The sequence below is a fragment of the Pseudomonas sp. genome (assembly GCF_036387035.1).
Classification (GTDB): domain Bacteria; phylum Pseudomonadota; class Gammaproteobacteria; order Pseudomonadales; family Pseudomonadaceae; genus Aquipseudomonas.
This window is the reverse complement of sequence record NZ_DASVUM010000018.1, coordinates 1-45,779: the sequence shown is the minus strand read 5'-3', so window position 1 is coordinate 45,779 and position 45,779 is coordinate 1. Positions and strand designations below refer to the sequence as shown.

Below are 45,779 nucleotides of genomic sequence, written 5' to 3'. Positions count from 1 at the left end.
CATCATCCTTAACCGAAACGGGATATAGGCAGCATCCGATAACGGGCGCGCCTGCTCATTTCACGCTGCAGAGAACCTGCACGCTTATAAAGTTGAGCAACGCTGCGATGACGGAGTTCGCGGTTGAGGACGAACGGTAAGACGCTCTGTCAGATGCCCGCGGGCCGGGCCTTCAAGCCTATTCAAGTGACCGCTTGGGGGTTCAAATGAGGGGATGAGGAGAGAACATAACGGTGGGCGGTGCGCGGTTTCAAGCCGCGCACCGGGGCAGGGAGGGAGTCAGCCGTCAGCCTTTGCTGTGCTCGTCAGACGTCGGCGGGTTGGCGACGCCGCGCGGGCCTGCGATTCCCCAGATCACAAGGCCGACCACGGGGAATATCAGAATCAGCGCCGTCCAGCCGAGCTTGGCGCCGGACGATTTGGTGCTGCGCCAGACGCTGGCGATGGCCCATAGATCCACCAGCAGGATGATGACCGCCACGGCGGTCGAAAATAACGTTTCCATCTTCTGTACCTCGTTGCGGGGCGATCACATCGCGGGGACGCCGTTCACGACTTCAGGTTCAACCAGGGGGACATCCGGACGGCCCGGGGTCAGGATCACCTTGCGGCAGTCTTCCTGTTTCTTGTCGAAGATCTTGTAACCTTCGGCGGCCTGTTCGAGGGACATCCGGTGGCTGATGATCGCTTCAGGGGCCAGTCGACCGGCTTCGATGTGTTCGAGCAGTTCCGGCAGGAAGCGCTGCACGTGGGTCTGGCCCATCTTGAAGGTGAGGCCCTTGTCGAAGGCATCGCCAAACAGGAAGCCGTGAATGAAACCGGCGTAGACGCCCGGCACGCTGACCACGCCGCCGCGACGCACCGCAGCGATGCACTGACGCAGCGCCTTGCCGCTGCTGCCTTCCATCTTCAGGTTGGTCAGGATGGTCTCGGTGGTGCTGCCCTTGGCTTCGAAACCCACGGCATCGACCACACCGTCCACGCCACGCATGCCTTTGGTCTGGCGAATAATCGTGTCGGCCGGGTCATCGTCTTCGTCGAAGTTGATCGGGATAACGCCGTAGGTGGCCTGGGCGTAGGCCAGGCGGTAGGGGTGATGGTCGACCATGAAGATCTGCTCGGCGCCGAGCATTCTGGCCACCGCCGCGCTCATCAGCCCCACCGGGCCCGCGCCGTAAATGGCAATGCTGGACCCCTGGCCGATCCCGGTGTTGAGCACCGCCTGGTAACCGGTGGGCAGGATGTCCGTGAGAAACAGCACTTTCTCGTCCGACAGCGTGCCGGGGACCTTGAAAGGACCGGTGTTGGCCTTGGGCACGCGGACCAATTCAGCCTGACCGCCCGGGATGCCGCCATAAAGGTGGCTGAAGCCGAACAGGGCGGCGCCTGGCGGAATAGCCTTTTTGTTCATGATCGCGCCGCGACCAGTGTTGGTGGTCTCGCACGCCGCGTACAGGTCCAGGTTGCAGAAGAAGCACTCGCCGCAGGCAATCACGAACGGAATCACTACGCGATCGCCGCGCTGGACTTTGGTCACCGCCGAGCCGGTTTCTTCGACAATGCCCATGAACTCATGGCCAAAAATGTCGCCGTGTTCGACGGTCGGAATCTTGCCGCGGTAGAGGTGCAAGTCGGAGCCGCAAATGGCGGTGGCCGTGACGCGCAGGATGATGTCGTCGGGCTGTTCGAGGACCGGATCGGGGACGGTGTCCACTTTTACATCATGGGCGCCGTGGTAGGTGAGTGCTCTCATTGGAATGCTCCGCGATGGTAGGAATATTCAGCTGTCTGAATAGCGGAGCGGCAAGCGAAGCGTTTAGTTCAGGGCATTGGCGAGATACAGGACTAATGGTGTCCCGCTCACAAGCGCAAAAAACGTCGCGGCCCAAGCAGGCCCCACACCGTGGTCCGCCTGTGGCGGCAGGTGTGGGACCGCCCGAGCGGGTCAGCCCTTGGTTTTGGTCGGGTCTGCGCTGCGTGGGTAGGTGCGCTCTTCCTGAATCGTGCCGTCTTCCTTGTGGATTTTCAGCGACGCCGTTTTACCGTCCAGGAACTCAGCCGCCGAACCGATTATTTCAGCCTTGGTGGCGGCCGTTTTGGACGGGCGAGTTGCGCCTTCTTTGGTCAGTGCCCAGCCCTCATCGGCTTTAGTGATGTGGTAGTTATCCATCGTGTGTCTCCAGTGGTTGAATTATTTGAGGCCGACGCGCTTGCGCATCTCAGCCGTAATGGTTTGCCGGGTGGCGCCCAAGTCAGCCCAGGGGTCGCTGTCCAGCTCGGCCAGGCGCTTGTGAACCGTGTGGATGTCCCAGGCGTTGGCGCCTTTGATTTCCAGCAGCTCTTCGCGAAAGATCGGCACCGACACCGGCAAGCCTTCCCGGGTGCGCACCGAATACGCACAGATGGTGGTGGCGCCGAGGCCGTTTCGCAGGTAGTCGATGAAGATTCGCCCGACGCGGTTTTTCGGGCCCGACACCGCCGAGAAGCGCTCGGGCAGCAGCTTGGCGATGTGCTTGACGATGGCGTGGCTGAAATCCTTCACCGCGTCCCAGTCCGCTTTGGGCGTCAGCGGCACGACCACATGAATCCCCTTGCCGCCGCTGGTTTTCAGGAACGACTGCAGCCCCAGCTCATCCAGCACCGCGAGGGTCAGTTGCGTGGCCTCCACCATGCTTTTCCAGGGCAGGACCGGATCCGGGTCGAGATCAAGGATGAAGCGGTCAGGCCGCTCAAGGTTCTTGGCCACGGCGTTCCAGGTGTGCAGCTCCATGGCACTCATTTGCACCGCGCCGATCAGCGCTTCGAGGTTGCTGATCAGCATGACCGGATGGCCGGTGTATTCCTTGCCCATGGTCTCGATGCCAGGGATGGCAAGGCGCTCGGCGTTTTTCTGAAAGAACAGCTCACCGCCGATGCCCTCCGGCGCACGCACCAGCGCCACGGGCCGTTGGGCCAGCTGCGGCAGGAGCCAGTCGGCAATGCGGATGTAGTAATCGGCAAGGTCACGCTTGGTCGCGCCGCTGGTGGGATCAATCACCCGCTCGGGGTGCGTCAGGCGGATCTTGCCGGTGGTGCTCGCAGTGCTGGCGACGGGCTCGGGCGGGCGGTCTTGCGCGTCGGCCGCTTTGGAGGCTTTGGAAGCTTTGGTGCGCTTGCGTGCGGGCGCCGTCGTTGCCGCTTCATCAGGTGCTTGCTCCGGCTCTGATGCTTGAGGGTCAGACGGCGCCGGCGCCGGGCGCTCTTCGGTGATCGATTCAGCGGGTTTGTCGGTGCGCAGGCCATGGAACACCGCATGCCGGACCGATCCGTCCTTGGTGATCTCGGCGAACGCGACTTCCGCCAGCAGTGTCGGCTTTAACCAGTGCACGCCCTTGGCTTCGAAGCCGGTGGGCGGGTTGACCACGGCGGCCTTCTTCGCCTGCAAGGGCGTCAGTTGGTCGTAAATCGTGCCCAGCGTGGCTTCGTTGAAGCCGGTGCCCACCTTGCCGGCGTAGCGCAACTCGCCGCTGTCCGCATCGTGCAAACCCAGCAGCAACGCGCCGAACTTACTGCGCGCGCCCTTGGGGTCGGTGTATCCCACGACGACGAATTCCTGGCGGCGTTTGCACTTGAGCTTGATCCAGTCACCGCTGCGCCGCGAGACGTAAGGGCTGCCGGCACGCTTGCCGATCAAGCCTTCCATCTTCATCTGACAAGCACTGTTGAGCAGGACTTCGGGCACTTCGGCAAAGTCTTCGGAGAACCTGAGCACTTCGTCATCGGTGCGTTCCAGCACCTTGGCCAAAGCGGCGCGGCGTTGTTCCACCGGGACCTCGCGCAGGTCCATGCCGTTCAGGAAGGGCATGTCGAACAGGTAATAAATGATGTTGCCGCTGCGGTTTGCTTCGAAGGCATTCTGCAGGGCCTGGAAATCCGGCACGCCGTCGTCGTCGGCGACGACCATCTCTCCGTCCAGCCAGGCCGATTCAAGCCCGAGCCCGGCGATCGCTTCGGCCTGGCGCGGCAGTTTGTGCGTCCAGTCATGACCGTTGCGGGTGAACAGCTGCACTTGGCCGTCAGCAACCCGCGCCATTACGCGGTAGCCGTCGAATTTGATCTCGTAGCGCCAGTCGCCTTCGGGGGCGGACTCGACCAGCGTGGCCAGCTCAGGCTTGAGGAGGTCCGGCAGGTCGGCCGGCTCGGCGCCGACCAGCGTGTCTTTAGCGGCCCTTTTGCGCGGGGCCGGGACTTCTTCGACAGGCTTGGGCGCGGCAGACGCTTGCTCTGCGGCGCGGGAGGAGGCCGCTGTGGCGCCCCGTTTTTTTGGCACCAGGGTGCGCTCGCTGAGGACGCTGTCGGGCTGCGCGGTGACGATGTCGTAGTCCGTTTCCGGGCGGGCGAATTCGTCCTGATGCTTGATCAGGAACCACTGCTCCTGCTTGCCGGGAATGTGCGTCTTGACCAGGTTCCACACGCCGCCGAGCTTCTCGCCCTGCAGCTCAAATTTCAGTTTGCCTTTGGCATAGGCTTCGGCGGGGTCGGAGAGCGGGGTCCACACGCCGCGATCCCAGACAATCACATCGCCTGCACCGTAATGCCCCTCGGGAATGTGCCCCTCAAAGGTCGCGTATTCGACGGGATGGTCTTCGACGTGCACCGCCAGACGCTTGGCTTTCGGGTCCAGCGACGGCCCCTTGGGCACGGCCCAGCTCTTGAGCGTGCCATCGATTTCGAGGCGGAAGTCGTAGTGCAGCCGGGTGGCGTCATGCTTCTGGATGCAGAACTGCAACGCATGGGGCTGTGCGGTTTTCTTCGCTGGCGCGCGTTTTTTCTTCGTAGTACCTGACGGCTCTGGCGTGGCGTCGAAATCGCGCTTGCGGTTGTACTCGTCCAGTCCGGCGCTCATGAAAAATCCCTCGCTCTGCGGGCTGTGTCTGTATAAACGAAGAGTTCGCGTGACGGGAGGAGTTCCGGTGTCGATGCAATCGGCCGCAACCTCTCCAGATGCACGCTATGTATCGGTGTCTGACTGCAGGTTCCCGGCGGGAACCGGTTCCGCAGGTTGGAACGCAGTACATGTGGGACCGGCTTTAGCCGGGAGGCGTCAGCAGCATCAACACAGAATAACCACCCGATCCATGGACAGTTCAAACGGCTCCACGCTGGTCGGTTGCTTCCGCCAGCATCGCCAGGGTCTGCTCCATGTCGACAATAGAGGCTTCCAACGTGGCGAAGCACTGGGTCAGGCTCTGTTTGTCGTCCACCGTCTGGTGCCCGGTCAACTCGGTCACTTCCGCTAGTTCGAGCCGAAACAGGTCATTCACGCTGCCGCGAAGTGCATGTAACTGATTCAGGACAACGGCCATCTGATTGCGGGTTGCATTGCTCATGTTCGACGACTCCGCCCTGATGCCCGGCCGCCCACGTGGCGAGCCTGACACTCAACGTGCATAAAAAAGGCAGGGTGGTTACACCCTGCCTGTCAACCAAACGCTCCGATCAGCCCGTGACAGGCCTCATCCGGATTATTTAGCTGCATCGCCACCGTGCGCTTTGGCCAATTCTTTGGCATGAGTCAGGTGGGCTTCCAGCTTGGGCAGGGTTTCTGTGGCGAACGCCTTCAGCTCGGCGTCTTTGCCTTCAGCCGCTTCTTTCTTGAACAGCGCGATGGTTTGTTCATGGGCGACAACCTGGTTGTTCGCATACGCCTGATCGAAGGACTTCGAGCTGCGCAGCTCAAGAATCATCGACTTGGCTTTGTCCATCAGCATGGCGTTGTCAGAGACTTCAAGTTTCTTGGCGTCAGCGATGCCTTTCAACTTGGTGTTTGCAGCGGTGTGATCCTTGACCATCATTTCCGCGAACGTTTTCACATCGGCGGAAGTGCCTTTTTCAAGTGCCAGCTTGCCGGCTTCGATTTCGGCCACACCTTTAGCGGAGGCATCTTCTACAAAGTCGTCATTGTCTTGCGCCGCGAAGGCGCCCTGGCTGCCGATGGCCATCAACAATGCGAGTGCGGAAGTCTGAATGAGATTTGCCATAGTAACGTTCCTCTTCTGTCCTTGACGGGGCTTGAGTGCCCGCTTCATTTCCGACGCAATCAACGCATTAATGGTTCATTGAATTTCAACACTTTCCGCGCTGAGGTCATTCGCTGGATGAACAACGAGCCGGTGCGGCACTCACGCTTGCAATGTTTCAAACCATTCGCGGTAAGGCGTGTTGAAAGCTTTGAAACGGTTGAAGTCCGGTGCGCCGTCCGACCACCAGACTGGACCGCGTTCGCCCAGTGCGATCTTCGCGGCATTGACCGACGCGCGCGCCGCTTTCAGGGCGGCGGGGTCGTCGGTACGCTTGGCTGATTTTACTGCCTGCCGTGCCGCCATCAGCGCATTGACCCACTGCTGACGCTCCTCTGCGGTGAGGGCAGGGTTGCTGCAGCGCCACAGCTGCCCCTTCACCACGAAATAGCGACCGTCGGGGGTAGTCGGATAGTTCACTGCATCCGCGTCACCGTGAGCACCACCGCCGCAATGCGGTCAGCTTCACGGTACGTCTCGGTTTCCAGTTCTTCACCGAACACGTCCGGGTCCATTTCACGGTACGCCCAGGCGAGGTCGGCACGATCGATCAGTTTCCGGGCTTGCTCCAGGAACAGGTCAACCCCTTCGACCGAGGGTGCGCCGGTGTACAACAACACGCTGCCGCCCGGTGCCAGCCGTTCGATCGCTTGCGCGAGGATGCGCACGGACAATTCTGAACCCAGCTGTTCGCCGCCGTGCCGGTAAGCGCGCGCCTGGCTGTCCTTCATGTAGGGCGGGTTGGCGACGATCAAGTCGAACTCACCCGTGGTGCCCGACAGTATGTCGCTGTGGTAAGCGACCACGTTGTCGGCCTTGGCCAGCGACGCATTGACGGCGGTAAAGCGAAGCGCCGCAGGGTTGATGTCCACTGCCAGCACGTTCGCATCCCGCCGCGCACGGCCGATGAGAATAGCGCCCACGCCGCTGCCGCAGCCAATGTCGACGGCGGTGCGAATCGGGTGTGTCGAGGTGCGCAGGTGCTCTTCAATAGCTTGAGCAAAACGGTAGGTGTCAGGCCCGAAAAACACCGAATCATGAGCGACGGTGGGGAAGCCGGAATGGACGAACAGCAGGTCGTCCAGGCTTGACCACCGCACTTCGCTGATCCACATCCCGGCATGGGCGCGGATGACGCCGCTGGCCAGCAACGCTTCAAGCTCTGGCTCGTCAATCAGCCCTGTTTCAAACGGGCGGGTCCAGCCGAATACGTCGCGCAGGGTACGGGCCTTGCGGTTCTCTTCGCGCGCGTTGACCCGCTGGTGGCTCAGCGGCGTAACCGTCACAAAACGATAGCCGGCAGTCTGCAGGCGCTGGCCCAGTTGCAGCAGCGTCAGGTCGTGGGTTTCGTCTGTGGTATCCGGCGTGTCTAGCATCGGCTCAAGTAAGGTCTGCTGGTTCATCGGCTCAGGCCTCCCTGCGCCAGTTGGCGAGCATAGAGCCGGGTGGCAGCCAGGCCTTCAGGGGTCGGGTGCGAATCGGGTGCAATCAGTTCGACCAGTTTGTCGAACGGCAGGGAAGGCGGGTTGTGCGACTGCGCTGCATCGGCTGTTGCCACGTGGCGGCGGCGAAAACGCGTGCGGAACGGACTGCTCTGCCCGGACGCCTGCCACTCACCGGCGATCCAGTCCTTGAGCAGTTGCATTTCGTAGCCGCTGAACACACCGAACATCACAGCCCCCGGGCCGTCGATCAACTGCCAGAAGCGGCTGTCCTGCGGGTCCTGGTTGCGCTTGATCCAGCCGCGATCTTCCAGCGCCTGCAACAACTGACGGCTCTGACCTGGTGTGGCGAGCCAATCATTGATGGTGCGGCCTTCGAGGCGGCAGTAATCGGAGTGCATGTGCTGGCCGAAGGTGCTCTTGGTCTCCAGCATCGAGACCACTTCCTCCTCCAGATCGAACCCCCGGACAATGTCCGTCGAGCCAAGGCCCAGATCGTTGAGCAGGTAACCGTTGCGCAGGCGCTGAAGAAATTCGCCCTTGCTGTCGTCATTCGGCAACAGATCCAGCACCGCTTGCACCGCCTTGTGGGCGTGCCCCGAACTGGCGTTGTCGATGGTTACATGCAGGGTGAAGTAGTACGGGTCGATGCCCAGCTCGCTCAGCTCAAAAGCGGTGATCAGCAGGTGCAGCGGCAATTGTTCGTAACCGAGGTTGTAGCCCAGTACTTCCGGCAGAAACTCGTCACTCAAATGGCCAAGCCCCAACTGAATGGCGCCTTGCAGATACAGCGCGTCGTCCAGCGGCGCGATGGGCGCGCAGTCGTGCTCGCTGAGCAGATTGCGGTACAGCACCACGTGGTTGAGCGCGGGTTCGCCGTCGCCCAATTCCTCGAGATAGGTGCGGATAAGGCCGTGATAGCGCCAGTCGTCGGCGTGCTTCACCGTGCCGTACAACCAGGCGCCGTCGACCAGCTTGCTCGGCGCGACGTTTTGCAGGAAGAACAAGGCGTGAGCCTTGTTTGCGAAAAACTTCCGCGGACCGCCGGCGCGGCGCTCTTCCAGGTACACGCGGTAACGCTCGGCTACCGAGTGGCTATTGCTCGCCACCCACTCGGACAGATCGGCCAGGTCAGCAGGCAAATTCGACGGCAGCGTTTTCGCGGACTCCAGTTGCGCCTGGAGAAAGTCACGTACGTTGTCCCGCTCGGCGTCCACCTGTCCGCGCAACAGACGGGAGTACAGCGAGTACAAGGCGCCGGATGAGACGTGCGCGGTGGCAGAACGCTCGGAAAGTAGCTGTAAAGAGGTCATGGATAGCCTGCTGACTTTTCTTGATATGTAGGTCAGAGGCGAGCAGTTCCTGAAAATTCCATCGAGTTGCCCGGCAGTCGATGACCGTCACCCTAAGCCGATGAAAGCGCCACGTTTTTGACTCAAATGAACAGGCGATGCCGACGGATCGTACAGCTGAGTAGATGGCGCGCCGACTTCATACCTCTCGCGGGGCCATGAAGAACATCCATGCCAGCGCAAGGAAGTACATCGCCGGGATAAGGGTGAACAGCACGCCGTAGTTGTTGTGGGTCGCGGTCAGGACGGCACCGACGATCTGTGTCATGAACATTCCGCCGATCGCGGCGCACATCCCGCCGAAGCCGAACACCGTGCTGATCATGTGCCGGGGCGTGTAGTCCATCAAGGCGGCAATCAAGCATAAAACTAACCGGACGGTTCATTTCATTTGATGTCTTGGCCACCGGCGAGAATAATCCATGAATACCCGGCAGGTTCACGCGTCCTCGTCCCGCCGGGTCGCCATGGATTATTCAGGAGTTCCCCCCGCATGCAGCGCTCGATCGCCACCGTTTCCTTGAGCGGCACCCTGCCTGAAAAGCTGCAAGCCATTGCAGCCGTAGGGTTCGATGGGGTGGAAATTTTCGAAAACGACCTACTCAACCACAACGGCAGCCCGCGCCAGGTGCGGCAGCTGTGCGCAGACCTGGGCATCGCCATCACCCTGTTTCAGCCTTTCAGCGACTTCGAAGGCTGTCGTCGCGAGCATCTGCAGCGCAACCTCGACCGCGCCGAGCGTAAATTCGACCTGATGCAGGAACTCGGCACCGACCTGATGCTGGTGTGCAGCAATACCGCCATCGATTCGCTGGGCGAGCCAAACATACTGCGCAGTGACCTTGAGTCGCTCGCCGAGCGGGCTGGGGCGCGTCAGCTGCGCGTGGGTTATGAAGGCCTGGCATGGGGACGCCACGTGAACACTTGGCAGCAGGTCTGGGATGTGGTCCGGCAGGTCGACCATCCGGCCCTCGGCGTGCTGCTCGACAGTTTCCACACGCTGGCGCTCAAGGGCGACCCGAGCGCGATTGCGCAGATTCCCGGCGACAAGATCTTCTACGTGCAGATGGCCGACGCGCCGCTGCTGAACATGGACGTGCTGGAGTGGAGCCGGCATTTTCGATGTTTTCCGGGGCAGGGCGAGTTCGATTGCCCCGGCTTTCTCGCGGCGATCCTGCGCAGCGGCTACAACGGCCCGCTGTCGCTGGAGATTTTCAACGACGTGTTTCGCGCCGCGCCCACCCGGGCCAACGCCGCCGACGGCCTGCGTTCGTTGCTTTACCTGGAAGAGCAAACCCGCGCGCTGTTGGAGCAGGAGTCTCAGCCCGTTGCGCCGTCATTGTTGTTTGATCCGCCGGCGCCCAGCGCCTGCAACGCCTTTGCGTTTCTCGAGTTCGCCGTGGATGACGCTCAAGGCGCCCGGCTGGGCAGCTGGCTGCATGGCCTGGGCTTCGGCACCCAGGCTCAGCACCGGAGCAAAGCCGTGACCGTGCTGGGGCAGGGCGATATCAGGATTGTGTTGAACGCCGAGCGCTTCTCCTTGGCTCAGATGCCTATCGCTGCCCCTGCTCTCGCTCACGCTGTCCTCAAAGCCCACGGCCCGTCGCTGTGCGCCATGGCGCTGCGAGTGGACGACAGCGCGGCCGCGCTGGAGCGGGCGCGTCAGTTCAACGCCCAAACCGGTGGCAGTCCGCTCGATCCTGATCAACGAGCGTGCCCGGCAGTGCGCGCGCCGGACGGCAGTCTGATTTATCTGGTCGAGGCCGCCGCCCCTGAGCAATCGATCTGGAGCAGCGAGTTCACCCTGAGCACGCAAACTCCTCGACAAAGCGGTTTGCAGCGCATCGATCACGTTGCCATGGCGTTGTCTGCCGACACCCTCGACAGCCAGGTGCTGTACTACAAGAGCGTGCTGGATTTCAAGGCCGATGCCGACGTGCTCCTGCCCGACCCTCACGGTCTGGTGAAGAGCCGCGCGGTGCGCAGCCATTGCGGCACCGTGCGCCTATCGCTGAACGCGTCGGCTCACGGCAACACGGCAATCTCCCACGCGTTGTCGAGCTACGGCGGCTCAGGCGTTCATCACGTCGCCTTTGTGTGCAGCGACATCTTCATGCAGGTGGCCCGCGCCAAAGCGGCGGGCGTGCAGTGGCTGGCCATTCCGCTGAATTACTACGACGACCTGGCGGCGCGCTTCGGTTTCGACGAGGCATTCCTCAGCGAACTGGCGCACCACAATGTGCTGTATGACCGTGACGCCCAGGGTGGCGAGCTGTTTCACGCCTGCACCCAGACGTTCGAGGAGCGTTTCTTTGTTGAGATCCTTCAGCGCAGGAATGGCTACGCCGGTTATGGCGAGCCGAACGCTGCCGTGCGCCTGACGGCGATGGCCAGGGCCCGCAGCGGTTCGGCACGATGCTGATGGCTCGCAGCGCGTTGACACATGCCGCTTCCGTAACGCACGGGTGCAGCCCATAATCGCGCGATTCCACCGTGGTCGTGAGCCCCGCATGAAAACTGTTGACGACAGCCTCGCCGACGCGCCGGTAGAGGCGCCTCGCAAGACCCGCAAGCATAATCCGGAAAAAACCCGCGACGACATCCTTCAGGCCGCCGTCGCCGAGTTCGTCGCCCAAGGACTTTCCGGCGCCCGCGTCGACGCCATCGCCGAGCGCACCCAGACCTCCAAGCGCATGCTCTATTACTACTTCAACAGCAAGGAGCAGCTGTACATCCAAGTGCTGGAGAAACTTTACGGCGACATCCGCACCACCGAGAGCAGCCTCGACCTGGACGTGCTCGCGCCCGAAGAGGCCATCGGGCGGCTGGTTGAGTTCACCTTCGATCACCACGATCGCAATGTCGATTTCGTGCGCATCGTCTGCATCGAAAACATCCACAACGGTGCCAACGTCAAACAGTCGCCGACCATTCGCGCGCTCAGTCAGCACGTGCTGCAGGCGTTGGGCGATACCTTGCAGCGGGGCGAGCGGGACGGGGTGTTTCGTGCCGGGGTGCAAGCGGTTGACCTGCACATGCTGATCAGTTCGTTCTGTTTCTACCGTGTGTCGAACCGCCATACCTTTTCCGAAATCTTCCAGGTCGACCTCGAAGACGAAGCGGTCAAGGCGCGGCAAAAAGCGATGATCCGTGAGGCGGTCATGCGTTACCTGCTGCCGTGACCGGCTGAGTTTCCTATCCCGCCTGCCTGAGGACCCGGACGATGTCGCAACGCCAATCCACGCTGATTGCCCTGCTGGTGGCGGTCACCTTTTTCATGGAAAACCTCGACGCCACGGTGATCGCCACGGCGATGCCGGAGATGGCCCGGACCTTTGGTGTCGCTGCGGTGGACCTCAACATCGGCATGAGCGCCTACATGCTGGCGATCGCCGCGTTCATTCCCCTCAGCGGCTGGCTGGCGGACCGCCTCGGTTCGCGGCAAGTCTTCGGCGGCGCCATCGTGCTGTTCACCGTGGCCTCGATGCTGTGCGGCATCAGCGACAGCCTGGAAACCTTTGTGGCGGCGCGCGTCCTGCAGGGCATGAGCGGCGCAATGATGGTCCCGGTCGGACGGCTCGCGGTCATGCGCGCCACCGAGAAGAAGGACCTGGTGCGCGCGATCGCGCTAATCACCTGGCCCGGCCTGGTGGCGCCCGTGCTCGGTCCGCCCCTGGGCGGGTTCATCGTCACCCACGCCTCGTGGCCATGGATTTTCTACCTCAATCTGCCGCTGGGCGTGCTGGCCCTGATCGCCACGCTGATCCTGATTCCCCGCCACAATGAAGTCAGCACCCGGCCGTTTGACCTGAAGGGCTTCGTGCTGCTGGGCATCGCCTGCACGGCGCTGTTGTACGGGATGGAACGGCTGGGGCAGGGCCACGGCAGTCAATGGGCCGGGCTGCTGGTGACGTCGCTCGGCGTGGTCTGCGGCGCACTGGCCTGGCGACACATGCGCCGGCACCCGCAGCCGCTGATGAACGTCGCGGTCGTGCACATCCGCACCTTCAGCGTCAGCCTGCTGGGTGGGTCCGTGTTTCGGATCGCCATCAGCACCTTGCCGTTCCTGCTGCCGCTCATGTTCCAGCTGGGCTTCGGCCTGTCCGCGTTCGACGCCGGGCTGTTGGTGCTGGGAGTGTTTGCCGGCAATCTGGCAATGAAACCCTTTACCGGCGCGATCATGCAACGCTGGGGCTTCCGTCGGGTGCTGCTGGTCAATGGCGGCATCGGCGTGGCGGCAATTGCTGCCTGCGCGGCGCTGAACCAGGACATGGCCGTGCCGTTGATTCTGTTGATTTTGTTCATCGGCGGGCTGTCCCGCTCCATGCAGTTCACCGCCTTCAATACGCTGGGCTTCGCCGATGTGCCCAAGCCACAAATGAGCGACGCCTCGACGATGTTCAGCATGTGCTTCCAGCTGAGCATGGGCCTGGGCGTCGCGGTGGCGGCATTGCTGCTGCGCGGCGCGATGTACGTGCATGGCAACGACGGCCACGCCGTGACGGCGGACTTCCAGCTGACCTTTATCGGCGTCGCGATCATCGCCGCCCTGGCCTTGCTGGACAACCGCCGGGTCTCGGCGCAGGCCGGCGCCGCGCTGCTGCAACCGAGGAGCTGACGCGTCACTGGCAAAAACCACCAGGCCTTCTGCGCGCTTTGACTATTGCCCATCGGCGCGGCAGAGCAGAGTATTTCGTCACTCCAACAATAAAAGTGTAAGGACGACACAATCATGCAGATCCAAGGCAAGGTATTTCTGGTCAGTGGCGGCGCGTCCGGACTGGGCGCGGCCAGCGCACAGATGCTCATTGACGCCGGGGCCAGCGTGATGCTGGTGGACGTCAACGCCGAGGCGCTCGCCGCGCAGGTGGAAAAACTGGGCGGCAATGCCCGCGCCAGCGTCAGCGACATCACCCAGGAGAGCGCCGTTCAGGCAGCCGTGGACGCGGCGCTCGACGCCTTTGGCCAGATCAACGGCGTGATCAACTGCGCCGGCATCGTCGGCGCGGAGAAGATCCTCGGCAAAGACGGTCCCCACGGCCTCGACAGCTTTAGCCGGGTCATCAACGTCAACCTCATCGGCAGCTTTAATCTGCTGCGCCTTGGCGCTGTAGCCATCGCCGAAAGCACCGCCGATGCCGGCGGCGAGCGCGGGGTCATCATCAACACCGCGTCGGTTGCGGCCTACGACGGCCAGATCGGCCAGGCGGCTTACGCCGCCTCCAAAGGCGCCATCGCCAGCCTGACGCTGCCCGCCGCGCGTGAACTGGCGCGTTACGGCATCCGCGTCATGACGATCGCCCCGGGCATCTTCGAAACGCCAATGATGGCCGGCATGACCCCACAAGTGCGCGAGAGCCTGTCCGCCGGTGTGCCGTTTCCGCCACGGCTAGGCAAGCCCGAGGAATACGCCGCGCTGGTGCGCCACATCATCGAAAACAGCATGCTCAACGGCGAGGTCATCCGGCTCGACGGTGCCTTGCGCATGGCCGCTCGCTAATCGAGGAAACCGATCATGTCTTTGAATCCACGCAAGATGATAAACGACGACCCCGTGGTAATTGTGAGCGCCGCGCGCACGCCCATGGGGGCCTTTCAGGGCGACCTCAAAAGCCTCACCGCGCCGCAACTGGGCGCTGCGGCCATCCGTGCCGCTGTCGAGCGCGCGGGCATTGATCCCGCCCAGGTCGATGAAGTGTTGTTCGGCTGCGTACTGCCAGCGGGTCTGGGTCAGGCCCCGGCGCGTCAGGCCGCGCTGGGCGCCGGGCTCAGCGACGCCACGACGTGCACCACGCTAAACAAGATGTGCGGGTCGGGCATGCAGGCGGCCATCCTCGGCCACGACATGCTGCTCGCAGGCAGCGCTGAGGTGGTGATCGCCGGCGGCATGGAGAGCATGTCCAACGCGCCGTATCTGCTGGAAAAAGCCCGCAGCGGTTATCGCATGGGCCACGGTCAGATCATTGATCACATGTTTCTCGATGGCCTCGAAGATGCGTACGACCGCGGCCAATTGATGGGCACGTTTGCGGAAACATGCGCCGGGCTCGAAAACTTCAGCCGGGAAGCCCAAGACGGTTTCGCGGTGGCCTCGCTGACTCGGGCGCAAGAGGCCATGAACCGCGGCTGGTTCGACGCCGAAATCGTCCCGGTGGAGGTCACGGTCGGCAAGGAGCGCAAGACCATTCGCCAGGACGAACAGCCGCCCAAGGCGCGCCTGGACAAAATCCCGCTGCTGAAGCCGGCGTTCCGTGAGGGCGGCACCGTCACGGCCGCCAACTCAAGCTCGATCTCCGACGGCGCTGCGGCCCTGACCCTGATGCGTCAATCCGAAGCGCAGCGACGTGGGCTCAAGCCACTGGCGGTGATCCACGGCCACGCCGCCTATGCCAACGAGCCAGGCCTGTTTCCCACCGCGCCGGTGGGCGCGATTGACAAGTTGATGGGCAAGACAGGCTGGTCACTGGATGAAGTCGATCTGTTCGAAATCAACGAGGCGTTCGCCGTGGTGGCGCTGGTCACCATGAGTCGCCTGGAACTGCCCAATCACAAGGTCAACGTCCACGGCGGCGCTTGCGCGCTCGGGCATCCCATCGGCGCATCGGGCGCCCGAATCATTGTCACGCTGCTGTCGGCCCTGAAGCAGCGAGGCCTGCGCCGCGGGGTGGCCGCCATATGCATCGGTGGCGGTGAAGCAACGGCGATTGCAGTCGAGCTTATCCTTTAAATTCAACAGCTTGTCATCGATACCTAAACCTGAATAGGTCTCGTGATTCAGCGGCGCTTAAATAGATAAAAAGGTTGAAAAACAATGAGCTACACAACAATCCTTCAAGAGGTTCGAGGTCGCGTTGCATTGCTGACCCTCAACCGTCCCGACGCGCTGAACGCCTTGAACGCGCAACTCATCAGTGAACTCAATCACGCCCTCGACGCGCTGGAACGCGACCACGGCATTGGCTGCATCGTCCTGACCGGCTCGGCAAAAGCCTTCGCCGCCGGCGCCGATATCAAGGAAATGGCCGAGCTCAGGTACCCGCAGATCTATCTGGACGACCTGTTCAGCGACAGCGATCGAGTGGCCAACCGTCGCAAGCCGATCATCGCCGCCGTTTCCGGGTTTGCGCTGGGCGGTGGCTGCGAACTGGCGCTGATGTGCGACTTCATTCTGGCGGCTGACAACGCGCGCTTCGGGCAGCCCGAAATCAAACTGGGCGTCCTGCCGGGCATGGGCGGCACCCAGCGCCTGACTCATGCGGTCGGCAAGGCAAAAGCCATGGAGATGTGCCTGACCGGGCGCATGATCGATGCCGTTGAAGCGGAGCGGGCCGGCATGGTCGCGCGCATCGTGCCCCAGGAGCAGCTGCTCGATGAAGCGCTCAAGGTCGCGGCGGGCATTGCGGCGAAGTCACTGCCGGCGGCCATGATGGTGAAGGAAAGCGTCAACCGGGCGTTTGAAGTCAGCCTGGCCGAGGGCATCCGTTTCGAGCGCCGGGTGTTCCATGCAGCCTTCGCCAGCGAGGATCAGAAGGAGGGCATGGCGGCGTTCATCGAAAAACGCGAGCCGTCGTTCAAGCACCGTTGAGTGCGGCGGGCGCGAATGCCTCGGTGCGTTCGCCGCCGTCTGCCTGCGATGTTGGCAGGCAGACGGCGCGTGACAGGGGTGTCTTCTGGCGCCAGCGTGTATAAAATGCGCCGGTCGCCGCAGCGGTGCTCCGGCGTGTCATTATCGATCACCTTTTTTTAGCGTTTATCGTCATCGGCCCGGCTTGCATGGCGCGACGGGTCGCGCGATTTATCGCCATCGGAACAAGAGAGCAATCATGGGCGCACAGTGGAAGGTCAAACACAAAGAAGCGGCAGCCAACGCCAAGGGGCGTATTTTTGGCAAGCTGTCCAAGGAAATCATGATTGCCGCGCGCTCCGGCGCTGACCCCGACATGAACGCGCGCCTGCGTCTGGTGGTCGAGCAGGCGAAAAAAGCCTCGATGCCCCGCGAAACCCTCGAACGCGCCATCAAGAAAGGCGCCGGGTTGCTCGGCGAGCACGTCCACTTCGAAAAACTGACCTACGAAGGCTTTGCGCCGCACAAAGTGCCGGTGATCGTCGAGTGCCTGACCGACAACATCAACCGCACCGTGTCCGAAATCCGCGTGCTGTTCCGTAAGGGCCAGTTGGGCGCAGAAGGTTCGATCACTTGGGACTTCGACCATTTGGGCATGATCGACGCCGTGGCGTCGTCGCCCGATGCAGACGCCGAGGAAGCCGCCATCGAAGCCGGCGCTCAAGACGTTGAGCAAGGTGAAGAGGGCGTGGCGACGTTCTACACCGACACCACCGACCTGGACGCCGTGTGCAAGGCGCTGCCCGAATTTGGCTTCACCGTGGAGTCGGCCAAGATTGGCTACCGCCCGAAAAACCCGGTCGAGGGCCTGAGCGACGAGCAGATGGCTGAAGTCGAAGCCTTCCTCGAAGCGATCGACAGCCACGATGACGTGCAGAACGTATACGTGGGCTTGGCAGGCTAAGCTACATCCCGGTCCCACAGAGACGCCGCGGTCACGCGGTCACTTAGTAGGACCGGCTTCAGCCGGGAAAGCGTCGGCGCGCTCGCTGCAAAATCGAAGGTGTCTGCACTGGCCTATTCCCGGCTAAAGCCGGTCCCACAGGCACACCGCATTCACTAAGTGGGACCGGCTTCAGCCGGGAAAGCAGCAGCAGCCACGCTGCAAAATCGAAGGTGCCTGCACTGGCCTATTCCCGGCTAAAGCCGGTCCCAATGAAACACCGCGGTCAGCTAGTGGGACTGGCTTCAGCCGGGAAAGCATCAGCAGCCACGCTGCAAAATCGAAGGTGCCTGCGCTGGCCTATTCCCGGCTAAAGCCGGTCCCACAGAGACACCGCGGTCACTTAGTGGGACCGGCTTGGCCGGGAAGGCATCAAGGAGCACACCGCGAAAACGCCGTGGTTCACAGCAGGCCCGCAATCTCCGCAAAACCGGGCCGCTGTTGCGCGTCCGCCTGCACGCAACGCGCTCCCAGTTCCCGCAGGCCCTCAGCCTGGGCCTCGCCCACGCCGCAGCAATCCAGCAACTCCCCCAGTAATATCCCAAATGCGCGCACTTCAATGCGCTCCAGCCGCTGCCCGGTGTCCTGATCCGGATAAAAAGCCGCCGCACCGAAATCCCCCAGAAGGCTGTCGCCCTGCTCGTTCCAGAGGATGTTGTGGGCGTAGAGGTCGCCATGGTTGATGCCGTGGGCGTGTAAATGGCCGCACGCCGCTGCAATCCCGGCGGCCATTCGCTTCACGGTCGACAGGCTGAGTTCTGTGCCGGCGTACGTGTCGCGGGTGCAGGATTCCAGGGTCGGCGGGCGTGCAAGGGTGACGAACGAAGGAGCAATCAGCGCCATGACCAACCCGCGGGCGGCGTGCGGATGGTCCTGTATCTCCCCGAGGACCGGAATCAGATGCGGGTGGCACCCGGCGGCGATGCAGGCCTGCATCTCGTTCAACGGCGAGCCGTCGCTGGTCACATCGCCTTTGTACAGCTTCACCGCGACCTCCAGCGCCGAGGCCTCGTCATCCGCCTGCCACCGGGCCTGTTGAATCACCCCGGAAGCGCCTTCGCCCAAGACCTGCTGCAGCGCCAACTGCGGCCACGGAATCTGCCGGATCGGTGCTTCGGTGTGGATGTCGTTCAGCGGGTTGCCAGCAAATGCCAGCCAGGCCAGCGCCGGCATCTCCAGCAACCAGTGCGGCAGCACATGGAAGTCGTTGACCGCGATACGCAGCAATTCCAGGCGCTGACAGCGGGCCAGTGATTCGGGCAACTGCCGCAGCCGGTTACCGGCGAGCATCAGCTTCTGCAGCTGTGCGCACTCGCCGATGGCGTCAGGCAGCGTTTCGATGCGGTTATCGGTGAGTACCAGCGAGCGCAGCGCCGCAGGCAAAGCGTTGCCCGGAACCTCCACGATTTCGCAGGCCTTGAAGCCAATGAAGAACAACTGCTCGCACTGGCCCAGGCATTCCGGCAGGCGGGTGAACGGGTTATTGGAGCAGAACAGGATTTTCAGACGCTTGAGACGGTGCAGATCGGCGGGCAGCTCGGTCAGCCGGTTGCCGCTGAGGTCCAGCACTTCCAGCGAGTCGGCGAGGCTGAAGATTTCCTCCGGGAATTCGCTGAGGTCGGCGTTGAGGTTGAGCCGCGTGATGCCTGCCAGTTTGCCGGCACGCAGGTCTGCAAGGGTGTGCATGGGGAGAAGGGCGCCTGTGATCAATGAGCGGGCATGATACCGACTCGCCATGGCGGGTGCTCGTTTGGTCGCGAGCACGCGGGCCACGGATCAGCTCAGGCAGCGGTCCAGCAATTGGTGCATGCGCTCAAGGGACGGTGCGGACTCGGCGTAAAGAATGCGGTAGACCATCGGCGCGACAACGGCATCGACCAGTTCGTCCGCCGAAGGGCTGGTTTCGCCGCGTTCGCGGGCCCGGTCAATGATGATCTGCAACTGGTCGCGGACCATGTTCAGGCACTTGCCGGAGCACAGAGTGGCGCTGCTGGCGACCACGTCACGCATCATTTCGCGGCCCGGCGCGGAGTTGGTTTCTTCAAGGTAGACCTCGACCCAGGTGCGCAGGTCATCACGCAGGTTGCCGCAGTCCACGGGTTCGTCCGGGCGAAGACGTTCGACGGCGGCGTCGGCCAGCAGCGACGTGAGGTCACCCCAGCGGCGGTAAATGGTCGATGGCGTGACACCGGCACGCGCCGCAATCATGGGCACGCTGAGGGCTGAACGCTCCTGCTCCTGAAGCAGGTCGCGAACCGCTGCGTGAATCGATGTCTGCACCCGGGCACTGCGGCCGCCGGTGCGAATGCCTTCTTTGATAGCCATGGTGCGGACCCTAACACAAAGTATTTGCTTTAAGCAGACGCTGCTTGCACACTCATAACGCTAAATAATAGCTTTTGTGATGTGCTTTTTCGGGAGAGTGTACGCGTGTCTGATCCTTTGCAGAACCCGCAAGTCGATGGTCGGGCGCGGGGCCATCTTGGATTCCTCGCGTTTGTGCTGCTGTGTTTCTTCGCGGCCTCCAGCGCACCCACGCCGCTTTACCACCTCTATCAGCAGGCGTGGGGCTTCTCATCGGCGCTGTTGACCGTGATTTTTGCCGTCTACGCCCTGAGCCTGTTGGCCACACTGCTGGTGTTCGGTTCGCTGTCGGACTATCTGGGTCGTCGCCCGGTGATCTTTATCGGGCTGCTGCTGGAGAGTGTCTCGATGCTGCTGTTCATCGCGGCCACCGACGTCAGCTGGCTGATCGCCGCGCGGGTCTTGCAAGGCGTGGCGACAGGCATTGCCACCAGCGCCTTGGGCGCAGCGATGCTCGACAGCGATGCGCAGCAGGGTCCGCTGCTCAACAGCATCACGCCCATGTTCGGCATGGCGCTGGGCGCGTTGGGCACCGGTGCGCTGGTGGCCTACGCGCCGCTGCCCATGGCCCTCGCTTACAGCGTGCTCCTCGCGGCGTTCGTGGGACAGGCGGTTTACCTGCTGCGGGTGGCTGAGACGGTGACGCCGCAACCGGGCGTCCTGAAGACCCTCAGGCCGAAGCTCGCCGTACCCGCGCAGGCCAGGGGGACGTTGCTGCTGGTGCTGCCGGCGGACATCGCGGCCTGGGCGCTGGGCGGGTTTTTCCTGTCGTTGTCGCCCTCGCTCCTGGCAGCCGCCACCGGCTCGACCTCGGTGCTCAACGGTGGCTTTGCCGTGGCCGCGCTGACCCTCAGCGGCGCGCTGTCAATCCATCAACTGCGGCTGCGCGCGCCTCGTCTGGCGTTACGGGTGGGCTGCAGCTTCCTGGCGATCGGGGTGTCGGTAATCCTGGCGGCGGTCAATCTGGGCTGGTTGTGGCTGTTCTTCACCGGCGCCGTGGTGGCCGGGGTCGGTTTCGGCGCGAGCTTTCTCGGCGCCTTGCGCCTGTTGCTGCCGTTGGCCCACGCCCACGAGCGGGGCGCATTGATGGCGGCCTTTCTGGCCTTGAGTTATCTGGCGTTCTGTATTCCGGCGCTGATTGCCGGTGTGTCGATCAAAACCGCGGGACTGGTGGCCACCACCAATGTCTACGGCGGTGTTGTGGTCCTGTTGGCGGTTTCAGCGCTGGCCGGGTTGTGGGTTCAACAAGGTCAGGCCAAGGCTGCCTGAATTGGAGGATGCCGCCATTCGTTGGCGGTGTGACGGCCGACGCCTTGCCGGCTGAAGCCGGTCCCACACTTCATGCGCGTTCAGTCTGTGGGACCGGCCTCAGCCGGGAAAGGCGGGCAATGGCTTAGCGGTTATGACGCAGGATCGAGAGATTCAGCGCCGACGCCACGGTCAGCCAGACCAGATAGGGGAAGAGGATCAGCCCGGTGATGACGTCCAGCTGGATCGCCAGCAGCACCATGGCGGCAACGACCAGCCACAGCACGGCAATGATGATCATGCCCGCCATGATGCGATTGGCGCCGAAGAACACCGGCGTCCACAACGTGTTCAAGGCAATTTGCGCGGCCCATAACGCCAGCACGGTCTCACTGCCGGGGATCAGCGTCAGCCGGTAACCGGCCCAGGCCAGCAGCAGGTAAATCGCCGTCCAGGCCACCGGAAACAGCCAGTTGGGCGGGGTGAAACGCGGCTTCTGCAGTGACGCGTACCAGCTGCCCGGTTTGAAGATGATCCCGGTGCTGGCCGCCGCGCAGCAGGCGATGAGGAAGATGTAAAAAGTCATGTGGGGTCCTTTGCTGAAACCATTTCAGGTGCCGGCCAAGCGGCCGTCTCGGCATTGGATACGTCTGCGCTGAAAAAGTCCGGCGCGGCGCAACAGATTACCCGCGCGGCAGGTTCAACCGCGCCCACGCCTCGGCAGGGTTGACGCCCAGGCCGTGCTGGCCATTGAACGTTTGCGCCACATCCCACGCCACACCGCGGCCCATAGCGAAAACCGCCCGGTATTTGCGCAGGTTGTCGTCGGGATTTTCCTCAAGCTGCGCCAGCAACTGCTGCACGGTTGAGGCCCTGCGCTCGAATGGCCGACCGGTGACGCGCTCGAGCAGATCGGCCAGCTCGCCGTAGGTGAGCGTGTCACCGGCGGTGTACACCACCTGATTGATGAACGGCGGGCTGTGCAGGACGATGGCGGCGGTGAGCGTGCCGATGTCTTTCGGCGTGGTCACTGTGACCGCCGTCTCCAGACTGCCCAGCGCGTTGACGCGTCCGCCAGGCAGATCCACTACGCCGAACGCCGGATCGAACAGAAAACTGGTGAACATGCCGGTGGAGACGATCACCCACTGAGTGGCGGATTGTGCGCGGAGCAGGTCGCGCACATCCAGCTGTTCGTCGAACAGGTCTTGCGGGCTGCCACGCCCGATCACGTCGTAGTCCACGCCGAACTGCCACGGGATGTAGCGCCTCACCCCGGCGGCGAGCGCGGCGTGGGTCAGCTTGCGCTGGGTGCCTCGACCTGCGGCGAAGCCGACGCAGCTGATCACCGTGTCGAAGCGGCCGAGGACTGCGGCGAGCGCCTCCACCGAGTCGTCGGTGACGTCGGCCAGTTCGATGGCCACACCGAGGGACCTGATCGCGGCGATTTCCTTTTGTTTTATGGCGGATGTGCTCTCCACGCTCGCCGGGCGCAACAGCACGCTGATGCTCGCCGATTCGTCCGCACGTGCGGCCAGTCCCTGCAGTACGGCAAGGCCCAATTCGCCTGCGCCCAGGACCAGAATGTGTGGTTTGACGTTTGAAATATCAGCCTGCATGGTGAGCCCCTGTTTGACGCACTTAACGTGAGGCGAGGGATCTTGTCATGGACATTGACGGACAAAAAGTAGGCACATCGGTGATACCGAGCGGCCTGGATGCGCAGGAGATCGTGCGGCGTTCGCAAAACGCCTGCCGTGCCCTCAGCGATGATGAGGACGGTCTGAAGCGCGACATCCTCGGCCACTCCGGCAACCGGTGGTCATTGGGCGTGGTGCACGCGCTCGGGGTGAGCAGCCCGATGCGCCATGCCCAGTTGCGTCGGCAACTGCACGGTGTCACGCAGCGTATGCTCACCCACACCCTGCGTCAGCTGGAGCGCGACGGGCTGATCTGTCGTCATGATTTCGGCGAAAAGCCGTTGCGCGTCGAATACGCGCTGACCGAACTGGGCATGGGTTTGCTGGTGCAGATGATTCCGCTATGGACTTGGGTGGTCGATCAGTCAGAAGGCTTTGCAGCGGCGCGCCACCGGTATGACGAGGCGACGATATGACGCGCTGACGGTATGACGCGGCAACGTCCATGACGCCGCAACGGGATGAAACCGCAGCGGCATGACCCCAAACAGCTATGACGCTCGGATCAGGATCGATCAGCCAGTTGAGCAAGTCGCTCTTGAACGGCGTCGTCGAAGATCATGTACAGCGCTTCCACATCCGCCGGGCGCAGACGTTTGCTTGTCTCCAGGCTGAGGATGAAGCTGATTTCCATGGCGCCCTCGCGTTCGAGGTCTTCGCGGGTGGTGGCGGCGTTCAGCGCACGCACCAGATCATCGATGGGGCCCTGGATGGGTTTGGGAAGGCGGAGTGCTGCGATTCGCTCTTGGGGCATTGCTCAGTCCTGGGGTGTCGGGTTTTGCGGCGAACCGAAAGGCGTGAAGCCCTGGAGCCTGGGATCGGAGCGCATTGTGGCCGAGTTATGCCCGAGATCCCACCCGAGGAAACAAAATAATGGAATGAGAGCCTCCACGTTCGCCGCTGCTGCGCGCTGTGACCCGGCCCCTATGGGTTTGTATCGCTCAAGTTACAAAGGCCTGCGCCGACACCTTGTTGAGGAAGTTTATTACTCACTTGAACAGGGAAGTGCCATGTCAGCAATTGCTTCAGTCAGCTCAGCCGCCCAGTTGATGCCGGTGCTCAAGCCGCCCGTCACCGCCGCGCTAAACGACACCAACGTTTCTGAAAACACCCAGGCCTCGCCATCCTACGTGGTCATGCTGGGCCAGGACGCCAAGGTCAGCGACCCGCTGACCTACAACGTGCGCGGCCTGATGCCCGATGCCGTCGCGGCGCCGGCCTGGGAGTACACCCGGCAGGACAAGGTCTCGCTGGCGATGATGGGCAATTTCGGGACCTCTGCCACGGCGGGTCGCTTCCAGGGTCTGGGCGCGACGCTGCTCAGTCAGTTGGCGCAGACCGGCCAGAATATTTCCCAGTCAGTCCTCCGTTCGTCGACCGGCAAAGCGTTGGAGCCTGCAGAACTCACCGCGGCCCAGAATCGCCTGCACGCGGACCCGGCCAACAGCATCAGCCTTACGCTGAAAACCGCCAGTGGCAAAACCATCGAACTGAGCCTGTCAAGCCAGGACGATGGCCTGGCGGTGCAGGCGCAGGTGAGCGGGGGCGAGCTCAACGACGACGAATTGAACGCGCTGAATGCCATGGCCGACGGGTTTCAATCCGCCATTGACGGCCTGACGTCAAAGCCGCCCACCTTGAAACTGGACGCACTGACCCAGTTCGACACCAAGGCCTTCGCCTCCGTTGATTTGAAAACCAGCCTCACACTTGAAGACGGCAGTGCGCAGACCCTTGAGCTGCACGCCGATGCCGACCAGCGCTCGGTGCGCATGGGCGGCGCGCTGGGTAATCTTGATCTTTCGGTGGACCTGAAAAACGCGGCGATCCGCGGCGACAGCGGTCAACAGGCCAAGGCGCTTGAGGGCTATGTCAGCCAGATCGAAGCCGCCCGTAAACGTGGCGACGGCGACGCGCAGCTGCTGTCGATGTTCGAGGATGCGTTCAAAACACTGCACAGCCACTACCCGGACACCCGCGTGTCCTCGGCGGCGCAGACCGTCAGCTCGATCGAGCTGACCGACACTGACCATGGCCTATTGACCGGGCTGGGCGACTTCAGCGCATCGGTCAGCGAGAGAAGCGTTGAGGGCAACCCTGGACGGCCTGGCGAGCTGGACGCGTTTGCCTACACCTTGTCGCAGACCACCCAGTCCAAAGGCAGCGATCAATTGAACCGGACGATCGTCCAGGACCAGCAGTCCCAGCTCATCGCGAGTTATCACAAGCCCCTGCCAGGCGGACAAAAGCTGGCGCTGACCACCGACCCCGAAACGCAGAATTACCTGTACTACCAGATCAGCGACCAGGCCAGCAGCAAGACCAGCATCGGCTACAAAAAGGGCGAGCTGGTCGATGCGACGCTCAGCCAGTCAGCAAGCCAGTCGACGCGTATCTCCACATACGTGATGGGCCGCCTGGAAAAAGACACCCATACGCCACTATCCAGCTCCAAAACCCAGAGTTTTCTCAGTGTGCTTCAGCAGGCTTTGCAACAGGATAAAGAAGCGAAGCAGGGTCGCGGGGTATCGACCCTCAACGCCACGCTGGCGAGCATTCAGGCCAAGGTGTTGCTGCAGAGCGAGCCTTCGCAGCTGAAAGGGTGAGGCCGTTGATGCTTCAGCCTTTGCCGTGTCACCGGTGAAGCCTCTCCGACCAGAACCCGCCTAAAACGCCCGGCGCGCCGCGTCCGCTGCCGGGTCGTCCGCCCGGGCGACCACCGCATAATTGTAGCCCCCGTCTGACCAGTAATCCGCTTGCAACTCGCCGTCGCGGCGGGTCCCTCGCGGGAGCAGGTGGTTGGATTCGCCGGGCGGTCGAATATAGAAACTCAAGACGCGGCCCTGTTCGTCCTTGTACATCACGAGGGCCGCCGGGCCTTGTTCGGTGGCCGTGAGACGCCCGCTGACCGGATGGAAACCCGCCGATGCGAGATTCGGCAAGCGATTGGCCCGGGCGAAGTGGCTGTCGAGCCAGTCCTGGACGTCGCGGGTTTTGATTGCGCTCCAGTCACTGGCCATTTCGGCGTTGCCCGCGAACAAACGGTAAGCCTGAACGGCATCCGCCATCGGTGGAGTGCCGCGGATCAGCGCCATACTCCTCGCTTGCCAGCCGCCGACGCCACCGAGGCTCACGGCGATAAACAGCACTGCGGCGGCAGCAAACCGCTGCCTGCGCTGCTGCGCAATGCGTTGGCGAACGGCACCTGGGTCAAGTTGCGGGTTGGGCGCGCGGTGCAGGTCGCCGCTCAGTCCCGTGCGCAAGCTGTATGCGTCCTGCTGCCAGACGCGCACCTGTTCCGACACCTCAGGGTTCGCGGCCAGAAAAGTCTCCATTGCCGCACGATCGGCCTGATCGAGTTGATCGTCGACGTAGGCGTGCAGATCCCGTTCGCTGGGGGGCAGTGTGATCATTTGAGTATTCGCAGGGCAGGAGGGCTGATCTCGCCTTCGCTCAAAAGGCGCAAGGCCTGACGAGCGCGGGACAAGCGAGACATGACGGTGCCGATGGGGACATCAAGCATGTGCGCCACTTCCCTGTAGCTCAGGCCTTCGACCGAGACCGCCAGCAGCAGTGCGCGCTGTTCGGGACTCAGGCTCTCGAACGCCTGCAACGTGGTCTGTGCCACGATTGTGCGCTCCGCCGACGGCGTGTGCTGCCCGTACTGGCTGCCGGTAAAAAACGCCAGCATGCGGCTGTAGCGTTGCGCGCGCCGTTGCGTGTCGAGAAATTGCCTATAAAGAATGGTGAACAACCAGGCCCGGAGGTCGCCCTCCGGCCGCTTGCGGTCCCAAGACGACAGGGCCTTTTCAAGGCTCGCCTGGACCAGATCGTCGGCGCTGCTGTGATCGCGGGTCAACGAAGCCGCAAAACGCCGCAGCCTGGGAAGTAACTCGCGTAGTTGATCGTCGACGTCATGCATGGGCGTTTTCCGTTCGATCGGCAGGATCGGTTCGGCCACAAGACGGCCTGGATAAAGAAGAAAGACGCACAACGCTGCAAGTTATTCCCCTGCTGCAGAAATAAAATGGAGTGCGTGGAATAAAGCCGTGCTGCCTGCGTCCCACACCACTCGCTGTTCCCAGAGGCAAGAAGCCCGGAGTGTTATCGATGATAGACCGTGAGCCACCGTATCCCCGTAAACCGCCACTCAGCAACTCCGCCATACTGGCGCGTCTGGCCGGCATTGGCCTGATCGTACTGGTCGCCGCAGGCGCCTTCGCCTACGTCAACGGCAGCCTCGACCCACAGCGACTGACGCCAGCGCGGGTCGTTGATGTGTTTGAACACAACAACGGCGTTCATCCGGGTTATCGTCGCAACCACCCGAAAGGCATCTGCGTCGCCGGCTACTTCGAGAGCAACGGCGCCGCCGCCAACCTGTCCAGCGCCGAAGTCTTCGCGAGCGGGCGCACGCCGGTAATCGGGCGTCTGGCCTTGCCCACCGGCAATCCGTATTCCCCCGACAGCGCCGCGCCCCTGCGCAGCTTCGCCGTGCAATTCACCCAGCGCAACGGGCAGCAATGGCGCACCGGCATGAACAGTATGCCGGTGTTTCCGGTCGCGACACCCCAAGCCTTCATCGACCTTCAGATCGCCACCGGGCCGGACCCCAAGACCGGCAAGCCCGACCCCGCGAAACCGCCGGCGTTCTTCGCCGCGCACCCGGAAGCCCAGCCGTTTCTGGCCTGGGTCAAGACCGCCAGGCCTTCGGCGAGCTTCGTCACCGAAACCTACAACAGCATCAACGCCTTCGTGCTGGTGGATGGCAGTGGCAAGCGTCAGCCGGTGCGCTGGAGTCTGGTGCCTGAAGCCACTGATACGTCGCCCGCGCCGGATACCAAGGATTATCTGGACAAGGACCTCAGCGAGAAACTCGCCAGCGGGCCGCAGCGCTGGAAGCTGATACTGACGCTGGCCAATGCCCAGGATCCCACCAACGACGCCACCAAGGTATGGTCCGGCGAGCACAAGACCGTGGACGCCGGCACCCTGGTTGTAAACGGCGACAGCGCGCAATTGAATGGCGACTGCCGCGACATCAACTACGACCCGCTGATCCTGCCCAGTGGCATTGAGGGCTCGGACGACCCCTTGCTCGCCGCACGCTCGGCAGCCTATGCGGCGTCGTATATGCGCCGCACCCGCGAAGTCGATCAGTTGTCATCCGAGCCCGCCCAGGAGAAACAGCCATGAGCACGCCCGTCAAGCATTTCGCGCCACTGGCGCGCCTGTTGCACTGGCTGATGGCGTTGATGGTCATCGCCATGCTGTTCATCGGCGCCGGCATGGTGGCCTCGGTGTCCGAGCGGCACCAATGGCTGCTCAACCTGCACAAGCCCCTCGGCATCGCCATTTTGCTGCTGGTCATCGTCAGGATTATCGTGCGCATCAATACGCGGACGCCGCCATTGCCAGCTGACTTGCCAGCCGTGCAGGCGCTGGCGGCAAAGCTGTCTCACTACGTGCTGTATGCGCTGATGCTGGCGATGCCGCTGATTGGCTGGGCGATGATTTCGGCGGCGGGTGATCCGGTCATGCTCGGCAGTTCGGTGCGCCTGCCTTCCATCGTCACCGCCAACCCGGAGACCTTCGCGCTGCTGCGCAGGGCTCACGCCTATCTGGCGTACCTGTTCTTTCTGACGATTCTGGCGCATCTGGCCGCAGCGCTGTTTCACGGCTGGGTGAGAAGGGATGAAGTGCTGGACAGCATGCTGCGAGGGAAAACGAGGGGTTAACGCATGTTGTGAATGCGTGGCGCCATCGCCAACGGGAACACTCCCCGCTGGCGATGGCGTTTCTACGCCTGATAGCGCTCAGCTCAAGGCTCAGCGCAGCGTCGAAACCATCTGCGCCAGCGTGGTCAGCACATCGCGGGCCAGCTGTTTCGAACGCTTGCCCGACCAGCCGGTGAGGGCATCCGGCGCGTCATCGTTGTCCTTGAAGGGCATTTCCAGCGTCAGCGACAGGCACTGGTAGCGCTCGCCAACGCTGTTGCACGCCAGGTTCATGTTGGCCTCGCCCGGCGCCGATTTCGGGTAGCCGTAGGTGCTCTGGAAGTCCCGGGTCAAGCCGCTCAGGCGCGCGCGGAAATCAGCTTCCAGTTGCGCCTGCTTGGCGGTGTAGCCCGGGTTGCCTTCACACGCAGCGGTGAAGACGTAGGGGATCTCCTCGTCGCCGTGTACGTCGAGGAACATGTCCACGCCGTATTTTTCCATCTGCGTTTTGACGAAGAACACTTCCGGGCTGAGCTCGGGAGTGGTGTTCTGCCAGGCCCGGTTGAGGTCTTTGCCCTGGGCGTTGGTGCGCAAATGACCGTGGAACGAGCCGTCCGGGTTCATGTGCGGCACCAGATACAGGTCCGCCGAGGCCAGCAACTCCTGGAGTTCAGGGTCGTTTTCCTGAAGACGTTCGACGATGCCTTCCATGAACCACTCGGCCATGTGCTCGCCGGGGTGTTGCTGCGCAATGATCCAGATGCTGCGCTTGCCCGCGGCGCCATCGCCTTTGCGCAGCAGCGGAATATCCCGGCCCTCGACGCTCTTGCCGGTGGCCAGCAATTCGGTGCCCGCTTTATTCAGCGCCTGATCGACCAGCCAGTCGTGACGTTCGCGGCTGTAGGGCTCGAAGTAGGCGAACCACACCTGAGGTTGGGTCGGCGTCAGCTGGAAGTTCAACGCCGTGCCGTCGAACTGGCTCGGCACCCGAAACCAGGTCTTCTGATCGTAGGAGGCCACGGCGTGGTAGCCGGTCCAGGCGCGGTTGTAACTCGACTCGCCAGCGTTGGTCAGGCTGAAGCCGTGAGGCTCGCCGGTAAGCAGGCCGTCAACCTTGAAATGAAACCACTGGAAATGCGCGCTTCGGGTGTCGGGGCGAATGGCCAGTTGCACCGCTTTCGGGTTGCTGGCGTCGAGCACGACGATATTACCGCTGTCGAAATCGGCGGTGATGGTAAGGGCGGTTTGAGTCACGGGAGCGTCCTGATTACGTGATTGCCTGCGCTACGCCATCGGGAGGCGATCAAGGGCTGATCGTCTCGCTGGGCTGTTGTGGCAATTACTTTACACGCAACCTGCACCGTGACGGCGACAGAATATTTCGCGGGAGGGTCAGCTTCGGACTCAGCTGTAAGCCTCGGCCGTGACCAGCAGGCCGCAGAGCAGGAGGGTCACCAGCAGCCAGCCGAAATAAACACGAGGTTTGCGCCGATGCCAGCCACTGACGCCGAGCGTGGCCGCGGGTGCGTGCAGCGAGCGCCAGACCTGCTCGCTGTGCTGAAACGCCGCCAGATGTCGGGGGTGAGCATCGAGCCAGTGCCGGAACTCGATTCGCTGACTTGCTGTGGCCTGGGGACTTTGCAGGTGCACGTACCAACGCAGGGCCTGAAGCAAAACCGCCCCGGACTCATCGTGCTGCGCGGGTTCGCTCACGCAACGTTCAAGCGCAGCGGTCATGCAATGCTCGACGGTGCTGGCATCCGTATCAAGAAAGTGGGCGATGTCAGTGTAGGAAAGGTCGTCGAGACGGCTTAGCAGAAACACCTGCTGAACCCTGCGTGGCAACCGCTGAAGGCGGCGGCGGTACCGTTCGGTTTCGGCGGTGATGGCCTGGAAGGGTTGAAGGGGGGAGACGGTCAACGAGTCGAGTGGCTGAGTCATGGCGTCTTTCTCACTGTTCGAAAACGGCGGTCGCGGGAGAAAAAAAGCGTCTGGTTCGAAGAAATGTGTCAGTTTCTGACAGCGGGAACGGCGCATCCCCTGATCCATTTGCTATGATGCGCGCCATCGAAAAGACAGACCACTGTCGAACCCTCTTCATTAGCCTGAAGAAGCAACACCCGACCGAACCCAGACCCGCAAAGGGCATAAAAAAAAGACCCGGCCATAAGCCGGGTCAAAAACCGTGATTAGCCTGATGAGGAGATAATCCGGAAGCCGACCTAAGGCCTCTGGGTTACCCGCCAGTCTCGCGACCGGCTGAATGCAATAATAATCATTCCTATTTGAGAGTCAATGCTTTTTCGCGCTTTGGCGAAAAAGTAGTTCCCTGCGTCCGTCGTCGGGCCCGCGCGCCTCAGTCGATCGGCAATTCCGTCGTGCGCTTGACCACACTCATGGCAATGTTCGAATGCGCCTCCTGCACATGGGGGCTCTGTAGCAGGTGGTCGCGCAGAAAACGTTCGTAACTGGCGATGTCCTGCACCACCACCTTGAGCAGAAAGTCCATGTCGCCGGCCATGGTGTAGCACTCCAGCACTTCACGAAATCCGGTAATCGCTTCCTCGAACTCGGTCAGGTATTTGCGACCATGGCCGGACAGTTTGACGTCGACGAACACCGTCATGGTCAAACCGAGCTTGGCCGGGTTGAGCAGGGCGACCTTGCGCTCGATGATGCCTTCTTCTTCCAGACGATTAATGCGCCGCCAGCACGGTGATTGCGACAGTTCCACGCGCTCGGCGATCTCGGCTGCGGAAAGATTGGCGTCGTGCTGCAACAGGCGCAGGATCTTGCGATCGATGGGGCTGAGTTTGACCTGCATGAATTGACCCTTTTTTATTCTTGAACAGGAACGGGCATGCACGATATGAGCAGATTCGGGCCCAATTAGAAAGAAAAAGCCTGCGCCGGGCAGGCAGTATTTTGTCTGTGACCGTTGGGCTGAACCGTCCTGACGGCGGGGCGCTGGCAGGGCTGAGGGAAGCCGCCGGCGCCGCATTCAAAACGCACTAATAAAAATAAAGGAGTGCCTGAATGTCCCTGGCTGATATTCGTCTGGACGATAAGTACCGACTCGCAACCGGCAATCTCTACCTGACCGGAACCCAGGCGCTGACCCGCCTGCCGATGCTGCAGAAGCAGCGTGACGAAGCGCGCGGGCTCAATACCGCCGGCTTCATCTCCGGCTATCGCGGCTCGCCCTTGGGCAACCTCGACAAGAGCCTGTGGGACGCCAAGGATTATCTCCAGCAGAACGCCATTCATTTCCAGCCTGGCGTCAACGAAGAACTGGCCGCCACGGCAGTCTGGGGCAGCCAGCAGGTCAATCTGTTCCCCCACGGCAAGTACGACGGCGTCTTCGCCCTGTGGTATGGCAAAGGCCCCGGCGTTGATCGCTGCGGCGACGTGTTCAAGCACGGCAACTCCGCCGGCGTCGCAGAAAACGGCGGGGTGCTGATCCTCGCCGGCGACGACCACGGTTGCAAATCATCGACCATTGCGCACCAGAGCGAGCACGCCTTCATCGCCTCGATGATCCCGGTGCTCAACCCCAGCAACGTTCAGGAAATCCTCGATTACGGCATCATTGGCTGGGAACTCTCGCGCTACAGCGGTTGCTGGGTGGCGATGAAAACCATCGCCGAGAACGTCGATTCCTCGGCCGTGGTCGAAGTCGACCCGCTGCGCATTCAGACGCAGATCCCCGACGACTTCGAGATCCCCGAAGGCGGATTGCACATTCGCTGGCCCGACCCGCCGCTGGCTCAAGAAGCACGGCTCAACACCTACAAAATCTACGCCGCGCGCGCGTTCGCCCGGGCCAACAACCTGAACAAGGTCGTTATCGATTCGCCGCAGCCGCGCCTGGGCATCATCACCACTGGCAAGTCCTACCTCGACGTGCGCCAGGCCCTGGAAGAACTGGGCATTGACGAAGACCTGTGTGCGTCGGTGGGCATTCGTGTGCTCAAGGTCGGCATGAGCTGGCCGCTGGAGCCGGTGTCGGTACACGGTTTTGCTGAAGGGCTGGACGAAATCCTCGTGGTCGAGGAAAAACGCAGCGTGATCGAGGATCAGCTCACCGGCCAGCTCTACAACTGGCCCGTGGATCAGCGCCCCCGCGTGGTTGGGGAGTTCGATGAAGAAGGTCGTTCGTTGCTGCCAAACCTGGCTGAGCTCACGCCTGCGATGATCGCCCGGGTCATCGCCAGGCGCCTCGCGCCGATCTACAGCAGCCCGACCATCGACGCGCGCCTGCAGTTTCTGGCCGACAAAGAAAAAGCCCTTGCCGCGCCGCTGTTCAAAACCCAGCGTACCCCGCATTTCTGCTCAGGCTGCCCGCACAACACCTCGACCCGTGTGCCCGAGGGCAGTCGCGCCCTGGCCGGTATCGGCTGCCATTACATGACTATCTGGATGGACCGGGAAACCGAAACGTTTACCCAGATGGGCGGCGAGGGCGTGACCTGGATTGGCCAGGCGCCGTTCACCGAGACGCCCCACGTGTTTCAGAACCTCGGCGACGGCACCTACTTTCATTCCGGCCATCTGGCGCTGCGGGCGGCGGTCGCCTCCAAGGTCAATATTACCTACAAGATTCTCTACAACGACGCGGTGGCCATGACCGGCGGACAGCCCATCGACGGCGTGTTGCGCGTGGATCAGCTCAGCCGGCAGGTATTCAACGAAGGCGTTTTGCGCATCGCGCTGGTCTCGGACGAGCCCGAGAAATACCCGAGCCGCGAGCAGTTCGCGCCGATCACCACCTTCCACCACCGCAGCGACCTGGACGCCGTGCAGCGCGAGCTGCGTGAGTTCAAAGGCGTGTCGGTGATCATCTATGACCAGACGTGCGCTACAGAAAAACGCCGTCGCCGCAAACGCGGCACCATGGTCGACCTCGACAAGCGCGCCATCATCAACCCGGCCGTGTGCGAAGGCTGTGGTGATTGTGGGGTCAAGTCGGGCTGCCTGTCGGTGCTGCCGAAGGAAACCCCGGAAGGGCGCAAACGAGAGATCGATCAGAGCGCGTGCAACAAGGACTTCAGTTGCGTCGAGGGTTTCTGCCCCAGCTTCGTCACGGTGCACGGCGGCAAGTTGCGCAAGCCACAACTGCCCAAACAGGCCCAGGCGTTCGCTGAACTGCCGCAGCCAACCTTGCCGAGCCTCGCTCAGCCCTACAACATTCTGCTGCCAGGCGTTGGCGGGACAGGTGTGACCACGGTCGGTGCGATGCTGGGTTACGCCGCCAATCTGGAAGGCAAGGGCTGCAGCGTGCTCGACCAGGCCGGTCTGGCGCAGAAGTTCGGTCCCGTGGTCAGCCACATCCGTATCGCGGCGCGCCAGGAAGATCTGTTCGCCGTGCGCATCGCGGCCGGCGAAGCGCATCTGCTGCTCGGTTGCGACCTGCTGGTGGCGTCAGGTCCTGATGCCATCGCCAAACTCAACAGCGCGAAAACCCATGCAGTCATCAACAGCCAGCAAACGCCGACCGCCGAGTTCACCCGCAATCCTGACGCAGAGTTCCCGGCAGAAGCGATGATGCAAACCATCCGCGAAGCCGTAGGTGCCGACAAAACGCACTTTGTGCAGGCCACAGACCTGGCGACCAAGCTGATGGGCGACAGTATCGCCAGCAACCTGTTCATGCTGGGTTATGCCTTTCAGTTGGGGCTGATTCCGTTGACCTCTGCGGCCATCGAAAAAGCCATCGAGCTCAACGGCGTGGCGGTCAATCTCAACCAGCAGGCTTTCTTGTGGGGCCGTCGTGCCGCGTTTGACTTGCCGGCTGTGCAAGCGGCGGCCAATCCGCAAAGCCAGCCTGTGCCGGACCCGGAGCACCTGACGCTGGAAGAGCGCGTCACGCGCAACGTCAGCGGTTTGATCGCCTATCAGAATGGCGCGTTGAGCGAGCGCTACCTGACGCTGGTCAACCGGGTGCGCGATGCCGAAGCGCGGCTGTTCCCTGGGCAGCCGCCAGCGCTGACTGAAGCGGTGGCGTTCAACTATTTCAAACTGCTGGCCTACAAGGACGAATACGAAGTAGCGCGGTTGTACAGCAATGGCGACTTCACCCGTCAGCTGGAGGCGCAATTCGAAGGGAATTACCGCATCGAGTTCCACCTGGCGCCGTCCTGGCTGGCCAAGCGCGACCCGAACAACGGCACACCGCGCAAACGCAGTTTCGGGCCGTGGATGTTGAAGGCATTCGATGTGCTGGCGCGCTTCAAATTCCTGCGCGGAACGGTGCTTGATCCGTTTGGCCGCAGCCTCGAGCGTCGGCAGGAGCGCGAGTTGATTGGATCGTACGTGGCGGACATTGAGCTGATCCTCGGCCACCTCAGCGCGGGCAACCGGCACACCGCGCTCAGCCTGGCCCGCCTGCCGGAGCGGATTCGCGGGTACGGCCATGTCAAGGAAAGCGCCATGAAAGCAGCAGCGCTGCAAGCGGCGCGGATGCGCCAGAGCCTGCTCAGCGGTGAAGCTGAAGTGCTGAAGTTGTATGAAGTAGCGGCGTGATGCAAAGGAGGAGGCCCGCACAGGCCTCCTCCTTGTTTCGTGACGACTGACCCCTTCCCGGCTAAAACCGGTCCCACATTCGAGCTCACACCAATCTCACTGGCTGCCCGCGATGCTTTTTTAGTGGGACCGGCTTCAGCCGGGAAGAGGCCTGTTTCATCACCCCGATCTCGCGGTGCAACAACCGACGCTTTCCCGGCTAAAGCCGATCTCACATTCGAGTTCACACCCAGTCTCACTGGCTCCACGCGATGCTTTCAGTGGGACCGGCTTCAGCCGGGAAGAGGCCTGTTTCATCACCTCGATCTCGCGGTGCAACAACCGACGCTTTCCCGGCTAAAGCCGGTCCCACATTCGAGCTCACACCAATCTCACTGGCTGCACGCGATGCTTTCAGTGGGACCGGCTTCAGCCGGGAAGAGGCCTGTTTGATCAGCTCGATCTCGCGGTGCAACAACCGACGCTTTCCCGGCTAAAGCCGGTCCCACATTCGAGTTCACACCCAGTCTCACTGGCTCCACGCGGAGATGCTTTCAGTGGGACCGGCTTCAGCCGGGAAGAGGCCAGTTTGGTCACCCTCAGTTTCGCGGCATGACGACTGGCGCTTTCCCGGCTAAAGCCGGTCCCACATTCGAGTTCACGCGCAATCTCACTGATTTACGGTGATCCCAAGCTGTAGGAGGCAGTCAATCAGCGTCTAGCTCCACCAGCACTGTCCCTTCCTTGACCATCTCGCCTTCGATGCAATACAGCGCCGCGACGGTTCCCGCTGTGTTCGCGCGGATGCTGTGTTCCATTTTCATGGCTTCCAGCACCACCAGCGGTGTGCCGATTTCTACCTGTTCGCCGACGCTGACCAACACCCGCACGATACTGCCGTTCATGGGCGCGCTGAGGCCGCCTTGATGGCCCTGGTTTGATTCCGCGTCGGCAATCGGGTCAACCTGACGGATCGCGTGCACGTCGCCCTGCCAGCGCAGGTACAACGTGCCCGCCCGGCGGATCGCAGGTGTTTGCCGGCGCACTCCGTTCTCTTCAATCAGCACGTGCTCGCCGTTTAATCGAAACCCCTGCGGTGAAGCGCCAGGCAGCACAATGCTGCGGGTCTGCGCGCCACACGCCAGGTGCAACGACACTTCGCCCGCGCCACCGAGGCGCAAACCGTTGAGCGTCGCCCAAGGCGAGCGGGCATCGTCGGTTCGGATCGATTCCGCCGCAGTGCCCGCGTACGCCTGAGCCGCCAGCTGCCAGAACGCGTCCGACAGTTCTTCAGCCGCTGGCAGCAGATCCTCCTGATAGCGAGGGATAAACCCGGTATCCAGCTCCGCGCGAGCGAAGGCCGGGTGGGCGATGATGCGGCGCAAAAAAGCGAGGTTGGTGCGCAGGCCGCCGATAGCAAACTCGTCGAGCATCGCCAGCAGCCGCAAGCGGGCTTCTTCCCGGGTTTCGCCCCAGGCAATCAGTTTGCCGAGCATCGGATCGTAGAAGGGCGAGACCTCGTCGCCTTCTGCCACGCCGCTGTCAACGCGACGGCCCGGTCCCGATGCCGACTCGCGATAGAGCGCCAGTGTCCCGGTCGCTGGCAGGAAGTCGTTGGCCGGGTCTTCGGCATACAGCCGCACTTCGATCGCGTGGCCGTGCAGCGGCACCTCAGCCTGAGTGATCGGCAGCGGCTCGCCCTGTGCCACGCGAATCTGCCAGGCCACCAGATCCAGGCCGGTGATCGCCTCGGTCACCGGGTGCTCGACCTGCAGACGCGTGTTCATTTCCATGAAAAAGAACTCGCCGCGCGCGTCGAGCAGAAATTCCACCGTACCCGCACCGACGTAACCGATCGCCTGGGCCGCGCGCACGGCCGCTTCGCCCATGGCCTGACGCATCTGCGGTGTCATGCCCGGCGCGGGCGCTTCTTCCACGACTTTCTGGTGGCGGCGCTGGATTGAGCAATCGCGCTCGTTGAGGTACAGGCAGTGGCCGTGCTGATCCGCGAACACCTGGATCTCGACATGGCGCGGCTGGAGCACGTACTTTTCAACGAGCATCCGCGAATCGCCAAAGGACGACTGCGCCTCTCGTTGCGCCGACGCCAGCGCCTCGGCCAGGTCCTCGTCGCGCTCGACCACCTTCATGCCCTTGCCACCACCACCGGCGGTGGCTTTGAGCAACACCGGGTAGCCGATTCGCGCCGCGGCTTCGCGGAAGGTCGCAGCATCCTGGGCATCGCCATGGTAGCCGGGCACCAGCGGCACGCCGGCGGTTTCCATCAGCGTTTTGGCCGCTGACTTGCTGCCCATGGCCTCGATGGCCGAGGCGGGCGGGCCGAGGAACGTCAGGCCGGCCTGTTCCACGGCCCGAGCAAAGCCTGCGTTCTCGGAGAGAAACCCATAACCGGGGTGGATGGCCTGGGCGCCGCTGGCCCTGGCGGCCTCGATCAGCTTGTCGATCCGCAGATAGCTCTCGCTGGCCTTGCTGCCGCCGAGGTTCACCGCGATGTCGGCTTCGCGAACGTGCCGTGCGTTGCAGTCTGTGGCGCTGTGCACGGCAATGGTGGTCAGGCCCATGGCCTTGGCCGTGCGCATGATCCGGCAGGCAATTTCGCCCCGGTTGGCGATCAGCACCGACGTCATTGGTTGTGTGTGCGGGGTGCTCATCAGTGCGATCCTTCTTGTGGGTGAGGCGGCTGGCCGCGCCAGGCCGGCTCGCGTTTTTGCAGGAACGCCCGCAGACCTTCCTGACCTTCGGGGCTGACGCGGATGCGCGCGATGGCGTTCTCGCAATAACGGCGCAGGGCGGGGGTCAGCTCACCGTCGGCGACCTCGCGCAGCAGGTCTTTGCTGACGCGCATGGCCTGGGGGCTGTTGAGCAACAGGTTGGCGATCCAGTGTTCGAGTTGCTGATCGAGCTCGGCGGCGGGGTAACACTCGGCCAGCAGGCCAATCTCTCGAGCGCGCGTGCCGTCGAAGCGTTCCGCGGTCAGCGCATAGCGTCGCGCATGGCGTTCACCAATCGCTTGCACGACGAAGGGGCTGATGACCGCAGGGGCAAGGCCGATCTTCACTTCCGAGAGGCAGAACTGCGCGTCGGCAGCGCCAATGGCCATGTCGCAGCAGCTGATCAGGCCCAGCGCCCCGCCATAGGCGGCGCCTTGCACCACCGCCAGGGTTGGTGCCTTGAACTTGGCCAAGTTGTACATCAACTCGCCCAGCTCGCGGGCATCGCCCAGGTTGGTGTTGTAGTCCAGGTTGGCCGACTCCTGCATCCAGGCCAGATCGGCCCCGGCGCTGAAGTGTCGGCCGCGGCCGCGCAGCAACAAAAAGCGCAGGCCGTCGTCGCGCTGCAATTGATCCAGGGCGATGATCAGCTCGCGAATCATCTGTGCGTTGAAGGCGTTGTTTTTCTCCGGGCGGTTGAGCCAGAGCGTGGCGAACCCGCGAGGGTCGCGGACGATGTCGAGGGTGGCGAAATCAGTCATGGGCGATCCTCCAGTCACATCCGGAACACGCCGAAGCGGGTCGGTTCGAGGGCGGCGTTGAGCGAGGCGCTGATGGCCAGGCCGAGAATGTCGCGGGTCTGCGCGGGGTCAATGACGCCGTCGTCCCACAGCCGGGCGCTGGAGTACCAGGGATGGCCCTGACGCTCGTACTGCTCGAGAATCGGCTGGCGCAAGGCATGCTCTTCCTCGGCACTGAACACCTGGCCGCTGCGTTCGGCCTGCTCACGCTTGACCTGCACCAGCACCCCGGCGGCCTGTTCGCCACCCATCACGCCAATGCGCGCGTTGGGCCACATCCACAGGAAGCGCGGATCGTAGGCGCGGCCGCACATGCCGTAGTTCCCCGCACCGAAGCTGCCGCCGATGATGACCGTGAATTTCGGCACTCGGGCGCAGGCCACAGCGGTGACCAGCTTGGCGCCGTGTTTGGCGATGCCGCCAGCTTCGTACTTTTGACCCACCATGAAACCGGTGATGTTTTGCAGGAACAGCAGGGGAATGCCGCGCTGGCAGGCCAGTTCGATGAAGTGCGCGCCTTTCTGCGCGGCTTCGGCGAAGAGAATGCCGTTGTTGGCAAGAATGGCGATCGGGTAGCCATGCAGATGCGCAAAACCGCAGACCAGCGTGGTGCCGAACAGCGCCTTGAACTCATCGAACACGGAGCCATCGACCAGCCGTGCGATGACTTCTCGCACATCGAACGGCTGCTTGGCATCGGCCGGGATCACGCCGTACAGCTCCTCGTCTGCATACAGCGGCGGCACGGGCGGGCGGGTCTGCAGCTGGCCGAGCTTGCGCCAGTTCAGGTTGGCCACGCTGCGCCGGGCCAGCGCGAGTGCGTGGGCGTCGCTGTCGGCGTAGTGGTCGGCCACCCCGGAAATCCTGCAGTGAACATCGGCACCGCCCAGGTCTTCAGCGCTGACCACTTCGCCCGTAGCGGCTTTCACCAGGGGCGGCCCGGCGAGAAAGATCGTTGCTTGCTCACGCACCATGATGGTTTCGTCGGCCATGGCGGGCACGTAGGCGCCGCCCGCAGTACAGGAACCCATGACCACCGCGATTTGCGCGATGCCCTCGGCGCTCATGTTGGCCTGGTTGAAGAAGATCCTGCCGAAGTGCTCACGGTCCGGGAACACCTCGTCCTGACGCGGCAAATTCGCGCCACCGGAGTCCACGAGGTAGATGCACGGCAGCCGGTTCTGCTGCGCGATGGTCTGTGCGCGCAGGTGTTTTTTTACCGTCAGCGGGTAATACGTGCCGCCTTTTACGGTGGCGTCGTTGGCAATGATCATGCACTCGACGCCTTCCACCCGGCCGATGCCGGCGATGAGTCCCGCGGCGGGCACGTCTTCGCCGTACACGTCATGGGCCGCGAGCTGACTGAGCTCGAGGAACGACGAGCCGATATCCAACAGACGATTTATGCGCTCGCGAGGCAGCAGCTTGCCCCGGGAGGTATGGCGTTCCTGCGCTTTCGCGCCGCCACCGCGCTGTACGTGATCAAGCAGGCCATGGAGCGCGTCGAGTTGCTTGCGCATGGCCTCGCGGTTGGCGATGAACTCCGGCGAACGCGGGTTGATCTGGGTGTGCAGAGTGGTCATGAAGCCTCCGGCGCTGTCAGCGGGTTTCGTTGAACAGCTCACGCCCGATCAGCATGCGACGAATCTCGCTGGTGCCGGCACCGATCTCGTAGAGCTTGGCGTCGCGCAGCATTCGTCCCGCCGGGAATTCGTTGATGTAGCCGTTGCCGCCGAGAATCTGGATGGTGTCCAGGGCAAATTGCGTCGCCCGTTCTGCGGCATAGAGGATCACCCCGGCGGCGTCCTTGCGCGTGGTCTCACCGCGCTCGCAGGCCTGGGCCACGGCGTACAGGTAGGCGCGGCTTGCGTTGAGCTGGGTGTACATGTCGGCGACCTTGCCCTGGATCAGCTGAAACTCGCCGATGCTCTGCCCGAACTGCTTGCGGTCGTGAATATAGGGCAGCACCACGTCCATGCACGCCTGCATAATCCCGACCGGTCCGCCCGAGAGCACAACGCGTTCGTAATCCAGCCCGCTCATGAGCACCTTCACGCCACCGTTGAGGGCGCCGAGGAGGTTTTCTTCCGGCACTTCGACGTCATCGAAAAACAACTCGCAGGTGTTGGAGCCGCGCATGCCGAGCTTGTCGAATTTGTTGCCCCGAGAGAAACCGTGCCAGTCGCGCTCGACGATGAACGCGCTGATGCCGTGCGCGCCTTTTTCCAGGTCGGTCTTGGCGTAGATCACGTAGGTGTTGGCGTCAGGGCCGTTGGTGATCCAGGTCTTGCTGCCATTCAAGACGAAACGGTCACCGCGCCGGTCCGCGCGCAGCTTCATCGACACCACGTCAGAGCCGGCGTTGGGCTCGCTCATGGCCAGGGCGCCGACGTGCTCGCCGCTGATCAGTTTGGGAAGATAGCGGGCTTTCTGCTCGGGGGTGCCGTTGCGGTTGATCTGGTTGACGCAGAGATTGGAGTGCGCGCCGTAGGACAGCGCCGCAGAGGCCGATCCCCGGCTGATCTCTTCCATGGCGATGACATGGGCCAGGTAGCCGAGCCCTGCGCCGCCGTACTGCTCGTCGACGGTGATGCCCAGCAGGCCCATGTCGCCGAACTTGCGCCACATGTCGGCCGGAAAGAGGTTGTCTTTGTCGATCTGTGCAGCGCGCGGCGCAAGTTCGGCGGCAACGAATGCCCGGACCTGGTCGCGCAGCATGTCGAGGGTTTCGCCGAGGCCGAAGTTGAGCGTGGGGTAATTCATGGACTGCATCCCGTGTTGTTATTGGAGGGCTGTCAGGGTAAGAATATGTGTCACCTTTACGTTAACGTAAACCTGCAGCCGTGCTGATGTCAACGGGGACCGGGTGCCAGCAGCCGGGCGAGTAGGAGGGGACGGGGGGGTGGAGCGGGAAGGGCATTTACAAAGGGCGGATAGCACGAAGGGGAGCCTGGGCTCCCCTTCAAGTTCGACTGCATGCTCGCTTTTATTTTTAGGTGGCCTGTTGTTGTTTTTGGCAGCCAGCCTTTTTAGCTTTATTGAGCGACCCCAATCCAGGGTCAAGAGCAAACGTATTTTTTTGAGCGCTGATCCGCTTCGACCTTTCGATCCGACCCGTCTGGTAGCTGCCTGAAGACAGTTTTATTGTTCTCAGTCCGGTCGTGAGGCCGAGGCCTCCAATACAGCGATCCACTCCAAAAAAATCAGTTAGCTGCGTCTCTGTCCGTGTTGTTCTTGTTATGTCAGAGCCGATACGTCTTGTTATTATTGGTTTATTGCATTTGTTATTTTTGTTGTACGTAAGACATAGCAGGAGCCATGCCAACTTTCGTGAGGTCCCGGAATTCGGGGGTTTTAGGATTTCACTGGCAAGATTCACCGCTGAATCTGTCGCCGGGTGTTTCCGTGTTACCCGTTTCCCTGAGCGCGATGGCGGGCAGGGTAACACTGTGTGACAACTTGTCGCACATCAGGCCGACAAACGCGCCTTTGCCACCCGCGAGCCGTTCGCTCGACCGAGGGTGTCACTGATGCGTTGCCCGGCCGCAATGAGGGCGTCCAGGTCAATGCCGGTCTCGATGCCAAGGCCGTTCAGCAGGTAAACGACATCCTCGCTGGCGACGTTGCCGGTCGCGCCTTTGGCGTACGGGCAGCCGCCGAGGCCCGCCACGGAGCTGTCGAAAACCTCAATCCCTTCCAGCAGGCTGGCATAAATGTTCGCCAGCGCCTGGCCGTAGGTGTCGTGGAAATGCCCGGCCAGTTTGCCGCGCGGTATCTGCCCGGCGACCACGTCGAACAGTGTGCGGGTGGCGCCGGGCGTGCCCGTGCCGATGGTGTCGCCCAGGGAAACTTCATAACAGCCCATGGCATACAGCGCGTTGGCGACCGCCGCGACTTGGCTGGGCGCAATATCACCTTGGTAAGGGCAACCGAGCACACACGATACGTAGCCGCGAACGCTGATGCCGTGCAACCGCGCGGCTTCCATGACCGGCAGGAACCGATCCAGGCTCTCGCTGATCGAGCAGTTGATATTGCGCTGGGAGAAAGATTCCGAGGCGGCGGCGAACACGGCGATTTCCTTCACGCCCGCCGCAAGCGCCGCTTCGAACCCGCGCAAATTGGGCGTCAGTGCGGCATAGGTCACGCCGTCCCTGCGCTGAATCCCGGCGAACACTTCGGCGGAGCCGGCCATCTGCGGCACCCATTTGGGCGAGACGAAACTGCCCGCTTCGATGTAGCTGACGCCGGCGTCGGCAAGGTCATGAACCAGTTGCAGTTTGTCGTTGACGCTGACCGGGCGCGATTCGTTCTGCAAGCCATCGCGGGGGCCGACTTCAACCAGACGTACACGCTGAGGGAGGGACATATCGGCATTGTTCCTGTGGGAGTCGAGATGAGATATTGAGCGTATCTGCTTGTTTTAAGTCGACTTGGCAAGCTCGGCCTTGCAGCGTTCTTCCGCAGTGTCGAGTTCAAGCTGCATCTGTTGAATGTCCAGAAGTTGCTGATCAAGCTGCGCGCGACGCTCGGCGATTTTGTCGAGCATGGTGCTCAATTGTTTGTGATTGCCACCGGCGGGGTCGTACAGACCGATGAGATCCCGGCACTCGGCCAGGGAAAAACCGATGCGTTTGCCGCGAAGGATGAGCTTGAGGGTGACTTTGTCCCGCGCCGAATACACCCGCTCCAGCCCACGTCGCTCAGGGCTGAGCATGCCCTGTTCTTCATAAAAGCGAATGGTGCGGGTGGTGATGTCCAGCTCGCGGGCGAGGTCGGAGATGCTGTAGGTGGTGGCGGTCATGGCAGTGCTCGATCCGGAAGGCATGGGCGTAACGTAAGTGGTGCTTTACGTTAACGTCAAGCGGCGTAGCCAGATCCGGCACGGCAAGTGGGACCGCGCTGTCATGATGGGGCTAAGCAGGAGCGCATTCTGGCAGCGGGACGCGATCTGGAGTGGGGCCGCGATTTGATAGTGGGACCGGCTTCAGCCGGGAAGGCGTCGGCGGGCATACTGCGAAATTGATGGTTTCCACACTGGCCCATTCCCGGCTAAACCCGGTCCCACTGGATGACCGCGATCGAATAGTGGGACCGGCTTCAGCCGGGAAGGCGTCGGCGGACACACTGCGAGATTGAGGGTGTTCACACTGGCCTATTCCCGGCTAACACCGGTCCCACTGGATGACCGCATTCTGATAGTGGGACCGGCTTCAGCCGGGAAGGCGTCGGCAGACACACTGCGCAAGTGATGGTGTTCACACTGGCCTATCCCCGGCTAAAGCCGGTCCCACCAAAGGCTTACTTCACCGCCGCCTCAAGGCTCTGAGCCAGCTTGCGCTCGTGGGCGGTGACCAGTTGGCAGAGTTCGATGATCTGTTCGCGCATCCAGCGGTTGGCGGGGTCCTGGTCGGTGCTTTCGTGCCAGTAAAGGTGGGTCTCCACGGTAGGCACGTCGTTCACCGGCAAATACACAAAATGCAGGTCATTGCGGCGGGCAAAGCGCTCCGGAACGGTCATCACCATGTCGGTCTGCTGCAGCACCTGGGAAGCCATCAGGTAATGCTGGGAGCGCAACGCAACCTTGCGTTGTATACCCATCTTGCCAAGGGCCAGATCCACATAGCCCAGCCCGCTGCGCCGGCTCGAGATGTGAATGTGCGCGACGCCGAGGTAATCATCCAGGCTGATCGCCTCCTTGTTCGCCAGCGGGTGGCCGCGGCGCATCGCGCAGACATAGTGGTCTTCCATCAGCTTGACGTGGCGCACTTGCGGGTCGGTGTTGAGGGGCGCGTCGACCGCGAAATCCAGCCGGCCCGCCGCGAGCTCCTTGGTCGTTTCCCGTCGCTTGGACAAAAAGCTTTCGATGGTCACCGTCGGCGCCAGACGCCGCAGTCGCTGAAAGAGTGCCGGCAGAATCACCGCTTCCGTGAGGTCGGTCATGCTGATCCTGTAATTTTTGTTCGCCTGCAACGGGTTGAAGATCCGGCTCTCTTGCACCGAGACCCGCAGCAACGAGAGGGCATTGCGCACCGGGCCGATGATGTTCTGCGCCATCGGCGTGGGCACCATGCCCTGGGCGGTGCGCACGAACAGCGGGTCGTTGAAGGTCTCACGCAGGCGTGCCAGGGCGTTGGACACCGCCGGCTGGGTAATGCCGACAATCTGCCCGGCGCGGGTCAGGTTGGCTTCGGTATAGATCGCGTCGAAGACGATAAACAGGTTGAGGTCGACCTTGCTCAGATTCATGTCGTTGCACTCTTATTGTTAGGTATTCATACGCCGATCATATATCGGTGATGAATGTTAATACACGCCGAGAATAGGCTAGGTAAATTATCAGCGCTGTTCTAGCATCGATTGCATGACCTAAACAACCTCTCAGAGAAGGGAGCCGCTCATGGATTTCGCCTATTCGCCCAAGGTTCAGGAACTGCGTGAACGCGTCACCGCATTCATGGACGCTTACGTCTACCCGGCCGAGCCGGTGTTTGAGCGCCAGGTCAGCGAAGGTGACCGCTGGCAGCCCACCGCCATCATGGAAGCGCTCAAAGCCAAGGCTAAAGCCGAAGGGTTGTGGAACCTGTTTCTGCCCGAATCCGAGCTGGGCGCCGGCCTGAGCAACCTCGAATACGCACCGCTGGCCGAAATCATGGGCCGCTCGCTGCTGGGCCCGGAGCCGTTCAACTGCTCAGCCCCCGACACCGGCAATATGGAAGTGCTGGTGCGCTACGCCAATGAAGAGCAGAAGCAGCGCTGGCTTGAACCGCTGCTGCGCGGTGAGATTCGCTCAGCCTTCGCCATGACCGAACCGGACGTGGCCTCCTCGGACGCCACCAACATGGCCGCTACGGCGGTGCGCGATGGTGACGAGTGGGTGATCAACGGCCGCAAGTGGTGGACTTCCGGGGCGTGCGACCCGCGCTGCAAGATCATGATCTTCATGGGCCTGAGCAACCCGGACGGCCCGCGGCATCAGCAGCATTCCATGATTCTGGTGCCCACTGACGCGGCCGGGGTGAAGATCGTACGGCCGCTGCCGGTGTTCGGCTACGACGATGCGCCCCATGGCCACGCGGAGGTGCTGTTCGAAAACGTGCGTGTGCCGTACGAAAACGTCCTGTTGGGCGAAGGGCGCGGCTTTGAAATCGCCCAGGGTCGCCTTGGGCCGGGAAGGATTCATCACTGCATGCGTTCGGTGGGCATGGCCGAACGCGCGCTGGAGCTGATGTGCAAGCGCTCGGTGCAGCGAACGGCGTTCGGCCGGCCATTGGCCCGGCTCGGTGGCAATATCGAC

40 protein-coding genes and 1 pseudogene are annotated in these 45,779 nt (G+C 62.4%); 14 read left to right on the top strand and 27 right to left on the bottom strand.

All coding sequences use genetic code 11. The features are described from left to right. Positions 1-286: 286 nt before the first annotated feature. The 10 genes and pseudogenes from VF672_RS01670 to VF672_RS01625 form a co-directional block, all read right to left on the bottom strand. Positions 287-505 carry a PLD nuclease N-terminal domain-containing protein gene (locus VF672_RS01670; protein WP_331100730.1) on the bottom strand — a complete coding sequence of 73 codons (219 nt, stop codon included), beginning with the start codon at positions 503-505 and terminating at the stop codon, positions 287-289. A gap of 24 nt (positions 506-529) precedes the next feature. Continuing rightward, entirely contained in the window at positions 530-1,753 is a 1,224-nt protein-coding gene (locus tag VF672_RS01665; protein WP_331100728.1) for a zinc-dependent alcohol dehydrogenase, read from the bottom strand. 192 nt (positions 1,754-1,945) lie between these two features. Next, the gene (locus VF672_RS01660) at positions 1,946-2,170 is read right to left on the bottom strand and encodes a DUF2188 domain-containing protein (RefSeq protein ID WP_331100725.1); all 225 of its coding nucleotides are present in this window, start codon (positions 2,168-2,170) and stop codon (positions 1,946-1,948) included. Between the two features lie 21 nt (positions 2,171-2,191). Continuing rightward, positions 2,192-4,885: a DNA ligase D gene (gene ligD, locus VF672_RS01655; RefSeq protein WP_331100723.1), complete on the bottom strand. Its 2,694-nt coding sequence runs from the start codon at positions 4,883-4,885 to the stop codon at positions 2,192-2,194. A 241-nt stretch (positions 4,886-5,126) separates the two neighbouring features. Then, positions 5,127-5,369, bottom strand: coding sequence for a hypothetical protein (locus VF672_RS01650; RefSeq protein WP_331100721.1), 243 nt, complete (start codon positions 5,367-5,369; stop codon positions 5,127-5,129). Positions 5,370-5,504: 135 nt separating this feature from the next. After that, positions 5,505-6,020 (bottom strand): DUF4142 domain-containing protein, encoded by a 516-nt coding sequence (locus VF672_RS01645; protein ID WP_331100736.1) that lies wholly within the window; start codon positions 6,018-6,020, stop codon positions 5,505-5,507. Positions 6,021-6,161: 141 nt separating this feature from the next. Further along, positions 6,162-6,479: a hypothetical protein gene (locus VF672_RS01640; RefSeq protein ID WP_331100719.1), complete on the bottom strand. Its 318-nt coding sequence runs from the start codon at positions 6,477-6,479 to the stop codon at positions 6,162-6,164. Then, positions 6,476-7,435, bottom strand: coding sequence for a class I SAM-dependent methyltransferase (locus tag VF672_RS01635; RefSeq protein ID WP_331100734.1), 960 nt, complete (start codon positions 7,433-7,435; stop codon positions 6,476-6,478). Before VF672_RS01635 ends, VF672_RS01640 begins: the two co-directional genes overlap by 4 nt. A 23-nt stretch (positions 7,436-7,458) precedes the next feature. Next, positions 7,459-8,814 (bottom strand): iron-containing redox enzyme family protein, encoded by a 1,356-nt coding sequence (locus tag VF672_RS01630; RefSeq protein ID WP_331100717.1) that lies wholly within the window; start codon positions 8,812-8,814, stop codon positions 7,459-7,461. 178 nt (positions 8,815-8,992) lie between these two features. Then, positions 8,993-9,202, bottom strand: a pseudogene (locus VF672_RS01625) (MFS transporter); the annotation flags it as partial. 144 nt (positions 9,203-9,346) lie between these two features. Here VF672_RS01625 and VF672_RS01620 point away from each other — a divergent pair. The 7 genes from VF672_RS01620 to VF672_RS01590 all read left to right on the top strand — a co-directional run bounded on the left by VF672_RS01620 (position 9,347) and on the right by VF672_RS01590 (position 17,381). Continuing rightward, the gene (locus tag VF672_RS01620) at positions 9,347-11,275 is read left to right on the top strand and encodes a bifunctional sugar phosphate isomerase/epimerase/4-hydroxyphenylpyruvate dioxygenase family protein (RefSeq protein WP_331100715.1); all 1,929 of its coding nucleotides are present in this window, start codon (positions 9,347-9,349) and stop codon (positions 11,273-11,275) included. Positions 11,276-11,363: 88 nt separating this feature from the next. Then, complete coding sequence (locus VF672_RS01615; RefSeq protein WP_331100713.1) at positions 11,364-12,035, top strand: TetR/AcrR family transcriptional regulator; 672 nt, start codon at positions 11,364-11,366, stop codon at positions 12,033-12,035. 41 nt (positions 12,036-12,076) lie between these two features. Further along, positions 12,077-13,471, top strand: coding sequence for a DHA2 family efflux MFS transporter permease subunit (locus VF672_RS01610; protein ID WP_331100711.1), 1,395 nt, complete (start codon positions 12,077-12,079; stop codon positions 13,469-13,471). Between the two features lie 114 nt (positions 13,472-13,585). Beyond that, the gene (locus VF672_RS01605) at positions 13,586-14,353 is read left to right on the top strand and encodes a 3-hydroxyacyl-CoA dehydrogenase (RefSeq protein ID WP_331100708.1); all 768 of its coding nucleotides are present in this window, start codon (positions 13,586-13,588) and stop codon (positions 14,351-14,353) included. A 36-nt stretch (positions 14,354-14,389) separates the two neighbouring features. Further along, positions 14,390-15,580: an acetyl-CoA C-acyltransferase gene (locus tag VF672_RS01600; protein ID WP_331100732.1), complete on the top strand. Its 1,191-nt coding sequence runs from the start codon at positions 14,390-14,392 to the stop codon at positions 15,578-15,580. Between the two features lie 84 nt (positions 15,581-15,664). After that, positions 15,665-16,438 carry an enoyl-CoA hydratase gene (locus tag VF672_RS01595; protein WP_331100706.1) on the top strand — a complete coding sequence of 258 codons (774 nt, stop codon included), beginning with the start codon at positions 15,665-15,667 and terminating at the stop codon, positions 16,436-16,438. 238 nt (positions 16,439-16,676) lie between these two features. Further along, a complete protein-coding gene (locus tag VF672_RS01590) occupies positions 16,677-17,381 on the top strand; it encodes a YebC/PmpR family DNA-binding transcriptional regulator (RefSeq protein ID WP_331100704.1) in 705 nt (234 codons plus the stop codon). 441 nt (positions 17,382-17,822) lie between these two features. Here VF672_RS01590 and VF672_RS01585 read toward each other — a convergent pair whose 3' ends face one another. Both VF672_RS01585 and VF672_RS01580 read right to left on the bottom strand, forming a co-directional pair. Next, a complete protein-coding gene (locus VF672_RS01585; RefSeq protein WP_331100703.1) occupies positions 17,823-19,106 on the bottom strand; it encodes a leucine-rich repeat-containing protein kinase family protein in 1,284 nt (427 codons plus the stop codon). A 90-nt stretch (positions 19,107-19,196) separates the two neighbouring features. Further along, positions 19,197-19,745, bottom strand: a complete 549-nt coding sequence (locus VF672_RS01580; protein ID WP_331100701.1) for a TetR/AcrR family transcriptional regulator — start codon at positions 19,743-19,745, stop codon at positions 19,197-19,199. A 105-nt stretch (positions 19,746-19,850) separates the two neighbouring features. Here VF672_RS01580 and VF672_RS01575 point away from each other — a divergent pair, with 105 nt between their 5' ends. Continuing rightward, the gene (locus tag VF672_RS01575; RefSeq protein ID WP_331100699.1) at positions 19,851-21,053 is read left to right on the top strand and encodes an MFS transporter; all 1,203 of its coding nucleotides are present in this window, start codon (positions 19,851-19,853) and stop codon (positions 21,051-21,053) included. 124 nt (positions 21,054-21,177) lie between these two features. Here the strand turns inward: VF672_RS01575 and tspO are convergent, their stop codons facing one another. Together tspO and VF672_RS01565 are read right to left on the bottom strand one after the other, a co-directional pair. Beyond that, complete coding sequence (gene tspO / locus VF672_RS01570; protein ID WP_331100697.1) at positions 21,178-21,618, bottom strand: tryptophan-rich sensory protein TspO; 441 nt, start codon at positions 21,616-21,618, stop codon at positions 21,178-21,180. 97 nt (positions 21,619-21,715) lie between these two features. After that, positions 21,716-22,651, bottom strand: a complete 936-nt coding sequence (locus tag VF672_RS01565) for an aromatic alcohol reductase (protein ID WP_331100695.1) — start codon at positions 22,649-22,651, stop codon at positions 21,716-21,718. Positions 22,652-22,698: 47 nt separating this feature from the next. Here VF672_RS01565 and VF672_RS01560 point away from each other — a divergent pair, with 47 nt between their 5' ends. After that, on the top strand, positions 22,699-23,148 hold the full coding sequence (locus VF672_RS01560; protein ID WP_331100693.1) for a helix-turn-helix domain-containing protein: 450 nt from the start codon (positions 22,699-22,701) through the stop codon (positions 23,146-23,148). An 89-nt stretch (positions 23,149-23,237) separates the two neighbouring features. On the opposite strand, the gene VF672_RS01555 is transcribed toward VF672_RS01560, so the two are convergent. After that, positions 23,238-23,486: a hypothetical protein gene (locus VF672_RS01555; RefSeq protein ID WP_331100691.1), complete on the bottom strand. Its 249-nt coding sequence runs from the start codon at positions 23,484-23,486 to the stop codon at positions 23,238-23,240. A 256-nt stretch (positions 23,487-23,742) separates the two neighbouring features. Here VF672_RS01555 and VF672_RS01550 point away from each other — a divergent pair, with 256 nt between their 5' ends. After that, positions 23,743-25,338 carry a lactate dehydrogenase gene (locus VF672_RS01550; protein ID WP_331100688.1) on the top strand — a complete coding sequence of 532 codons (1,596 nt, stop codon included), beginning with the start codon at positions 23,743-23,745 and terminating at the stop codon, positions 25,336-25,338. Positions 25,339-25,398: 60 nt separating this feature from the next. Here VF672_RS01550 and VF672_RS01545 read toward each other — a convergent pair whose 3' ends face one another. Together VF672_RS01545 and VF672_RS01540 are read right to left on the bottom strand one after the other, a co-directional pair. After that, positions 25,399-26,145, bottom strand: a complete 747-nt coding sequence (locus VF672_RS01545; RefSeq protein ID WP_331100686.1) for an anti-sigma factor — start codon at positions 26,143-26,145, stop codon at positions 25,399-25,401. Then, positions 26,142-26,654, bottom strand: a complete 513-nt coding sequence (locus VF672_RS01540; protein WP_331100684.1) for an RNA polymerase sigma factor — start codon at positions 26,652-26,654, stop codon at positions 26,142-26,144. The genes VF672_RS01545 and VF672_RS01540 overlap by 4 nt, the downstream gene beginning before the upstream one ends. Before the next feature lie 188 nt (positions 26,655-26,842). Between VF672_RS01540 and VF672_RS01535 the strand changes: the two genes are divergently transcribed. Together VF672_RS01535 and VF672_RS01530 are read left to right on the top strand one after the other, a co-directional pair. Next, a complete protein-coding gene (locus VF672_RS01535; protein ID WP_331100683.1) occupies positions 26,843-27,928 on the top strand; it encodes a catalase family peroxidase in 1,086 nt (361 codons plus the stop codon). Continuing rightward, the gene (locus VF672_RS01530) at positions 27,925-28,470 is read left to right on the top strand and encodes a cytochrome b (RefSeq protein WP_331100681.1); all 546 of its coding nucleotides are present in this window, start codon (positions 27,925-27,927) and stop codon (positions 28,468-28,470) included. The genes VF672_RS01535 and VF672_RS01530 overlap by 4 nt, the downstream gene beginning before the upstream one ends. Positions 28,471-28,560: 90 nt before the next feature. Here the strand turns inward: VF672_RS01530 and VF672_RS01525 are convergent, their stop codons facing one another. The 3 genes from VF672_RS01525 to VF672_RS01515 all read right to left on the bottom strand — a co-directional run bounded on the left by VF672_RS01525 (position 28,561) and on the right by VF672_RS01515 (position 31,273). Continuing rightward, positions 28,561-29,703, bottom strand: a complete 1,143-nt coding sequence (locus VF672_RS01525; RefSeq protein ID WP_331100679.1) for a M14 family metallopeptidase — start codon at positions 29,701-29,703, stop codon at positions 28,561-28,563. A gap of 150 nt (positions 29,704-29,853) precedes the next feature. Beyond that, positions 29,854-30,390, bottom strand: a complete 537-nt coding sequence (locus tag VF672_RS01520) for a DUF4880 domain-containing protein (RefSeq protein ID WP_331100677.1) — start codon at positions 30,388-30,390, stop codon at positions 29,854-29,856. Between the two features lie 415 nt (positions 30,391-30,805). Beyond that, positions 30,806-31,273 carry an Lrp/AsnC family transcriptional regulator gene (locus tag VF672_RS01515; RefSeq protein WP_065990584.1) on the bottom strand — a complete coding sequence of 156 codons (468 nt, stop codon included), beginning with the start codon at positions 31,271-31,273 and terminating at the stop codon, positions 30,806-30,808. A 212-nt stretch (positions 31,274-31,485) separates the two neighbouring features. Here VF672_RS01515 and VF672_RS01510 point away from each other — a divergent pair, with 212 nt between their 5' ends. Next, positions 31,486-34,971: an indolepyruvate ferredoxin oxidoreductase family protein gene (locus VF672_RS01510; RefSeq protein ID WP_331100670.1), complete on the top strand. Its 3,486-nt coding sequence runs from the start codon at positions 31,486-31,488 to the stop codon at positions 34,969-34,971. Between the two features lie 686 nt (positions 34,972-35,657). Here the strand turns inward: VF672_RS01510 and VF672_RS01505 are convergent. From VF672_RS01505 to VF672_RS01475, 7 genes are all read right to left on the bottom strand, one after another. Beyond that, complete coding sequence (locus tag VF672_RS01505) at positions 35,658-37,622, bottom strand: acetyl/propionyl/methylcrotonyl-CoA carboxylase subunit alpha (RefSeq protein ID WP_331100668.1); 1,965 nt, start codon at positions 37,620-37,622, stop codon at positions 35,658-35,660. Continuing rightward, on the bottom strand, positions 37,622-38,443 hold the full coding sequence (locus VF672_RS01500; RefSeq protein ID WP_331100667.1) for a gamma-carboxygeranoyl-CoA hydratase: 822 nt from the start codon (positions 38,441-38,443) through the stop codon (positions 37,622-37,624). Before VF672_RS01500 ends, VF672_RS01505 begins: the two co-directional genes overlap by 1 nt. 14 nt (positions 38,444-38,457) lie before the next feature. Continuing rightward, complete coding sequence (locus tag VF672_RS01495; RefSeq protein ID WP_331100665.1) at positions 38,458-40,065, bottom strand: carboxyl transferase domain-containing protein; 1,608 nt, start codon at positions 40,063-40,065, stop codon at positions 38,458-38,460. A 16-nt stretch (positions 40,066-40,081) separates the two neighbouring features. Further along, a complete protein-coding gene (locus VF672_RS01490; protein WP_331100663.1) occupies positions 40,082-41,245 on the bottom strand; it encodes an isovaleryl-CoA dehydrogenase in 1,164 nt (387 codons plus the stop codon). Positions 41,246-41,951: 706 nt separating this feature from the next. Beyond that, positions 41,952-42,851, bottom strand: coding sequence for a hydroxymethylglutaryl-CoA lyase (locus VF672_RS01485; RefSeq protein WP_331100661.1), 900 nt, complete (start codon positions 42,849-42,851; stop codon positions 41,952-41,954). 54 nt (positions 42,852-42,905) lie between these two features. Beyond that, a complete protein-coding gene (locus VF672_RS01480; protein WP_331100659.1) occupies positions 42,906-43,286 on the bottom strand; it encodes a MerR family DNA-binding transcriptional regulator in 381 nt (126 codons plus the stop codon). Between the two features lie 497 nt (positions 43,287-43,783). Next, on the bottom strand, positions 43,784-44,731 hold the full coding sequence (locus tag VF672_RS01475) for a LysR family transcriptional regulator (RefSeq protein ID WP_331100657.1): 948 nt from the start codon (positions 44,729-44,731) through the stop codon (positions 43,784-43,786). Positions 44,732-44,882: 151 nt separating this feature from the next. Between VF672_RS01475 and VF672_RS01470 the strand changes: the two genes are divergently transcribed. Further along, positions 44,883-45,779, top strand: an 897-nt coding sequence (locus VF672_RS01470; RefSeq protein ID WP_331100655.1) for an acyl-CoA dehydrogenase family protein, incomplete at its 3' end; no start/stop codon positions are given.

Coding starts and splice junctions, on each gene's coding strand:
- VF672_RS01650 (WP_331100721.1), bottom strand. CDS start 5,369: ATGAGCAATGCAACCCGCAATCAGATGGCCGTTGTCCTGAATCAGTTA.
- VF672_RS01660 (WP_331100725.1), bottom strand. CDS start 2,170: ATGGATAACTACCACATCACTAAAGCCGATGAGGGCTGGGCACTGACC.
- VF672_RS01545 (WP_331100686.1), bottom strand. CDS start 26,145: ATGATCACACTGCCCCCCAGCGAACGGGATCTGCACGCCTACGTCGAC.
- VF672_RS01500 (WP_331100667.1), bottom strand. CDS start 38,443: ATGACTGATTTCGCCACCCTCGACATCGTCCGCGACCCTCGCGGGTTC.
- VF672_RS01495 (WP_331100665.1), bottom strand. CDS start 40,065: ATGACCACTCTGCACACCCAGATCAACCCGCGTTCGCCGGAGTTCATC.
- VF672_RS01490 (WP_331100663.1), bottom strand. CDS start 41,245: ATGAATTACCCCACGCTCAACTTCGGCCTCGGCGAAACCCTCGACATG.
- VF672_RS01665 (WP_331100728.1), bottom strand. CDS start 1,753: ATGAGAGCACTCACCTACCACGGCGCCCATGATGTAAAAGTGGACACC.
- VF672_RS01635 (WP_331100734.1), bottom strand. CDS start 7,435: ATGCTAGACACGCCGGATACCACAGACGAAACCCACGACCTGACGCTG.
- VF672_RS01600 (WP_331100732.1), top strand. CDS start 14,390: ATGATAAACGACGACCCCGTGGTAATTGTGAGCGCCGCGCGCACGCCC.
- VF672_RS01480 (WP_331100659.1), bottom strand. CDS start 43,286: ATGACCGCCACCACCTACAGCATCTCCGACCTCGCCCGCGAGCTGGAC.
- VF672_RS01670 (WP_331100730.1), bottom strand. CDS start 505: ATGGAAACGTTATTTTCGACCGCCGTGGCGGTCATCATCCTGCTGGTG.
- tspO (WP_331100697.1), bottom strand. CDS start 21,618: ATGACTTTTTACATCTTCCTCATCGCCTGCTGCGCGGCGGCCAGCACC.
- VF672_RS01485 (WP_331100661.1), bottom strand. CDS start 42,851: ATGTCCCTCCCTCAGCGTGTACGTCTGGTTGAAGTCGGCCCCCGCGAT.
- VF672_RS01610 (WP_331100711.1), top strand. CDS start 12,077: ATGTCGCAACGCCAATCCACGCTGATTGCCCTGCTGGTGGCGGTCACC.
- VF672_RS01620 (WP_331100715.1), top strand. CDS start 9,347: ATGCAGCGCTCGATCGCCACCGTTTCCTTGAGCGGCACCCTGCCTGAA.
- VF672_RS01515 (WP_065990584.1), bottom strand. CDS start 31,273: ATGCAGGTCAAACTCAGCCCCATCGATCGCAAGATCCTGCGCCTGTTG.
- VF672_RS01585 (WP_331100703.1), bottom strand. CDS start 19,106: ATGCACACCCTTGCAGACCTGCGTGCCGGCAAACTGGCAGGCATCACG.
- VF672_RS01540 (WP_331100684.1), bottom strand. CDS start 26,654: ATGCATGACGTCGACGATCAACTACGCGAGTTACTTCCCAGGCTGCGG.
- ligD (WP_331100723.1), bottom strand. CDS start 4,885: ATGAGCGCCGGACTGGACGAGTACAACCGCAAGCGCGATTTCGACGCC.
- VF672_RS01615 (WP_331100713.1), top strand. CDS start 11,364: ATGAAAACTGTTGACGACAGCCTCGCCGACGCGCCGGTAGAGGCGCCT.
- VF672_RS01580 (WP_331100701.1), bottom strand. CDS start 19,745: ATGGCTATCAAAGAAGGCATTCGCACCGGCGGCCGCAGTGCCCGGGTG.
- VF672_RS01510 (WP_331100670.1), top strand. CDS start 31,486: ATGTCCCTGGCTGATATTCGTCTGGACGATAAGTACCGACTCGCAACC.
- VF672_RS01565 (WP_331100695.1), bottom strand. CDS start 22,651: ATGCAGGCTGATATTTCAAACGTCAAACCACACATTCTGGTCCTGGGC.
- VF672_RS01590 (WP_331100704.1), top strand. CDS start 16,677: ATGGGCGCACAGTGGAAGGTCAAACACAAAGAAGCGGCAGCCAACGCC.
- VF672_RS01555 (WP_331100691.1), bottom strand. CDS start 23,486: ATGCCCCAAGAGCGAATCGCAGCACTCCGCCTTCCCAAACCCATCCAG.
- VF672_RS01560 (WP_331100693.1), top strand. CDS start 22,699: ATGGACATTGACGGACAAAAAGTAGGCACATCGGTGATACCGAGCGGC.
- VF672_RS01520 (WP_331100677.1), bottom strand. CDS start 30,390: ATGACTCAGCCACTCGACTCGTTGACCGTCTCCCCCCTTCAACCCTTC.
- VF672_RS01530 (WP_331100681.1), top strand. CDS start 27,925: ATGAGCACGCCCGTCAAGCATTTCGCGCCACTGGCGCGCCTGTTGCAC.
- VF672_RS01550 (WP_331100688.1), top strand. CDS start 23,743: ATGTCAGCAATTGCTTCAGTCAGCTCAGCCGCCCAGTTGATGCCGGTG.
- VF672_RS01505 (WP_331100668.1), bottom strand. CDS start 37,622: ATGAGCACCCCGCACACACAACCAATGACGTCGGTGCTGATCGCCAAC.
- VF672_RS01535 (WP_331100683.1), top strand. CDS start 26,843: ATGATAGACCGTGAGCCACCGTATCCCCGTAAACCGCCACTCAGCAAC.
- VF672_RS01630 (WP_331100717.1), bottom strand. CDS start 8,814: ATGACCTCTTTACAGCTACTTTCCGAGCGTTCTGCCACCGCGCACGTC.
- VF672_RS01645 (WP_331100736.1), bottom strand. CDS start 6,020: ATGGCAAATCTCATTCAGACTTCCGCACTCGCATTGTTGATGGCCATC.
- VF672_RS01595 (WP_331100706.1), top strand. CDS start 15,665: ATGAGCTACACAACAATCCTTCAAGAGGTTCGAGGTCGCGTTGCATTG.
- VF672_RS01605 (WP_331100708.1), top strand. CDS start 13,586: ATGCAGATCCAAGGCAAGGTATTTCTGGTCAGTGGCGGCGCGTCCGGA.
- VF672_RS01475 (WP_331100657.1), bottom strand. CDS start 44,731: ATGAATCTGAGCAAGGTCGACCTCAACCTGTTTATCGTCTTCGACGCG.